This is a genomic window from Xenorhabdus lircayensis (assembly GCF_016306625.1).
GTDB classification, from domain to species: Bacteria; Pseudomonadota; Gammaproteobacteria; order Enterobacterales; family Enterobacteriaceae; genus Xenorhabdus; species Xenorhabdus lircayensis.
This window is the reverse complement of sequence record NZ_JACOII010000028.1, coordinates 57,672-115,342: the sequence shown is the minus strand read 5'-3', so window position 1 is coordinate 115,342 and position 57,671 is coordinate 57,672. Positions and strand designations below refer to the sequence as shown.

The 57,671-nt window shown below is 42.1% G+C and carries 44 protein-coding genes and 1 pseudogene (1 of these 45 only partly in view); 27 read left to right on the top strand and 18 right to left on the bottom strand.

Annotated elements, in window-relative coordinates; genetic code table 11:
- Positions 1-445: 445 nt before the first annotated feature.
- The 5 genes from lrp to serS all read left to right on the top strand — a co-directional run bounded on the left by lrp (position 446) and on the right by serS (position 7,874).
- Positions 446-940 (top strand): leucine-responsive transcriptional regulator Lrp, encoded by a 495-nt coding sequence (gene lrp, locus H8A87_RS07310; RefSeq protein ID WP_004256338.1) that lies wholly within the window; start codon positions 446-448, stop codon positions 938-940.
- 136 nt (positions 941-1,076) lie between these two features.
- Entirely contained in the window at positions 1,077-4,433 is a 3,357-nt protein-coding gene (locus tag H8A87_RS07305) for a DNA translocase FtsK 4TM domain-containing protein (protein WP_198689318.1), read from the top strand.
- Between the two features lie 72 nt (positions 4,434-4,505).
- Positions 4,506-5,117, top strand: coding sequence for an outer membrane lipoprotein chaperone LolA (gene lolA / locus H8A87_RS07300; RefSeq protein ID WP_198689317.1), 612 nt, complete (start codon positions 4,506-4,508; stop codon positions 5,115-5,117).
- A 7-nt stretch (positions 5,118-5,124) separates the two neighbouring features.
- Positions 5,125-6,468 carry a replication-associated recombination protein A gene (locus H8A87_RS07295; protein WP_198689316.1) on the top strand — a complete coding sequence of 448 codons (1,344 nt, stop codon included), beginning with the start codon at positions 5,125-5,127 and terminating at the stop codon, positions 6,466-6,468.
- Between the two features lie 116 nt (positions 6,469-6,584).
- The gene (serS, locus tag H8A87_RS07290; protein ID WP_198689315.1) at positions 6,585-7,874 is read left to right on the top strand and encodes a serine--tRNA ligase; all 1,290 of its coding nucleotides are present in this window, start codon (positions 6,585-6,587) and stop codon (positions 7,872-7,874) included.
- Positions 7,875-8,099: 225 nt separating this feature from the next.
- Here the strand turns inward: serS and H8A87_RS07285 are convergent, their stop codons facing one another.
- The 7 genes from H8A87_RS07285 to ycaO all read right to left on the bottom strand — a co-directional run bounded on the left by H8A87_RS07285 (position 8,100) and on the right by ycaO (position 17,933).
- Entirely contained in the window at positions 8,100-8,903 is an 804-nt protein-coding gene (locus H8A87_RS07285) for a BPSS1780 family membrane protein (protein ID WP_198689314.1), read from the bottom strand.
- 116 nt (positions 8,904-9,019) lie between these two features.
- The gene (locus H8A87_RS07280) at positions 9,020-9,835 is read right to left on the bottom strand and encodes a BPSS1780 family membrane protein (protein ID WP_198689313.1); all 816 of its coding nucleotides are present in this window, start codon (positions 9,833-9,835) and stop codon (positions 9,020-9,022) included.
- A 605-nt stretch (positions 9,836-10,440) separates the two neighbouring features.
- Positions 10,441-11,583, bottom strand: a complete 1,143-nt coding sequence (locus H8A87_RS07275; RefSeq protein WP_198689312.1) for an endonuclease/exonuclease/phosphatase family protein — start codon at positions 11,581-11,583, stop codon at positions 10,441-10,443.
- A 185-nt stretch (positions 11,584-11,768) separates the two neighbouring features.
- Positions 11,769-12,509, bottom strand: coding sequence for a pyruvate formate lyase 1-activating protein (pflA, locus tag H8A87_RS07270; RefSeq protein ID WP_198689311.1), 741 nt, complete (start codon positions 12,507-12,509; stop codon positions 11,769-11,771).
- A gap of 146 nt (positions 12,510-12,655) precedes the next feature.
- The gene (pflB, locus tag H8A87_RS07265) at positions 12,656-14,938 is read right to left on the bottom strand and encodes a formate C-acetyltransferase (RefSeq protein ID WP_198689310.1); all 2,283 of its coding nucleotides are present in this window, start codon (positions 14,936-14,938) and stop codon (positions 12,656-12,658) included.
- Positions 14,939-14,992: 54 nt separating this feature from the next.
- Positions 14,993-15,850, bottom strand: a complete 858-nt coding sequence (focA, locus tag H8A87_RS07260; protein WP_198689309.1) for a formate transporter FocA — start codon at positions 15,848-15,850, stop codon at positions 14,993-14,995.
- 319 nt (positions 15,851-16,169) lie between these two features.
- Entirely contained in the window at positions 16,170-17,933 is a 1,764-nt protein-coding gene (gene ycaO / locus H8A87_RS07255; protein ID WP_198689308.1) for a 30S ribosomal protein S12 methylthiotransferase accessory factor YcaO, read from the bottom strand.
- 147 nt (positions 17,934-18,080) lie between these two features.
- Here ycaO and ansB point away from each other — a divergent pair, with 147 nt between their 5' ends.
- Positions 18,081-19,124, top strand: a complete 1,044-nt coding sequence (gene ansB, locus H8A87_RS07250) for an L-asparaginase 2 (protein WP_198689307.1) — start codon at positions 18,081-18,083, stop codon at positions 19,122-19,124.
- Between the two features lie 70 nt (positions 19,125-19,194).
- Here the strand turns inward: ansB and H8A87_RS07245 are convergent, their stop codons facing one another.
- Entirely contained in the window at positions 19,195-20,547 is a 1,353-nt protein-coding gene (locus tag H8A87_RS07245; protein WP_198689306.1) for an aegerolysin family protein, read from the bottom strand.
- Positions 20,548-21,426: 879 nt separating this feature from the next.
- On the opposite strand from H8A87_RS07245, the gene serC reads away from it, so the two are divergent.
- The 10 genes and pseudogenes from serC (at position 21,427) to kdsB (ending at position 33,398) form a co-directional block, all read left to right on the top strand.
- Positions 21,427-22,515, top strand: coding sequence for a 3-phosphoserine/phosphohydroxythreonine transaminase (gene serC / locus H8A87_RS07240; RefSeq protein ID WP_198689305.1), 1,089 nt, complete (start codon positions 21,427-21,429; stop codon positions 22,513-22,515).
- A gap of 153 nt (positions 22,516-22,668) precedes the next feature.
- Positions 22,669-23,955: a 3-phosphoshikimate 1-carboxyvinyltransferase gene (aroA, locus tag H8A87_RS07235; RefSeq protein WP_198689304.1), complete on the top strand. Its 1,287-nt coding sequence runs from the start codon at positions 22,669-22,671 to the stop codon at positions 23,953-23,955.
- A gap of 135 nt (positions 23,956-24,090) precedes the next feature.
- Complete coding sequence (cmk, locus tag H8A87_RS07230) at positions 24,091-24,777, top strand: (d)CMP kinase (RefSeq protein WP_198689358.1); 687 nt, start codon at positions 24,091-24,093, stop codon at positions 24,775-24,777.
- 193 nt (positions 24,778-24,970) lie between these two features.
- Positions 24,971-26,644: a 30S ribosomal protein S1 gene (gene rpsA, locus H8A87_RS07225; RefSeq protein WP_198689303.1), complete on the top strand. Its 1,674-nt coding sequence runs from the start codon at positions 24,971-24,973 to the stop codon at positions 26,642-26,644.
- Positions 26,645-26,712: 68 nt separating this feature from the next.
- A pseudogene (gene ihfB, locus H8A87_RS07220) lies at positions 26,713-27,009 on the top strand (integration host factor subunit beta); the annotation flags it as partial.
- A gap of 207 nt (positions 27,010-27,216) precedes the next feature.
- Entirely contained in the window at positions 27,217-29,562 is a 2,346-nt protein-coding gene (locus H8A87_RS07215) for a ComEC family protein (protein WP_198689301.1), read from the top strand.
- A gap of 41 nt (positions 29,563-29,603) precedes the next feature.
- Entirely contained in the window at positions 29,604-31,352 is a 1,749-nt protein-coding gene (gene msbA, locus H8A87_RS07210; protein ID WP_198689357.1) for a lipid A ABC transporter ATP-binding protein/permease MsbA, read from the top strand.
- Positions 31,349-32,344, top strand: coding sequence for a tetraacyldisaccharide 4'-kinase (gene lpxK, locus H8A87_RS07205; RefSeq protein WP_198689300.1), 996 nt, complete (start codon positions 31,349-31,351; stop codon positions 32,342-32,344). The genes msbA and lpxK overlap by 4 nt, the downstream gene beginning before the upstream one ends.
- A 121-nt stretch (positions 32,345-32,465) precedes the next feature.
- Positions 32,466-32,645, top strand: coding sequence for a Trm112 family protein (locus H8A87_RS07200; protein WP_198689299.1), 180 nt, complete (start codon positions 32,466-32,468; stop codon positions 32,643-32,645).
- A gap of 3 nt (positions 32,646-32,648) precedes the next feature.
- Positions 32,649-33,398, top strand: coding sequence for a 3-deoxy-manno-octulosonate cytidylyltransferase (kdsB, locus tag H8A87_RS07195; RefSeq protein WP_198689298.1), 750 nt, complete (start codon positions 32,649-32,651; stop codon positions 33,396-33,398).
- A gap of 101 nt (positions 33,399-33,499) precedes the next feature.
- On the opposite strand, the gene elyC is transcribed toward kdsB, so the two are convergent.
- Complete coding sequence (gene elyC, locus H8A87_RS07190; protein ID WP_198689297.1) at positions 33,500-34,321, bottom strand: envelope biogenesis factor ElyC; 822 nt, start codon at positions 34,319-34,321, stop codon at positions 33,500-33,502.
- A 168-nt stretch (positions 34,322-34,489) separates the two neighbouring features.
- Here elyC and cmoM point away from each other — a divergent pair, with 168 nt between their 5' ends.
- From cmoM to H8A87_RS07135, 11 genes are all read left to right on the top strand, one after another.
- Positions 34,490-35,275, top strand: coding sequence for a tRNA uridine 5-oxyacetic acid(34) methyltransferase CmoM (gene cmoM, locus H8A87_RS07185; protein ID WP_198689296.1), 786 nt, complete (start codon positions 34,490-34,492; stop codon positions 35,273-35,275).
- Entirely contained in the window at positions 35,272-36,594 is a 1,323-nt protein-coding gene (mukF, locus tag H8A87_RS07180; RefSeq protein ID WP_198689295.1) for a chromosome partition protein MukF, read from the top strand. Before cmoM ends, mukF begins: the two co-directional genes overlap by 4 nt.
- Positions 36,575-37,297 carry a chromosome partition protein MukE gene (mukE, locus tag H8A87_RS07175; protein WP_198689294.1) on the top strand — a complete coding sequence of 241 codons (723 nt, stop codon included), beginning with the start codon at positions 36,575-36,577 and terminating at the stop codon, positions 37,295-37,297. The genes mukF and mukE overlap by 20 nt, the downstream gene beginning before the upstream one ends.
- Positions 37,294-41,757 carry a chromosome partition protein MukB gene (gene mukB, locus H8A87_RS07170; RefSeq protein ID WP_198689293.1) on the top strand — a complete coding sequence of 1,488 codons (4,464 nt, stop codon included), beginning with the start codon at positions 37,294-37,296 and terminating at the stop codon, positions 41,755-41,757. Before mukE ends, mukB begins: the two co-directional genes overlap by 4 nt.
- A gap of 155 nt (positions 41,758-41,912) precedes the next feature.
- Positions 41,913-42,500, top strand: a complete 588-nt coding sequence (locus tag H8A87_RS07165) for a GrpB family protein (RefSeq protein WP_198689292.1) — start codon at positions 41,913-41,915, stop codon at positions 42,498-42,500.
- Between the two features lie 495 nt (positions 42,501-42,995).
- Positions 42,996-43,211 carry a hypothetical protein gene (locus H8A87_RS07160; RefSeq protein ID WP_198689291.1) on the top strand — a complete coding sequence of 72 codons (216 nt, stop codon included), beginning with the start codon at positions 42,996-42,998 and terminating at the stop codon, positions 43,209-43,211.
- A complete protein-coding gene (locus H8A87_RS07155; protein ID WP_198689290.1) occupies positions 43,211-44,146 on the top strand; it encodes an aldo/keto reductase in 936 nt (311 codons plus the stop codon). The genes H8A87_RS07160 and H8A87_RS07155 overlap by 1 nt, the downstream gene beginning before the upstream one ends.
- Before the next feature lie 44 nt (positions 44,147-44,190).
- A complete protein-coding gene (locus H8A87_RS07150; protein ID WP_198689289.1) occupies positions 44,191-44,856 on the top strand; it encodes a 2OG-Fe(II) oxygenase in 666 nt (221 codons plus the stop codon).
- A 135-nt stretch (positions 44,857-44,991) separates the two neighbouring features.
- Positions 44,992-46,881 (top strand): hypothetical protein, encoded by a 1,890-nt coding sequence (locus tag H8A87_RS07145; RefSeq protein ID WP_198689288.1) that lies wholly within the window; start codon positions 44,992-44,994, stop codon positions 46,879-46,881.
- A 43-nt stretch (positions 46,882-46,924) separates the two neighbouring features.
- Positions 46,925-48,151 (top strand): ATP-grasp domain-containing protein, encoded by a 1,227-nt coding sequence (locus tag H8A87_RS07140; protein WP_198689287.1) that lies wholly within the window; start codon positions 46,925-46,927, stop codon positions 48,149-48,151.
- Positions 48,148-49,476 (top strand): hypothetical protein, encoded by a 1,329-nt coding sequence (locus H8A87_RS07135; protein ID WP_198689286.1) that lies wholly within the window; start codon positions 48,148-48,150, stop codon positions 49,474-49,476. Before H8A87_RS07140 ends, H8A87_RS07135 begins: the two co-directional genes overlap by 4 nt.
- Positions 49,477-49,494: 18 nt before the next feature.
- On the opposite strand, the gene H8A87_RS07130 is transcribed toward H8A87_RS07135, so the two are convergent.
- The 9 genes from H8A87_RS07130 to truD all read right to left on the bottom strand — a co-directional run.
- Positions 49,495-50,685 (bottom strand): MFS transporter, encoded by a 1,191-nt coding sequence (locus H8A87_RS07130; protein WP_332460344.1) that lies wholly within the window; start codon positions 50,683-50,685, stop codon positions 49,495-49,497.
- A gap of 103 nt (positions 50,686-50,788) precedes the next feature.
- Positions 50,789-51,322 carry a P-loop NTPase family protein gene (locus H8A87_RS07125; RefSeq protein ID WP_198689285.1) on the bottom strand — a complete coding sequence of 178 codons (534 nt, stop codon included), beginning with the start codon at positions 51,320-51,322 and terminating at the stop codon, positions 50,789-50,791.
- A complete protein-coding gene (locus H8A87_RS07120; RefSeq protein ID WP_198689284.1) occupies positions 51,315-52,010 on the bottom strand; it encodes a tyrosine-protein phosphatase in 696 nt (231 codons plus the stop codon). Before H8A87_RS07120 ends, H8A87_RS07125 begins: the two co-directional genes overlap by 8 nt.
- Positions 52,011-52,012: 2 nt before the next feature.
- Positions 52,013-53,122, bottom strand: coding sequence for an aminotransferase class I/II-fold pyridoxal phosphate-dependent enzyme (locus H8A87_RS07115; RefSeq protein ID WP_198689283.1), 1,110 nt, complete (start codon positions 53,120-53,122; stop codon positions 52,013-52,015).
- A gap of 22 nt (positions 53,123-53,144) precedes the next feature.
- Positions 53,145-54,455: a hypothetical protein gene (locus tag H8A87_RS07110; protein WP_198689282.1), complete on the bottom strand. Its 1,311-nt coding sequence runs from the start codon at positions 54,453-54,455 to the stop codon at positions 53,145-53,147.
- Between the two features lie 16 nt (positions 54,456-54,471).
- Complete coding sequence (locus H8A87_RS07105) at positions 54,472-55,083, bottom strand: 2OG-Fe(II) oxygenase family protein (protein WP_198689281.1); 612 nt, start codon at positions 55,081-55,083, stop codon at positions 54,472-54,474.
- The gene (locus tag H8A87_RS07100; protein ID WP_198689280.1) at positions 55,076-55,735 is read right to left on the bottom strand and encodes a 2OG-Fe(II) oxygenase; all 660 of its coding nucleotides are present in this window, start codon (positions 55,733-55,735) and stop codon (positions 55,076-55,078) included. The genes H8A87_RS07105 and H8A87_RS07100 overlap by 8 nt, the downstream gene beginning before the upstream one ends.
- On the bottom strand, positions 55,732-57,075 hold the full coding sequence (locus tag H8A87_RS07095) for a B12-binding domain-containing radical SAM protein (protein WP_198689279.1): 1,344 nt from the start codon (positions 57,073-57,075) through the stop codon (positions 55,732-55,734). The genes H8A87_RS07100 and H8A87_RS07095 overlap by 4 nt, the downstream gene beginning before the upstream one ends.
- 16 nt (positions 57,076-57,091) lie before the next feature.
- On the bottom strand, positions 57,092-57,671 hold the 3' portion of the coding sequence (truD, locus tag H8A87_RS07090; RefSeq protein ID WP_198689278.1) for a tRNA pseudouridine(13) synthase TruD. It continues 560 nt past the right edge of the window; 580 of the gene's 1,140 nt are visible here — the last part of the coding sequence; its start codon lies beyond the right edge, outside the window — the gene reads right to left on this strand; its stop codon occupies positions 57,092-57,094.

Genomic DNA, 57,671 nt, shown 5'->3' with positions numbered 1-57,671 from the left:
AAGATATTAAACAAGCTATTGAAACGATTTACTGAAAATTTGTTTGGCAGGTTGTTCTGATTTTTGTTCATTTACTTTGACAATCGGCTGTGCATTTGCGAAAACATCTGTGTAAGAGATAATTATCTACCTCGCTAATCAATTGTTTCTATAGAATAGACAAATAGGTGTGGGTGATTTTCTCATAGAATATAAAAATTGCCGTTAGGCTGCTTTCTGAAAGATCATAGTGTCTTGGGAGAATATGTTCTGGAAAATGGTTTTCTGGGTAGTCGTATTTTAGTCAACCGAATTCTAGGAAACCGTATTCTGGGAGATTTTAGTAGGCCTCAAACCTTGGTTATAGATTGAGCTTTAGCCTTTGAAGACATCTTTTCCAGCTCAACCGCTTGAAAGAGATAGGGAAAATGTTATGGGTGTAGGAATATAAAGAGAGAGCAATAAGATGATTGATAATAAGAAGCGTCCAGGAAAAGATCTTGATCGTATAGATCGTAATATCCTTAACGAGTTGCAAAAAGACGGCCGTATTTCTAACGTGGAGTTATCCAAGCGGGTTGGTTTATCACCAACGCCTTGTCTGGAACGTGTACGTCGCTTGGAGCGTCAGGGCTTTATCTCTGGCTACACCGCTTTGTTGAATCCTCATTACTTGGATGCATCATTGCTGGTATTCGTTGAAATTACTCTGAATCGTGGTGCGGCAGATGTATTTGAACAATTTAATACTGCTGTCCAGAAGCTGGAAGAAATCCAAGAATGTCATTTAGTTTCTGGTGATTTTGACTACTTACTGAAAACGCGTGTACCAGATATGTCTGCATACCGTAAATTACTCGGCGAAACCCTGCTGCGTCTCCCAGGGGTTAACGATACCCGTACTTATGTTGTTATGGAAGAAGTGAAACAGAGTAACCGTTTGGTGATTAAGACTCGTTAAGCCTTTGCCTAACTAAAATGTACAGATGCAAAACAGGAAAAACTTAGGTACACTCCTGTTTATGCATACAGTTTCAACGCTGAGCTATCCTCAGCGTTGTTCCGTTTAATCAACAGGAAAACCTGGAGAGCCTTTCTTGAACCAGGAATATACAGAAGACAAACGTGTTAAGTTAAAAAAAATAAGCAGTGGCCGACGGCTTCTGGAAGCCGTTCTGTTGGTTATTGCCATTTGCGCAGTGTACTTGATGGTAGCGCTTGTCAGTTTCAATCCCTCCGATCCCAGTTGGTCACAAACGTCATGGCATGAACCTGTTCATAATTGGAGTGGCAGTGTTGGAGCCTGGTTATCAGACACACTATTCTCGGCATTTGGTATTCTTGCCTATGCAGTCCCGCCGTTAATGCTTTTAGGCTGTTGGAATGCTTTCCGTCAGAAAGATAGGCAAGAGTATGTTGATTTCTTCGCATTCGCATTACGTGTCATTGGTGCTTTGGCTCTGATACTGACCTCATGCGGCTTGGCTGCACTCAATATTGATGATTTTGATGAATTTGCTGCCGGAGGGGTTGTCGGTAACTTATTCAGCAATGCAATTCTGCCTTGGTTTAATATCCTTGGTGCGACATTGGCTCTGCTTGGTGTCTGGGCTGTTGGACTCACATTATTTACGGGCTGGTCATGGCTCACGATTGCGGAAAGAATTGGTGCGGTGATTCTGGATTCACTCAGTTTTGTGGTAAACCGTAGCCGTAATGAAGCTGAATATGACGATGAAGAGTTAGAAGGTGCACCAGTTTTGCATTCAGGCAGTGAGCAGAAACGGGCTGAACATGCGGATAAAAATGGAATATCTAGGGCAGCCGTTGCTAATGAAACGATAGATGAAGATGATATATTGCTGACATCTCCAACGGTAGTCGAATTAGTTAATACAGATTTAGAGTTGCAGACTACTTCAACCCTTCCTGCTATAGAAGAAGATAGCGAAAAATCTCAGAAAAATAGTTCATCTGAACCCATTTCCGCAGAAGTGATTGCGCCAGAAACCGTGTTATCAGAAACGGTCGAATATTCATTTGACAGCGAGCACACACCGCAACCAGTTATTCTGCCAGTAGCGACCTCACCAGAACCTATGCAAGCTGAATTAGGGCATAGGGCAGAAGAAGAGCAAGGACAAGAACAGGGACAAGAGCCTGTTCGTTATGCATTTGAATTACCCGCCGATTATCAACTGGATACAGAATCAGACAATAACAATCTGATAAATACGGCGGCGAGTGTTGTCAGTTCTGCCGTTGTAATGAAAAACCCTCAGGTTAAACAGGGTATTGGCCCTGAAATGCCTCGCCCTAATCCTGTCAGAATACCTACACGCCGAGAATTGTATGGTGTTAAAGTGCCCTCTCATCGTTTGGCGGAACATCTGCAAAAGGAAGAAAAAGAAAAGCAGAATGAACTGATTGCAGAAACTAATGAACAGCAAATGGATGAGCAACAGCAAAGCATGCTGCGTCAGCAATTCCTCGAACAGCAAAGTGAGCGCTATGGTTTTGATTTTGAATCGGAAAACAAAGAGTCGCATGAGGAAACTACGTCGGTCTATAGACAACAAACAGTAGCTGCATTTACGGATAAAAATAGTACGGAAAATAGCGTAGTTGAACAGGAAGCGCAGGAAGAATCGTTGCGAATAGAATTTGAGCAGCAGCAACGTGAACGTTACCAAATAAACCGACCTGTTGCTTCAGCACAACTTTCAGTACAAGATGAAAAATCGGAGTTTACCCATTTGCCTCAGAGTGATGATCTTGGTAAACCCGAGCCTGCTGAACCTACATTGATGCCAACAAAATCATCGATTCAACAAATTCAGGAACAAAAAATAATTCCTGTTTCTGCTTCCCATGAATCGATAATTCAGCATACTTTTGCGCAGCAAGCGCAGCAGGATAGTCTGTTCCATCCATTCTTGATACGCAATGATCAGCCATTGCCAAAACCAACAACGCCGATGCCTTCTCTAGACCTTCTGGCGAAACCGCCAACTGAAGAAGAACCGGTTGATATGTTTGGTCTTGAACAAATTTCTCGTTTGATTGAAGCCCGTTTGAATGATTATCGCGTCAAAGCGGATGTTGTTGGGTTTTCACCTGGCCCTGTCATTACACGTTTTGAATTGGATCTAGCTCCTGGGGTTAAAGCCTCCCGTATTTCCAATTTATCGCGTGATCTTGCTCGTTCACTTTCAGCGGTGGCCGTTCGTATTGTGGAGGTTATTCCGGGGAGACCTTACGTTGGTCTAGAATTACCCAATAAGAAACGCCAAACAGTTTACCTGCGGGAAGTCCTGGATTGCGAGAAATTCCGTGATAATCCATCACCGTTAACTATCGTTCTTGGGAAGGACATTGCGGGGCAGCCAGTTGTTGCTGATTTGGGTAAAATGCCTCACTTGCTAGTTGCAGGAACCACCGGATCGGGTAAATCAGTGGGGGTTAACGCCATGATCCTCAGTATTCTGTATAAAGCGAAACCAGAGGATGTTCGCTTTATCATGATCGACCCGAAAATGCTCGAATTATCGGTTTATGAAGGTATTCCACATTTGTTGACCGAAGTTGTCACCGATATGAAAGATGCGGCTAATGCATTGCGCTGGTGCGTGAATGAAATGGAAAGACGCTACAAGCTGATGTCAGCCCTGGGTGTGCGTAATCTTGCCGGGTATAACGACAAGATCAAACAGGCGGAAAATATGGGGCGCCCAATTCCTGATCCTTTCTGGAAACCGGGTGACAGTATGGATGCAACGCATCCTATGCTGAAAAAAGAGCCTTATATCGTTGTTATGGTTGATGAATTTGCCGACTTGATGATGACAGTTGGGAAGAAAGTGGAAGAATTAATTGCACGCTTGGCCCAGAAAGCACGAGCAGCAGGTATCCACTTGGTGTTGGCAACGCAGCGCCCTTCTGTTGATATTATTACTGGATTGATTAAAGCGAATATTCCGACGCGTATTGCATTTACGGTGTCTAGTAAAATCGACTCCCGTACCATTCTTGATCAAGGTGGAGCAGAATCATTACTTGGCATGGGTGATATGCTTTATTTGGCACCAAACTCTTCCATTCCTGTGCGTGTTCATGGTGCATTTGTACGTGATCAAGAAGTCCATGAAGTAGTTAATGACTGGAAAGCCCGTGGTCGTCCTCAATATATCGATAGTATTATCAAGGGCGGAGAAGAAGGTGAAGGCGGTTTGGGGTTTGATAGCGATGAAGAGCTGGATCCCCTGTTTGATCAAGCAGTCGAATTTGTAACTGAAAAACGTCGTGTTTCCATTTCGGGAGTGCAACGCCAATTCCGTATCGGATATAACCGAGCGGCTCGGATTGTCGAACAGATGGAAGTACAGCAGATTGTCAGTACACCTGGTCATAATGGCAATCGTGAAGTTTTGGCACCTCCGCCGCACGAGCATTAATCATTGTTGTTAAAGGCAATGCGGTATCGGCTATTGAAGCTGATAATAATATGAATTGAAGGTATCTCGCACATGAAAAAACTGATGTTGATTGGTTGTCTGATGATGGGTGTGAGCGTGGGTTCTGCATGGGCTGATGCTACGCAGGATCTGCAAGGGCGTTTGGGCAAAGTAAATAGTTTTCATGCCAGTTTTACTCAAACGGTCACAAGTAATGATGGTTCAACGATCCAAAAAGGAGAAGGAGAACTTTGGATCAAACGCCCTAATTTATTTAATTGGCACATGACATCACCTGATGAGAGCGTTTTGGTTTCCGATGGCAAAACTCTGTGGTTTTATAATCCCTTTGTTGAACAAGTGACAGCGAACTGGTTAAAAGATGCAACGGGAAATACGCCATTTATGTTAATTGCGCGTAATGATTCCGCTGACTGGAAACAGTACAAAGTTGTGCAAAATGGCAATAATTTTGAGTTGGCTCCCAATAATACCAATGGAAATTTAAGACATTTTTCAATTACTGTGACACCAGAGGGAACGATCCAGAAATTTACGGCGGTTGAACAGGATGGACAAAAAAGCGCCTATCAATTGAAAGGGCAGCAAAACGCCAGCGTGGATGCGGCAAAATTCAAATTTACCGTACCAGAAGGTGTTACACTGGATGACCAACGCCAGTGAGGTTTAAGTGAACAACCTTTCACTCGATTTTTCACAGAATGAATTTCAGCCACTGGCTGCAAGAATGCGGCCAGTTACATTAGATCATTATATCGGTCAGCAGCATTTACTGGCAGAAGGAAAGCCTTTACCAAGAGCGATCCGGGCTGGATACCTCCACTCTATGATTTTGTGGGGACCACCAGGAACAGGAAAAACAACTCTGGCCGAAATTATTGGTTACTATGCACAAGCCGATATTGAACGAATCTCGGCAGTGACATCCGGCATTAAAGAAATTCGTGAGTCCATAGTAAAAGCACGTCAAAACCGTAATGCTGGGCGTAGAACCATCTTATTTGTGGATGAAGTTCATCGATTTAATAAAAGCCAGCAAGATGCGTTTTTACCGCATATTGAAGATGGTACGATCACATTTATTGGAGCAACGACTGAAAATCCTTCCTTCGAATTAAATTCAGCGTTGCTGTCACGGGCCCGTGTCTATTTACTGAAATCGCTTTCAACGCCAGAAATTGAGCAGGTACTCATTCAGGCCATGAACGATAAAGAGCGTGGCATTGGTGAGCAAAATATCATTTTACCGGACAATACCCGCCAGATGATAGCAGAGCTTGTTGCGGGAGATGCGCGTCGCTCACTGAACTTGCTGGAAATGATGTCAGACATGGCAGAAGTCAATACTCAGGGGCCGCGGGTTCTGACACTGGAATTGTTAAAAGAAGTGAGCGGGGAGCGGAGTGCGCGGTTTGATAATAAAGGTGATCGATATTACGATTTAATTTCTGCCTTGCATAAATCAATCCGTGGTTCGGCACCTGATGCTGCACTTTACTGGTATGCCCGAATCATTACCGCAGGGGGTGATCCACTTTATGTTGCCCGAAGATTACTGGCGATTGCTTCTGAAGATGTGGGTAATGCTGATCCACGCGGAATGCAGGTAGCTATAGCTGCATGGGATTGTTTTACGCGCGTGGGTGCAGCGGAAGGAGAACGGGCAATTGCACAGGCGATTGTTTATCTTGCGTGTGCACCGAAAAGCAATGCGGTTTATGCAGCCTTCAAGGCAGCGATAGCAGATGCACAAGATAAGCCAGATTACGATGTTCCTGCCCATCTGCGTAACGCGCCGACTAAGCTGATGAAGGAAATGGGAGTGGGTGAAGCGTATCGCTATGCTCATGATGAAGTAAATGCGTATGCTGCTGGTGAAGTTTATTTCCCACCAGAAATGCAACAAACACGTTATTATTATCCGACAGCCAGAGGGCTGGAAGGTAAGATTGGAGATAAATTAAACTGGCTAATGGAACAGGATCAAAATAGTTCGATAAAACGCTATCGTTAATCTTATTGATACGGTAAGGTTTATATCCAATAGATTTCAGCTTGGTTAATTTATTCGGGCCGATTTAATCACCTTTTCACAATAACAATTTTCTTAATAACAAGCACAGGACTAGCATGCTCGATCCAAATATACTGCGTAATGAGCTAGACGCAGTCGCCGAAAAACTGGCTCGCAGGGGTTATACCCTTGATGTGGAGATGCTGCGCAAACAAGAAGAGCGCCGCAAAGTTTTACAAGTTGAAACTGAAACCCTGCAGGCAGAACGTAATTCCCGATCGAAGTCTATTGGCGCAGCGAAAGCTCGTGGTGAAGATATCGAACCACTGCGTCAGGAAGTGAATCAGTTGGGAGAAAAACTGGATTCAGCAAAAGCTGAACTGGAAGCGTTGCAGGCAGAGATCCGTAATCTCGCATTAAGCATGCCGAATATTCCTGATGATTCTTCTCCTGATGGAAAAGATGACAGTGATAACCTGGAAATTGGCCGTTGGGGTGAACCACGCCAGTATGATTTTGAAGTCAAAGATCATGTATTGCTGGGTGAACTGACTGGCGGTCTTGATTTTGCTGCTGCGGTAAAATTGACTGGCTCACGTTTCGTGGTAATGAAAGGTCAGATCGCTCGTCTGCACCGCGCTATCGCGCAGTTCATGCTGGATTTGCATACTGAACAGCACGGTTATCTGGAAACCCATGTCCCTTATCTGGTTAACCATGATTCTCTGTACGGTACGGGTCAATTACCTAAGTTTGGTGAAGACTTGTTCCATACCAGACCATTGGAAGAAGAATCTGGCAGCAACTATGCTTTGATCCCAACTGCGGAAGTACCTGTCACTAACTTGGTTCGCGATGAAATTCTGGATGAAAGCGCATTGCCACTGAAAATGACGGCACACACGCCTTGCTTCCGTTCTGAAGCGGGCTCTTATGGTCGTGATACCCGTGGTCTGATTCGTATGCACCAGTTTGATAAAGTTGAGTTGGTTCAGATTGTTCATCCTGAAAAATCCATGGATGCACTGGAAGAACTGACAGGGCATGCTGAGACAGTATTGCAGTTACTGAACTTGCCTTACCGTAAGATGTTGCTGTGTACTGGTGACTTGGGAGCGAGCGCAAGAAAAACTTACGATCTGGAAGTTTGGTTGCCAGCGCAAAATACGTACCGTGAAATCTCCTCTTGCTCTAACATGTGGGATTTTCAGGCTCGTCGTATGCAAGCGCGTTTCCGTGGTAAAGATGACAAGAAAACCCAGTTGGTGCATACACTGAATGGCTCTGGTCTGGCAGTAGGTCGTACTCTGGTTGCGGTTATGGAAAATTATCAGCAAGCAGATGGACGTATCGAAATCCCAGAAATATTGCGTCCTTATATGAATGGATTGGAATACATTGGTTAATAATCTGTATTCTTAATAAAAAAGCGCCGAATCATGGCGCTTTTTTTGTGGGTAAATATCAGGAAGGTAAGTTTGAGCAGTACTCACATTCCTAACTTAGCTGATATTAGATATCTCTAAACATCACCGATCTAAAGTATAGTTCCTTTCATAGTGGAGATGATTATTTTTATTATCCATGATTTTCAAACTCCATTTATTATCCATAAATTGTAATTAATCTTTTTATTTCTCAGTGTTTTTTTCTTTTTTATAAAAAACATTGCGATAAGAAGAATAATAGGCCGCCATATGCAGTGGTGTTGTGAACAAAAGACCCAATAAAAATGGAATGGCGGAAACAAAAATCAAAAGGCCAATAAATAAACAGAATAATAGTGTCCCTAAAAGGTTTTTGCATATAGCATTTAGGCTGGTTGAAAGAGCTTTTCCTACATTGAAGTTATTAAGTACAATTAATGTAGGAGCAAACCAAGAATATGCAGTAGATAAAAATAAGGAGATTAGGATAGCAAAGAGAGATAAAAATGATGAGGATGAACCATCATCAAAAGTTATTGAATTATAATCATCATATAAAGAGATACCACTAAAAATAACCTGATATAAGTCGTCACCATCTATAAGTGCAGCAGTGAGATATCCTAATAGTTTTATTCCACAGACAACCATGCCGACCGCAAGTAGCACACCAAATTTATACTGAAAACCATAGAAAAGTCGTTCTAATTCAAATTTACCAGTGGTTCTTTGTGTTTCACAAACGGCAATAATCCCAGCAATAAATAAGGGTTCCAGTAAATTAGATAGGATAAAGCCAAGATAAGGAATCAATGCAATACCTAAGGTGATGGCCCCATAGATAATTCCCATTAAAACCCACATGCCAAGCCTAGGAGATATAAAATCCCATGCATCACCTATCCAGCCGATGGCTGTACTCACACTAACTGTTTGGCCATTGGAAATGAAGACATAGTCGTCATTAGTTGAATCGTTAGATATTTTTTCTAAATTTTGATTATCCATTTTTTTATTTCCTATTATTAAATAATTCCGTATTCTAAATACACAATGTTGTTAAAGAATAATAAAAAAGCGCTAGTTATAGCGCTTTTTGCATATGGATATCTGTTAACAAGTATTTAGCTGATTAAGCTAGATTTTGTCTCTTTTTCTTCTGGCGCATAAAAAATACTGCGGTAGGTTGTATAATAGGTTGCCATATACATAGGTGTGGTTACAAGCAGGCCTAAGAGTAATGGAATTGCGGAAATAAATATTAGAATGCCCATCAGTAAGAAAAAGAGAAAACCACCGAATAAGTTTTTCTTTACTGCGCTCAGGCTCATGGATACTGCTTCACCGAATTTTAGGTCATTAATGATGATCAGAGCAGGAGCAAACCAGCTAAATGCAAGGGCAACGAGGCTAAAGAACAGCATAACAAAGGCTGCCAGCATTAAAGTAGAAAGGCTGCCCACTAATAGCATTGAGTCTGGGTCTTGCCCAGCTAAAATCATTTGAAGTAAGCTTGTACCTCCGAGCATAACGGCAGCAATGCCACCAAGTATGTATATGCCTATAACAAGCCCACCAACAGCAACCAATGAACCGAGTTTATCCTTAAATCCATGGAAAAGTGATTCTATTTCGAAGTTGCCTGTTGTTCTCTGTTTTTCACTAGCAGCGATGAATCCAGCAATAAATACTGGACCAAACAGAGCTACTACAATACTGACGATAGGAATAAATTGTAAAACTATTGTGATAACTAGATAGACTAAGGTTAGTAGTATCCATTTTATTGGTTGTGCTTTAAACATTTCCCAAGCATTACCAATCCATTCTGTCGCTGCCCCGGCTCCTGCGGCACGACCGCCAGGAATGAATGTATCCTTCTTCTTGCTCAGGGATACATTATTTTCCCCTGAATTGAAATTAATATCTTGAGTGTCCATTTTTTTCCGATTTATCTTAATTAAGTAGTGATTGTTGAATTAGTTTTTCTCTATTTCCATCCCACTAACACAAATTGTTAGAGAAAACGGCAGGATTATCATATAAAAATTATTAATCAACAAGTATTAATTGTGATTCTTATCAGTGGATTAATGTGTGGTTTTTATCGGTATTACTGAATATATTGAAGAATTTTTTTGATTGTTAGGATATAATTTTAGTTTAATCATCTAATTTATCTTTACATAAAGTAAATGATTTTATTTTTGCCATTAAATAACGTATGTTTTTAGATTAAAATATTTTAATCTGGTATCAGAATTCTAGTCTAATTTATTGTTTTATTCTCATATTGTTATGGTGAAAATCTAACCTTGTGTTAGGCTTGGGTCCGATAAAACAATAAAGTGCTTTAAATATTGGCTGGTCATAATTAATTGATGCAATTAAAAAGAAAAATGAAAGCTCGATCTGGCACTTAATTTAAGTAATATCAGGCTGAGTACAGCCTGATATTGTGATAACCCATTACAATTAATAAATTAATTGAATCAATTTTTGTTTAACCATGGTATTTTGGATATGTACACACCATATAAGACAGTTAGGTTTTCAAATCAAATGTAATTAATACGCCTTTGTGGTCAGATGGCCAAGTTCCTTTAGGTTGTTGAAACTTATCATGGGAGGTTTCTTCAACACGTTTGCCCCTAACGATGCTACCGGAGGGGCCAGCAATAACCGCGTTTTGTACTGTTAAGCGCGGATCAGTATGATAAAAAATAAAATCAATGCGTTCACGTTCATCTGCTTTGGGTGCCCATACGAGTTTGCTAATCTCAACGTTTACGTTATTGGCGGGCCAGGTAAAACCTGGATATGCGACTGGATTGGGATATTTTACTCGATAGGTATCAAGATAATCCGCATTCGTCAATAATCGGGTACTAGTCCAAGGAACAACGGTGCCGTGATGGTCGAACAGATTTTTTGTTTTATCTGACCAATCCAGCCAAGACGGCTCATTAAAATCGCCAGCTAGTATAATAATACGGCTGTTATTGATTTCATTTTTAGCATTATTTATAAATAAGTTAATCGAATTTGGGCGCTTGGAGTCATTATTTTCTTTCAAGATATCATCAATATTGGTATCTGGGCCATTGGGTAACTCTTTCCAAGTATTACCATCATAACCTCTGGGAAGATAATTGGCCGCATTCTTGTAATCTAAATGACCTGAGTAAAAATCTATATAAGTGTTATTTATCTGAATTAATGCTTTAGTGAATCTGTCGAAACTACTATGTTTAATGATAGGGTAGCGAGAAAGAATGCTGGCATCATTTTTTGATTTGTAAGAATAATATGTTAAACCTCTATCATTAAGAGTTTTGACTAACTGTTTAGTAAAATCAATATGATTATAATTTTTCACTTCATTAAGTGATATAAGATCAGCATCAGCAGAAGTTATCGCATTTACGATACCTTCATAGCCTCCTTTAACTGGAGTGCCTTCTAACCAAATATTTAATGTGAAGACTTTTAATGTGGTTTTATTATTCTTACGCTTAATATCGACTTGGTTTTTATTATCAGTAGACACATTGTTATAATTTATCAATGCGTTATCATTATTTTCTACTATTTGTCTATTTGATTTCAACGCTATGCTATTGGCTTGTGTATTTAATGAAACTAATAAGATATATGATATGAAGAAACAATAAATTAAATTTTTCATAATGATATCCTCCTAAGTGATAATATAAAGTAATTAGCTCCCTTGTTATTGGCAAGAAATATTAGATCGAATCTAAGTCATTAAGATGATTTTTTGAAAAAACTGACTTCAAGTGATTGAGAGTCAGTTTTTCTTAAGAAGAATAGCCTGATTTATTAGGCTTGTAGTGAGGAAAGGGGATAAATCTAATAGATCACATGATGCCCATAACTACTCAAAATTTTCTTTACCTTATCCATTGTCTCTTTTGATGGGGGATGAACATCTTCCAATTTATATTCTTCACCCATGGCAATCCATTTATGTTTGCCAAGTTCGTGGTAAGGTAATAATTCAATCTTTTCAATATTTGCCATGCCCTTGGTGAATTCACCAAGTAAATGAACTGAGTGATCATCATCCGACCAGCCGGGAACGACCACATAGCGAATCCAAGTTTTTTGATTGCGTTTTGCCAGATAACGAGCAAATTCGAGAGTTCGATGGTTGGAAACACCGATTAATTTTTGGTGGATATCATCATTAATTTGTTTTAAATCCAGCATAACAAGGTCGGTATCGTCCAACAGTTCATCAATAACCGGATCATAACGACGAACAAAGCCATTGGTGTCTAAACAGGTATGAATGCCTTCTGCATGGCAAGCCCTGAACCAGTCACGGACAAATTCAGCCTGAAGAATCGCTTCTCCACCAGAAGCTGTGACTCCACCACCAGAAGCATTCATAAAATGGCGATAGGTTGTCGCTTCTTTTATTAATTCTTCAACAGTCACGGTTTTTCCGCCATGGGTATCCCAAGTATCGCGATTATGGCAATAGAGGCAACGCATCAGGCAACCTTGGAAAAACGCGATAAAGCGGATACCCGGGCCATCAACGGTTCCGCAAGATTCAAAAGAGTGGATACGACCAAGTACGGGCATGAAAGGATTTCTCCAGAAACTGACAAAGCTAATAAAGGCCCCAAGCATTAAGAGGCCTTTAGTGTATGTCATTTCAATAGAAAATAATGACATTTTGAGGTAACACAATTCTAATTAACTCTATTCTTAACAATGAATTTCAGTAGTTACATTGTTTGAGTAAAGGTACGGGTGATAACATCTCGTTGTTGTTCTTTAGTCAAAGAGTTAAACCGCACAGCGTAACCCGATACGCGAATAGTCAACTGAGGATATTTCTCAGGACTTTCCATTGCATCCAGCAGCATTTCACGGTTCATTACGTTGACGTTCAGATGCTGACCACCTTCAATATCCGTTTCGTGATGGAAGTAGCCATCCATCAGACCCGCCAGATTCGCTTTACGTACATCATCGTCTTTACCCAGCGCATTAGGCACGATAGAGAAGGTGTATGAAATACCATCTTTAGCATAGGCAAATGGCAGTTTAGCAACAGAAGTCAGTGAAGCAACCGCTCCTTTTTGGTCACGTCCATGCATTGGGTTGGCTCCTGGTCCAAATGGTGCGCCAGAGCGACGCCCATCAGGAGTATTACCGGTTTTCTTACCATAAACTACGTTAGAGGTAATGGTCAGGACAGACTGTGTTGGAGATGCATTGCGGTATGTTTGCAGTTTCTGGATTTTCTTCATGAAGCTTTCAACCAGATCACAAGCGATATCATCGACACGCGGGTCGTTGTTACCAAATTGTGGGTACTCACCTTCAATGTTGAAATCAATTGCCAAGCCATCTTCATCACGGATTGGCGAAACTTTCGCATACTTAATTGCAGATAGTGAGTCAGCTGCCACGGACAGACCCGCGATACCACATGCCATGGTACGGAATACATCACGATCATGCAGTGCCATCAATGAAGCTTCATAGCTGTATTTGTCGTGCATATAGTGGATGATATTCAGGGCAGTGACATACTGTTTCGCCAACCAATCCATGAAATGATCCATGCGCGCCATGACCTTGTCATAATCCAGCACGGCATCTTTCATTGGTTCTTCTTTCGGGCCAACCTGCATTTTCATTTTTTCATCCACGCCGCCGTTGATGGCATACAGCATGGTTTTTGCGAGGTTTGCACGGGCACCGAAGAACTGCATTTGTTTACCGACAATCATTGGGCTGACGCAGCACGCAATAGCGTAGTCATCGCTGCTGAAGTCAGGGCGCATCAGGTCATCGTTTTCATATTGCAGGGACGATGTATCGATAGACACTTTTGCTGCGAATTTTTTGAAGTTAATTGGCAGCTTCTCAGACCACAGGATGGTCATGTTAGGCTCTGGAGATGGTCCCATGGTGTACAGTGTATTCAGGAAACGGAAACTGTTTTTAGTTACAAGGGCGCGGCCATCCAAGCCCATGCCTGCCAGTGATTCAGTTGCCCAAATTGGGTCACCAGAGAACAGTTCATCGTATTCAGGAGTACGCAGAAAACGTACCATGCGCAGTTTCATCACCAGATGGTCGGTCAGTTCTTGGGCTTGTTGTTCAGTCAGTTTGCCTGCTTGAATATCGCGTTCGATGTAGATATCCAGAAAGCTGGAAACACGACCGAAGGACATTGCTGCACCATTTTGAGATTTAACTGCTGCCAGATAGGCAAAGTAAGTCCATTGTACCGCTTCTTTGGCATTGATGGCTGGATTGGAAATATCATAGCCGTATTTAGCCGCCATCTCTTTGATTTGACCAAGAGCGCGGTGCTGCTCAGCAATTTCTTCGCGCAGGCGGATAGTCGCTTCCAAATCTTCGCCGTTTTCCAGTTTTTCTTGCAATGAAGTGAATTGAACATATTTTTCATTACGCAGAAAATCGATGCCGTACAGTGCAACGCGACGATAATCACCGATGATGCGGCCACGGCCATAGGCATCTGGCAGACCAGTCAACACACCGGATTTACGGCATTTCAGGATATCAGGTGTATAAACATCGAATACTCCCTGATTATGCGTTTTGCGATATTCAGTAAAAATTTGTTTCAGTTTTGGATCCAGATTGCGATTGTAGGCTTTGCAAGAACTTTCAACCATCTTAGTGCCACCAAATGGAATGATGGCACGTTTCAGAGGTGATTCGGTTTGCAGGCCAACGATTTGCTCCAGATTTTTTTCAATATAACCAGCATCATGAGAGGTAATTGTAGACGCAACGTTAGTATCAAAATCTACCGGCGCATGAGTACGGTTTTCGATTTTGATACCTTCCATGACTTTTTCCCACAAAATATCTGTCTCTTTTGTGGCGCCTGCAAGGAATGATTCATCACCTTCATACGGAGTATAGTTTTTCTGAATGAAGTCACGAACGTTGACTTCATTCTGCCAGCTACCCTCGTTAAAACCTTGCCATGCTACAGAAAATTTTTCATTTAACTCGGACATGATACTTCTACCTTTTAACAGTGGAACTTTTAAGAAATCTGGCGTGGAGGCGGATTAGCTCTTTTTGCCGCCACGTAAATAAATGAACCAATAAGTCAACCCAATCAATACCGTACCACCAATAATATTACCTATTGTCACAGGGATCAGGTTATCGGTAATAAAGTTTGAAACGGTGATCTGAGGAAACTGTTCGGGGGTTGCTCCCACTTTCTCCCAGAATTCATCTGGCGCGAAGTTTTTGATAATAATCCCGAACGGAATTAAAAACATGTTAGCGATACTGTGTTCAAAGCCACTGGCAACAAACATACCAATTGGCAGTATCAACGCGAACAACTTATCGATCAGACTACGTCCCGCATAGCTCATCCAGACCGCAAGGCATACCATCAGATTGGCTAAAATGCCTAAACACATCGCTTCAATAAAGGTATGGTGCATTTTATGATCTGCTGTCTGTAATACATTCAGCCCCCAAGCACCATTGGCAACGGTATATTGGCCTGAGTACCAGATTAAGGCCACGAAAAACAGTGCACCAATCAGATTACCGATATAAACGTTAATCCAGTTTTTCAGCATTTGCGACCAAGTAATACGCCCTGTCGCTTTTGAAATGATCGTCAATACGGTGGAAGTGAAGAGATCGACACCGCATATAACCACCAACATTAAGCCAAGAGAAAAACAGATCCCGCCAGTTAATTTTGCCAATCCATAAGGAATGGAAGATGTTCCTGTCGTTGCTGTAATATAAAAAACAAAAGCAATGGAGATACACACACCTGCCATGATTGCCGATAAATAAGTCACTGCGGGATGTTTATTAACTTTATATACACCACTATCATCAGCGATTTGTGCCATTACAGCAGGTGGGAATAAATTAAAAGGGTTGTCAGTTTTCATCCTAACACTCTCTTTATCCATGATTAATTATAGCACGCAATGATAGTAACAAACGGATATGGATCTGAATTTGATATGGATCATGTTAGACCAAAAGTCTAGTGAATCATGACTGTCTAAATACGATATTTTTACTTTAATATAATGATTTGTATTGGAAAAATATTTTTTAAAATTTATAAAAATATTTTATATAAAGGATTTTGGGGATTTCAAATATGAAAAGTAAAAGAACAGGTTAAATTGTCATTTATTTGTTATTTCAAAATGAATTATATTTAACCTGAATTTTACTTTTAATAAACTTTAATGTAGTTGTTTATTTATTTGCCCAAAACACACGTTTGGTTTTTTGCAGTTTTTCATAGGCATTCAATAATGCCTGATGTGCTGGCAATGCTTTTAACTCTGAATCGACAGACCATAGGCCGTGGAAGCCGTTCTCTCCGGCAATGGCAGCGGAAGCTGCATCGACAGTATCTTGACCATACATTTTAACGAATGCCTGATAATACTGTTCTGGCTCGCGATCTTCTTCTTGGGTCAACAGCAACAAGGTTTGCAGGCAACGATAATAATTAGCTCGCTCAGCGGTGAAAATAGAAGCATTGAAATCTTGTGTCCATTCAACCCAAATCAGTGCTTGTTCCAGATCGTTTCCGGCCAGTGCCAGCATGGATTTCAATTCACCGATACGGAGATTGCTCCACCCGTTGTCTTTACCCGCAGCAATACCCAATAATTCACGAACGCGAGTAAAGTCATCCAATCCTTCATCATCCAATTGTTCAAGAAAAGTAAGATATTCTTCTGGCTGCCATTGACTCTCCGGCAACGCCAGGATCGTGTCACGCAGGTGAGTTCCCATTGTGTTATTGGCAATGTGCAGATCTTCAACCGGATAAATATCTGACATACCGGGCACCAGAATACGGCAGGCATAAACCTCAAGGTGCTCATAATCAGCAATGTAGACATCAGCATCCAGCGTATTGAAGATACCCATCAGGGTAGAAAATTCGTCTTCTGTCGTTCCGCTGAAATTCCAGTCAGCAAATTCATAGTCGGCATCCTGTTTGAACAGATCCCAACTAATTGCACCGCTTGAGTCAATAAAGTGAGTTTCCAGATTGGTATGCTCTGAGACTTCTTCATCATCGAAACTTGGTGGAGTAAAGACATCCAGATCTTTCAAGCTACGGCCTTGCAGCAATTCTGTGACAGTACGTTCCAGCGCAACGCCAAAATCAGGGTGGGCCCCAAAGGATGCAAAGCAAGTTCCATTATTGGGATTGAACAATACGACGCAAATTACCGGGAATTGACCTCCGAGTGAAGCATCGTAGCAATAAAGTGGGAAGCCTTCTTCCTGTAATTTATTGACTGATTCAACCACGCCAGGATAGCGGTTCATAATGTCTTGTGGGATTCCGGGTAAGCTAATGCATTCTGCAATAATGCGGTTTTTCACATAACGTTCGAACACTTCAGATAATCCCTGAACGCGCGCTTCGCTCATGGTATTGCCGGCTGACATGCCGTTTGAAACATATAGGTTTCCGATAATATTCATCGGAATATAAATAGCTTGGTTATCTGACTGACGAATGAATGGCAGAGCACAGATCCCACGTTCTTCATTACCAGATTGTAGATCAATCAATTGGCTGGCACAGAGTGCATTGTCTGGGTTGTAAAAACGGTGCAGGCGTTCGTCTAAAATACCTTCTGGCAGGGAATCATCTTTTGGCAGCGGGAACCATTTTTCATTTGGGTAATGAACAAACTCGCCATTGGCAATCGTATCGCCAAGGTAAAAATCAGCAAAGAAATAGTTTGTCGATAGGCGCTCAAAATATTCTCCCAATGCAGAAGCCAATGCGGCTTTCTTGCTGGCTCCCTTGCCATTAGTAAAGCACAGAGGGCAGTCGCGATCGCGGATATGAACCGACCAAACATTAGGGACAGGATTCAGCCATGAGGCTTCTTCGATATTAAAACCAAGGGATTCTAGCTTGTGCTGAAATCGATTAATGGAGTCTTCCAATGCGGCATCTTTGCCTGGGATATAGGTTTGCGTCATCGTAGTTCACTTCAATTTCTGTTAGAAGCCGCATATCATACGGCGTTTTTTTTGTCCGCTCTATCAATTCCCAAAAATTATTGTTAATTAGAGTTTATTTATTCTTGGTTTACATAATAAAATAGTTTTTTTACAAGAGGTTAAATAATGAAAAAGACTAAAAAAACAGCAATAGCCGGTTTTCTGGCTTTAGTCAGTGGTTCTGCTTTCGCTTTGCCAAATATTACCGTTTTGGCAACAGGAGGCACGATTGCTGGGGGTGGGGAATCAGCAACTCAGTCTAGTTATACAGCCGGTAAAGTGGGTGTTGATGCACTGTTGAATGCTGTACCAGCTATCAAAAACATTGCTGACTTGAAAGGTGAGCAGGTTGTCAGCATCGGTTCTCAGGACATGAACGATCAGGTTTGGCTTACTCTGGCGAAAAAAGTCAATGCAGATTGTGATAAAACCGATGGTTTCGTTATCACCCACGGTACTGACACTATGGAGGAAACCGCTTATTTCCTCGATTTGACGACTCAGTGTCAGAAACCTATCGTGATGGTTGGCGCAATGCGTCCGTCCACTGCACTGGGTGCTGATGGCCCATTGAACCTGTACAATGCCGTTGTTGTTGCCGCTGATAAGAACTCTGCAAACCGTGGCGTACTGCTTGCGATGAATAATTCTGTTATTCATGGCCGTGACATCGGTAAATTGAGCACAACTGAAGTTCAGGCGTTTCAGGCTGTGAATGCGGGTGCACAGGGCTTCGTTCACAACGGTAAAGTTAACTATTACTCTGCAGTACCAGTAAAAGCTAGCAAAGCGGCTTTTGATGTTAGTAATTTGGACAAACTGCCAAAAGTTGGCATCGTTTATAACTATTCCAACGCATCTGATCTGCCAACAAAAGCTTTCGTTGAAAATGGCTATCAGGGCATTATCAGCGCGGGTGTAGGTAACGGTAACATCTATACATCCATTCTCAATACGCTGGCTAAAGCTGCTCAAGATGGCGTTGTAGTTGTTCGCTCCAGCCGTATTCCTTTCGGCTACACTACCCAGAATGCTGAAGTTAACGACAGCAAATATGGCTTTGTAGCATCAGAGCGTCTGAACCCACAGAAAGCCCGTGTTCTTCTGCAACTGGCTCTGACTCAGACTACTGATGCAGCAAAAATTCAGGAAATGTTCAGTAAGTATTAATTCCTGAATAGATATGATAAAAAGGCGCATTAAATGCGCCTTTTTATATTCCATTATCCAGATAGAACATTTATTTTCCACAACTACCCTGAAAATCTTTAACTTTTTTAGGTGTTCCATCACGGCCATTATAAACTGAAATATTGATACATTTATTTTTTACATTCATCAGTAAAAAATCACCTTGGAATAGAGCACCGCTATTATATATTTTGGCATCACTAAAGATAGGATCCCCTCCATTCTCATTGGATTTTTTGACCTGATGAGTATGACCAATAAATACAGCCATGACATTATATTGATCAATTAAATTTTTGAATTCTTTTTTCTGCTGATCTGTACTATTTTGAATAAAATGTTGAGTACCATCGTGAAAATTAAGAATGCTTACTTTCCCTCTGGAATGCGCTTTGGCTAAGTCATTTTTTAACCATTCCATCGATGTTTTTATATATATCGTTGATGCAGCGTAGTGATCTAATGTAACCCAATAAGTTGGGTAGTTCTGTAGTTGGACATAATGAATTTTACCAAAATCCCATGAATAGGCTAAACTACCGCTGCGTTTATTATTATTGTAATTACTACTGAAATTTAATAGTAATTCTTTTTGATACCTGTTATTTATTTCTGAATCCATATTATCTACAGACCATCTTGCACAGGCGTTTTTACTAAAATCAAATCCTTCTGTGCAATCATTTACATTGTTTTGGTAATCATGATTACCGAGACCGAAGTAAAATGGAAATAATAATTCATTATATATATTATAAAAACTATTTCTAGTGGATTGTCGACCAAACTCAGTCATATCTCCATTGATAATACCGAAATCTACTAACCCTTTCAGGTGTAGATCGTTAATACTTTTTACAACACTCCGATTTCTATTTTCCCAGGGATTCTTATTTGCAGAAGAGTTAGGATCTCCAGTTTCTAATCTCCATGGCTGTGGGTCAGACATAACAATCACCTTATAATCCCGGGTTAAATTTTTTTTAAAGAAAGTAACTTTTATTTCAGTATTATCCCCATTTCCTCCAGAGTAACCTGTTAAGTAACTATCTGATTTATCTGTTTTTATATTATAGGAATTACTTCCCAAATAGGGATTATTCCAGTGTATGGTTATTTTGGCTCCATCTGAGGCTTTGTATACGGCAGTCCCTTCTGTTCCAGTCATAAAGCCACTGGATTCAGACATAAAAGTTACCAGTCCACCTGTTAATATTTTTTTGGGTGGATTGATGCTCCATATGCCGTGTTTTAAGGATGAGGAGTCGAGTATTAAAATACCATCGGTACTATTTTTTAAGCTAATAAAAGTTGACCTGGCTGCTCCAATGGCAGAAACAGATGAAAATATTAATATAATAAAAAATATATAATTTAGGAAAATTGATTTTCTTTCTTTCATTTTTATACCATCCTATTTGTTTTATAGATAGTCACATATTGTCTGAGATGTGTTTTATTTTATGTTGCATTAGCATAAGCGATCTTTATAAAAAATAAGGCGAGTTATTTAATGTATCAATGTTGCATGTGAAATATAGGTTTTATGAAAAATAATAATTACTCTTTAAGATTATTCGGTTATGTTATTATATTTTAAGTTATCCCTTTATTTGCTTTCTGTTACTATATAATTTGAAACCTATTTGGTATAATTAAAAAATCAAAGCAGTCCAGATATTATGTCTTTATTTTGAATGAATCTAAAGTGAAATAATTATTTCTGTCAGGAAAATAATCCGCGTGAATTATAAATAAAATTATATGCGTGTAAATTTTCTTATTTTATTACTTTGTAATAAAAAATGTGTTATTTAAAGAAATAAAACAAAGTTGTATATAATGGATAAGTTACTTTCATTGATGTTTTAAACTTTAGGATCAAAATTAATTGGTGCTATAATTGATTTTTTAAAAGTATAAGATTAATACGGAATGATTAGAATAGCTATAATGTGTGGATTAGCAATATTCATTCAATAATGTTCTTCGAATTTTAAATAAAGATACATCAAATGTGTGGTTAGCAAGTCACGCTTTGTTCTAAATTTGTATATTTAGTTTATTGTTGACATGAATTTTTAATTTTCGCTATAAATTGAAACCAATATTTCTTTGACTCTCTTATTGGTTTTTTAATGCTCAGATTTTCAATAACGTGATCTATCAGTTAGCTATACAGTAGCTTGCAACAATCTTTTAATAACCATTGCAGCGGCAGAGCGGGAGTGATAAAACCAATGCATTCGATTTTATTGTATCCATTGATAGGGTGAAATTAATGAATCAGGTATATAATTTCAGCGCTGGTCCGGCTATGTTGCCAGCAGAAGTATTACGCCGTGCAGAGCAGGAGCTTTGCAATTGGCATGGTCTGGGAACATCTGTGATGGAGATCAGCCACCGTAGTAAAGAATTTGTGGCGGTTGCGGCTGAAGCAGAAAAAGATCTACGAGATTTATTAGCGATACCTGAAAATTACAAGGTACTGTTTTGTCATGGTGGTGCTCGTGGGCAATTCTCGGTTTTGCCACAGAACTTATTGGGTGACAAATCGACAGCAGATTATATCGTTAGTGGCTATTGGTCTGAATGTGCAGCGAAAGAAGCAGAAAAATATTGCACACCCAACGTCATTGATATCAGAACAGAAACGGATGGCATCAAAAATGTGAAACCGATGAGTGAATGGGTTTTGAGCAGTGATGCGGCCTATGTCCATTATTGTCCTAATGAAACTATTGAAGGTATGGCCATTTTTGAAGAGCCTGATTTTGGCGATGATAAAATCGTGATTGCCGATTACTCTTCAACAATACTGTCCGCGCCAATTGATGTTAGCCGTTATGGCGTCATTTATGCTGGAGCGCAAAAAAACATCGGGCCTGCGGGGATTACAGTGATCATTATCCGTGAAGACCTGTTGGGCAAAGCGCACAAGCATACTCCATCAATTCTAGATTATACCGTGCAGGTTCAATACGACTCTATGTATAACACGCCACCGACTTTTGCATGGTATCTGTCTGGCATGGTATTCAAGTGGCTGAAAGAGCAAGGGGGATTACAAGAAATCAGTAAACGCAATCATGCGAAAGCGGAACACCTCTATCGTGCCATTGATAACAGTAATCTGTATATCAACTGCGTTGCTCCTCAAAACCGTTCTATCATGAATCTTCCATTCCAACTGGCTAATCCGACGCTGGATGGTCAGTTTTTGGAAGAAGCCCATGCACAAGGACTGCATGCGTTGAAAGGGCATAAAGTTTTGGGTGGTGCTCGTGCTTCCATTTATAACGCTATGCCTTATGAAGGCGTAAAAGCCTTGGTTGAATTTATGGCTGATTTTGAACGTCGTAACGCATAATGTTTTATTATCGGGGGGATGAAACCTCCCGATGCCAAGATTCTCGATTTATTCTAAAAATTCAAATTTAAAATTTATACCCAATAGATTTCGAAGCTGCGGCTTGAAAGATGAAGGGCATAACGTGTTAAAAACCGGAGACTCCTCTCTATTATGCAATCCCTGACGTTACAACCTATTTCCCGTATTAATGGAACGATTAACCTGCCCGGCTCGAAGAGTGTTTCCAATCGCGCGCTGTTACTCGCTGCTTTTGCCAAAGGAACAACCCGCCTGACTAATTTATTGGACAGTGATGATATTCGTTACATGCTTAACGCCCTGACCGCGTTAGATATTCCTCATCGTCTATCTGCCGATCGTACCATCTGTGATGTCGATGGCATGGGAGGACGTATTACGGGCAAAAGCGGACTTGAGTTGTTTCTGGGCAATGCAGGAACGGCAATGCGACCATTGGCAGCAGCATTATGTCTGGGAAACAATGAGGTAGTGCTGACAGGGGAGCCTAGGATGAAAGAGCGCCCAATTGGTCACTTGGTGGATGCGTTGCGTCAAGGGGGAGCAGAAATTGACTATATTGAACAGGAAAATTACCCACCTGTGCATATCAAGGGCGGGTTTTCTGGCGGAAAAGTCACCGTTGACGGTAGTGTTTCCAGCCAATTCCTGACAGCCTTGTTGATGGCTGCGCCATTGGCAGAGAATGACACGGAAATCCATATTCAAGGTGATCTGGTTTCCAAACCTTATATTGATATTACGTTGGCACTGATGAACAGTTTCGGTGTGACGGTTCACAATGAACAATATCAGGTTTTTTACATTGAAGGGCAGCAGCAATACTTGTCTCCGGGGCAGTATTTGGTGGAAGGCGATGCTTCATCGGCATCTTATTTTCTGGCGGCGGCGGCGATTAAAGGTGGAACCGTTCGTGTCACGGGCATTGGCAGAAATAGTCTGCAAGGGGATACCAAATTTGCCAATGTATTGGAACAGATGGGCGCGACTATTCGTTGGGGTGACGATTTTGTCGAATGCGAGCGCGGTACATTGACAGGCGTTGATATGGATATGAATGCCATTCCTGATGCCGCAATGACTATTGCGACAACTGCGTTGTTTGCTCAAGGGGAAACAGTTATCCGCAATATCTACAACTGGCGGGTAAAGGAAACCGATCGACTCAATGCAATGGCGACTGAATTACGTAAAATAGGGGCAGAAGTGGAAGAGGGGCATGATTATATTCGTGTGATTCCACCAGAAAAGCTCAATCATGCTGAAATTGAAACCTATAATGATCACCGAATTGCGATGTGTTTCTCGCTGGTGGCACTGTCAGATACTTCTGTTACCATTCTTGATCCGGGCTGTACAGCAAAAACATTCCCAGATTATTTCAATCAGCTTGAAAAGCTCAGTCAATATGCAAAATAGATAGGAACACTGTTTCGCTCACCTACTGAGTGCGTATAATAAGACAAACTTTTGTTGCTTATTAATTAAGCAGCTCTCTGCGTTCGGTAGATGACCTGTCTGTTATGCGAAAGTTATGCGAAAAGGAGGAGAATGATGGCGGCGATAGCCCCAGTAATAACTGTTGATGGGCCAAGTGGTGCTGGCAAGGGAACACTATGTCAGGCATTAGCTGAAGCGTTAAATTGGCAATTACTTGATTCAGGTGCCATTTATCGTGTGTTGGCACTGGCTGCCATCCACCATCAGGTGGATATCCAGTCTGAAGACGCTCTGGTTCCTCTGGCTGCAAATCTGGATGTTCGTTTTGTGCCTGCAAATGGCAAACTTCGGGTCATTCTGGAAGGCGAAGATGTCAGCAATGAAATTCGCACTGAAACCGTTGGGAATACGGCTTCACAGGCAGCGACATTCCCGCGTGTCCGTGAAGCGCTTCTGCGTCGGCAGCGGGCTTTCCGCATCGCTCCTGGTCTGATTGCGGATGGTCGTGACATGGGAACCGTTGTGTTTCCTGACGCACCAGTAAAAATATTTCTTGATGCAAGTGCGGAAGAGCGTGCCTGTAGACGCATGTTACAGTTGCAGGAGAAAGGTTTTAGTGTTAACTTTGAGCGCCTTTTGTCCGAAATACAGGAGCGGGACTTCCGTGACCGTAACCGGGCAGTTGCGCCATTAGTGCCTGCACAAGATGCATTGATCTTGGATTCGACCGGTATGTCTATCGAAGAAGTGATTGATAAGGCACTGACTTATGCGAAAAACGCGCTGGAAATACCAGCATAATCGTTAATTTTCGCAAATTCGCTATTGCAGTAGCGTATCAAGAAGATGTATATAGAATTCTGGCGTGTGGGTAGTGAATTATGCTGGCACACCAAAACACCTTGTAACAGGGAAAAGTTGCGGGGTATGTAAAACAACCCCATTCGGCCGGATGCTAAATGGACGTTAATTAAAAACCTTGAAGATCATTAACATGACAGAATCTTTTGCTCAACTCTTTGAAGAATCCCTACAGGTTATCGAAACTCGTCCAGGTGCAATCGTACGTGGTGTTGTAGTTGCTATCGATAAAGACGTTGTATTGGTTGACGCAGGTCTGAAATCAGAATCTGCAATTCCTGTAGAACAATTCAAAAATGCTCAGGGCGAGCTGGAAATCCAAGTTGGCGATGAAGTCGATGTAGCTCTGGATGCGGTAGAAGATGGTTTCGGTGAAACTATCCTGTCCCGTGAAAAAGCAAAACGTCACGAAGCATGGCTGATGCTGGAAAAAGCATACGAAGAAGCTGAAACTGTTACCGGTGTTATCAACGGTAAAGTAAAAGGCGGTTTCACTGTAGAACTGAACGGTATCCGTGCTTTCTTGCCAGGTTCACTGGTTGATGTTCGTCCAGTTCGTGACACTGCTCACCTTGAAGGCAAAGAGCTTGAGTTCAAAGTCATCAAGCTGGATCAGAAACGCAACAACGTAGTTGTTTCCCGTCGTGCTGTTATCGAATCTGAAAACAGTGCAGAACGTGATCAGCTGCTGGAAAACCTGCAAGAAGGCATGGAAGTTAAAGGTATTGTTAAGAACCTGACTGACTACGGTGCATTCGTTGATCTGGGCGGCGTTGATGGCCTGCTGCACATTACTGATATGGCTTGGAAACGTGTTAAACACCCAAGCGAAATCGTCAATGTGGGCGATGAAATCACAGTTAAAGTACTGAAGTTCGACCGTGAGCGTACTCGCGTATCTCTGGGTCTGAAACAACTGGGTGAAGATCCATGGGTAGCAATCGCTAAACGTTATCCAGAAAGTACCAGACTGACTGGTCGCGTAACTAACCTGACTGATTACGGCTGCTTCGTTGAAATCGAAGAAGGTGTTGAAGGTCTGGTACACGTTTCAGAAATGGACTGGACCAACAAAAACATCCACCCATCCAAAGTTGTTAACGTTGGTGACGTTGTGGAAGTTATGGTTCTGGATATCGATGAAGAACGTCGTCGTATCTCCTTGGGCCTGAAGCAGTGTAAAGCTAATCCTTGGCAACAATTTGCTGAGACTCACAACAAAAACGACCGCGTTGAAGGTAAGATCAAGTCTATTACTGACTTCGGTATCTTCATCGGTCTGGACGGCGGCATCGACGGTCTGGTTCACCTGTCTGACATCTCCTGGAACGTTACAGGCGAAGAAGCAGTTCGTGAATACAAGAAAGGCGACGAAATCGCTGCTGTAGTTCTGCAAGTAGATGCAGAACGTGAGCGTATCTCTCTGGGCATCAAACAACTGGCAGAAGATCCATTCAACAATTACCTGTCTGTAAACAAGAAAGGTACAATTGTTACTGGTAAAGTGACTGCAGTTGACACAAAAGGTGCTACAGTTGAATTAGCTGACGGCGTTGAAGGTTACCTGCGTGCATCAGAAGCTTCTCGTGACCGCACTGAAGATGCAACTCAAGTTCTGAACGTTGGCGATGAAGTTGAAGCTAAGTATGTTGGCGTTGATCGCAAAAACCGCGTAATCAACCTGTCTGTTCGCGCGAAAGACGAAGCTGATGAAAAAGACGCTATCGCTTCTGTGAACAAACAAGAAGACACAAACTTCGCTAACAACGCAATGGCTGAAGCTTTCAAAGCAGCTAAAGGCGAATAATCTAAGTCAATAACGGCGGGTAATATTTTTGGCAACGATAATATTACCCGAATACGGTAGTTTGGGGAGGTACCATGACCAAGTCTGAATTAATTGAAAGACTTACTGAGCAACAATCTCACATGCCGGCTAAAGCCGTTGAAGATGCAGTGAAAGAAATGCTTGATCATATGGCAGAAACATTAGCCGAAGGTGAACGTATTGAAGTTCGCGGATTTGGCAGCTTTTCTCTTCACTACCGAGCTCCGCGTGTGGGTCGTAACCCAAAAACTGGCGATAAAGTGGAATTGGACGGTAAATACGTTCCTCACTTTAAGCCAGGCAAAGAGTTACGTGACCGCGTGAATATCTATAGCGATAGCTAAGATATCAGTTATTACTTAATTAAACTAACGGCACCTCAGGGTGCCGTTTTTTGTGATGATTACCGAGTTATCTTGTGTATCGTTTCTCTTACTTGAGGATTAATTTGCGAAGTCATTCCACAATTGCATTTATTTGACTGGTCGCTGTACCTATTATGAAATAGGCTGTTCTGTGTGAATGGAATATCAGCACAGAGACATAAATGGATGCAGCCTATAATATTTTTCCCTTTTACTTATATATTCACCATTTGGCGAAGATCACCACCGATTATCAGTTTAAATTTGGCTGCTTTAGCCATTGTGCTGGGTATTTTGCCTTTATTATTCCTTGTGGAACTCCCTCAACAAAAATTCATTCAATATCTGGTTTCCCTTGCGTTTTGCTTATTGTTTTTCCCTTATAAATTCATTCGAGTAATATCATTAGGATTATGGGCATTTATTTTCGGATGTTGGCATGGTCACCAAATATTGATGCAAATAACGTATTTCAGTGAAACTTCCCGCTCTGCAACAGTCATGATTGATAGTGTATCGTTAGTGTCTGAAACCAAAGAAGTAGAACAAAAAGCACGTTATCGTATTCGATTGATTGAAAGTAATGGGAAATATATTTTTCCTGCTTTATACGCAGCAGTATCATGGAATTCTCAAGAATTACTGTGTGCTGGTCAGAAATGGCAGGTTACAATGAAACTCAGACCTGTTCATGCTCAATTAAATCATGGTAGCTATGATAACCAGCGATATTCACTTTCTATACGTCAGCCGTTGAATGGAAAAATTATTAAGGCGAGATTACTTAATGAAAATTGCAGCCTTCGACAAGATATCATTAATAAATTAGTACCAGAGATTCACTCATTAAAACATGCAGGGGTTGCGTTGGCGCTTTCGTTCGGTGAAAGGGCGTGGTTGGATAAACCAACCCGTCTGCTATTACAGCAGACGGGTATCGCGCACCTTATGGCAATTTCAGGTCTACATATTGCAATGGCCAGTTTATTTGGCTGGACTCTTGCGAGGATTACACAAATTTGCTTTCCTGCAAGGTGGATTGGATTTCGTTTCCCATTAATAACGGGCTGGTTAACCGCAATGTTGTATGGATGGCTGTCTGGTTGGGGTATTCCAGCTGTTCGGGCAATATTGGGGTTAACACTGTGGGTTTATTTACGGTGTAAAAGCAGACTTTGTTTTTCATGGCAATGGGCTTTATGGAGTGCTGCGCTTATTTTATTTTTTGACCCTTTGGCGATACTTTCTGACAGCTTCTGGCTTTCATTTACTGCGGTGATGGCTTTGTTATTTTGGTTCCACTGGATGCCTTTGCCAGAAAAAATGCGTTACGGTTGGCAGTGGATTTGGCTGCGTGGGCTGCATATGCAATTGGGAATGATGTTAATGTTGTTGCCGTTGCAGCTCTTGTTATTCCAGGGAGTTAATATCGCATCATTGGTTGCTAATCTGTGGGCTGTGCCGATCGTTTCTTTTTTATCTGTACCATTAGTCATGTTGGGTTTAGTTTGTATCTTTCTTCCCGTTATCCAACCATTTTTATGGCAACTTGTTGATTACACCATTTTGCTTGCTTTGGCTCCTTTACCTGTTTTAACGCATTTGTGGATTGAAACAGGGCATTATCCTATTGTTATCACGCTTCTGGGCTGGTTTTCTGTTGTGATTTGGCGTTTGGGGTGGTGGAAATCTTATAAGTGGCTGTTGGGTGTTTCAATTGGCATTATTACTTGTTATTCGAAAAGTACTGATGAATATCAATGGCGCTTTTCAATGTTGGATGTTGGTCATGGATTGGCTGTGGTGATTGATAGGGGAGGAAAAGCGATCATTTTTGATACAGGAAATCGTTGGGAAGCGGGCAGCATGGCAGAAAAAGTCATTGTGCCTTATTTACGTTGGCATCGATTAACGCCAGAACAGGTAATTCTTAGCCATGACCATTTGGATCATACGGGAGGTGTGGAATATCTCAATAATAAATATCCTGATATCCAAATTAGAAGCCCTTTTCTTAATCAGGCTCATTTACCTTGTATTCGTGGTGAACAATGGACATGGCAGGAACTGAATTTTGAAGTCCTTTGGCCGCCAGAAAAGGCCGCCATTGTTGGCAATAATCAATCTTGTGTGATCCGCATTGATGATGGTAAGCACAGTCTATTATTAACGGGCGATTTGGAGAAACAGGGGGAATATCGCTTATTGGAGCTTGAAAAGGATCATCTGAATACAACAATATTGCAAGTTCCCCATCATGGGAGTAATACTTCTTCTACAGCGGTATTTATACGTAACGTCATGCCTAAATATGCCTTGACTTCAGTCGCGCGCTATAGCCCGTGGAGACTGCCTTCAGTGAAAGTGAAACAACGTTATAAAAATGCCGGGATTCAATGGAATAGCACAGCAGTTTCCGGTCAGATAACAGGCTATTTTTATCAGGATCACATTAAATTAGAAGGTTATCGACAACAAATAGTGCCACGATGGTATCATCAGTGGTTTGGTATTCGCGGTGATCATGAGTAGAATGAGCCGCTATTTCTTTTTGTTTTGGTTTTGGTAACTCAATAATGAATGATAAAGACCTTTCTACCTGGCAGACCTTTCGCCGATTGTGGCCGTTCATCACACCATTTAAGGTCGGGCTGTTAGTCGCGGCGGTTGCACTAATTATTAATGCTGCCGGTGATACATTAATGCTTTCCTTGTTAAAGCCTTTGCTGGATGAGGGATTTGGCAAGTCAGACATTAGCGTATTGAAGTGGATGCCACTAGTCGTTATTGGGTTGATGCTGCTGCGTGGCTTATCTGGTTTTGTATCAAGTTATTGTATCTCTTGGGTATCCGGTAAAGTGGTCATGCAGATGCGCCGTCGTCTGTTTAACCATATGATGGGTATGCCGGTTTCCTTTTTCGACCAGCAATCTACGGGAACATTACTTTCCCGCATCACATATGATTCAGAACAGGTTGCTTCCTCCTCCTCCGGTGCATTAGTTACGGTTGTCAGGGAAGGAGCATCGATTATTGGCCTGTTTATCCTGATGTTCTATTACAGTTGGGAACTTTCCCTGATTTTGATTGTAATTGCACCGATCGTTGCGGGGGTTATTCGTCTTGTTTCCGTGCGTTTTCGTAATATCAGCAAAAACATGCAGAACAGCATGGGAATGGTGACAACCAGTGCCGAACAGATGCTGAAAGGGCATAAAGAAGTTTTAATTTTTGGTGGTCAAAAAGTTGAAACCAAACGTTTCAACAAAGTTAGTAACCACATGCGCCAACAGGGTATGAAAATGGTTTCTGCTGATTCTATTTCAGACCCGATTATTCAAATTATTGCTTCATTTGCACTGGCATTTATCCTGTATGCGGCCAGCTTCCCTGAAATTATGGGTGCTTTGACAGCGGGTAAAATCACCGTTGTGTTCTCATCTATGATTGCCTTGATGCGTCCATTGAAGTCACTGACTAACGTTAACGCGCAATTCCAACGTGGTATGGCGGCTTGTCAAACTTTGTTTACTATTCTGGATATGGAACAGGAAAAAGATGATGGCAAGCTGGAAATCAAAAAAGCGAAAGGTAATATTGAATTCCGTAATGTCATTTTCCGCTATCCAACCAAAGATCATCCTGCACTAAAAACGGTTTCAATGACAATTCCGGCAGGAAAAACCATTGCATTGGTTGGACGCTCTGGTTCAGGTAAATCGACAATTGCCAATCTTCTTACTCGTTTTTATGACGTGAATGAAGGGGGAATTATACTTGATGACCATGACTTGCGTGAATATACGTTGGCTTCACTGCGTAATCAAATCGCGCTGGTATCGCAAAATGTGCACCTGTTCAATGATACCGTTGCCAATAATATTGCCTACGCCAGCGAAGGAAAATTCAGTCGTGAAGAGATCGAACGGGCGGCGGAAATGGCCTACGCGATGGATTTTATCAAAAAGCTGGATAACGGCCTCGATACGATTATTGGTGAAAATGGCGTCTTGCTTTCCGGCGGGCAACGTCAGCGCATAGCCATTGCTCGTGCTTTATTGCGTGATTCACCGATTTTGATTTTGGATGAAGCAACTTCAGCATTAGATACGGAATCTGAACGTGCTATCCAAGCAGCATTAGATGAATTACAGAAAAACAGAACTTCATTGGTGATTGCTCACCGACTTTCTACCATCGAAAAAGCCGATGAAATTATCGTCATTGAAGATGGCAATATCATAGAAAGAGGTAATCATGCCACTCTGTTGGAACACGAAGGCGCATATGCACAATTACATCGGATGCAGTTTGGCCAATGATTGAACGAATATGGTCAGGCCGCTCATGGTCTTACATCGCATTATTGCCATTATCAGCCCTTTATGGGCTGATAAGCGGTTTGCGTCGTTTAAGTTATAAACTGGGATTGAGCCGTTCTTGGAAAGCACCTGTGCCTGTTGTTGTGGTCGGTAACTTGACGGCAGGGGGAAATGGTAAAACTCCTGTTGTTATTTGGCTGGTTGAACAGTTGCAGCAAAAAGGTTATCGAGTTGGGGTTGTTTCACGTGGCTATGGCGGGAAATCGGAGAATTACCCGCTACTGGTCACAGACGAAGTGACAACGGCACAAGCGGGAGATGAACCCGTCTTAATTCGTCGTCGCACTGGTGCGCCTGTTGCAGTTGCACCAAAGCGGGCAGAAGCTATCAAAGCACTATTGGCACATACTCCGGTTGATATCGTGATTACAGATGATGGTCTTCAACATTATGCCTTACAGCGTGATTATGAGATTGTGGTGATCGATGGTGTCCGTCGTTTTGGCAATGGTTGCTGGCTACCCGCAGGGCCGATGAGGGAATTGTCTGGGCGCTTGAATACCGTTAATTCCATTATTGTCAATGGTGGAACGCCGCAATCAGGTGAATTGCCGATGATTTTGAAAGGGGAATGGGTGGTGAATTTGCTAACGGGTGAAATGCGAAAAGTCACTGATATTCCGAATGGCGTTGCGATGGCAGGGATTGGTCACCCCCCGCGTTTTTTTGCGACATTGCAGCAATTGGGAACGAGTTTACAGAAAACCCACGCTTTTGCCGATCATCAATCTTATGAAAAATCCCAATTACTGGCTTTGGCGAATAGCAATCAAAATTTGCTGATGACAGAAAAAGATGCGGTTAAATGTTTCCAATTTGCTCAACCCAATTGGTGGTATTTACCTGTATATGCTCATTTGCCAGAGGAAGAAGGACAAAAAGTATTGAATGAGATCCGTGCCTTGCTTCCTGAATTGAGCATGTATAAATAATATTGGGAAATCATCACAACACAGCAACACAATATTAAACAAAACAACAGAGTTAACGGTGATACATTGCTTGTGGTATTCTGAGCCGCATTAAATTTAAAGCCCGTCATTTGGGGGATATATGGATCACCGTTTACTCGAAATCATTGCTTGTCCGGTATGTCATGGCAAGCTCAGTTACGATAAAGAAAACCTTGAACTGATTTGCAAACTTGACCGCCTCGCTTTTCCTGTCCGTGATGGCATTCCTGTGCTGCTAGAGAATGAAGCACGTGCTTTGCCCACAGAGGAAAACAAATAACTCATGTTTACCGTTATCATTCCAGCACGTTTTGCCTCAACGCGTCTGCCTGGAAAACCACTGGCCGATATTCACGGCAAGCCAATGATTGTACGTGTTATGGAACGGGCAGTCCGTTCTGGTGCCAATCGGGTTATTGTGGCGACAGATAATCAAGACGTTTTTGATGCAGTGATTACCGCAGGTGGAGAAGCTTGCATGACAAGCGAAAATCACCATTCAGGTACAGAACGTTTGGCTGAAGTTATCGATAAATACCAATTTGCTGATAATGAAATCATTGTGAATGTTCAAGGGGATGAACCTCTTATTCCAGAACAAATCATTAAGCAAGTGGCCGATAATCTGGCTGGCAGTGATGCTGGAATGGCGACACTGGCCGTACAGATCCAAGATGCGGAAGAAGCTTTTAATCCTAATGCCGTCAAAGTTGTTATGGATGCGAAAGGTTACGCGCTCTATTTTTCTCGCGCTACGATCCCGTGGGAACGTGACCGTTTTATGAAGTCAAAAGAGGCTATCGGAGACCACTTTCTGCGCCATATCGGGATTTATGCGTATCGGGCAGGATTTATCCGGCGTTATGTACAATGGGCGCCAAGTCCATTGGAAAATATCGAGATGCTCGAACAATTACGCGTGCTTTGGTACGGTGAAAAAATTCATGTGGCAAGAGCGTTGCAAGCACCTGGTGCAGGTGTTGATACACCAGAAGATTTGGATGCTGTCAGAGAAATTTTTGGAGAAGTTTGATCTCTATTAGCGTGAGTATTCATGGGGCGTGAATGAAAAGAGAATGCCACAATACAGCATTCTCTTTCTTCAATTCCGTTCTGTCTAATCTGACGCTATTTCTAACTGTTTTTTTGCTGAGAATTTTCTGATTTTTCAGGCTTGATATCCGTATTTACCGGCTTAATGGCTTGCCAGATACTCCCCAATGTTTCATACCAAGCGCGTTCCGTGTGTGTAAAATAATAGGAAGAGGGAATATATTTTTCCCACGGATACAGCGGCGTTGTCACAGCTAATTGATTGGCAGGGCCTGCGACTGGGTGTAAACCGCGCTGCTCAAAAAACTTCAGTGACCTTGCCATATGATTGGCGGAGGTGACAAGAATAAAAGGTTGTTGCCCCACCACTTTTTCAACTTCAGCAGCTTCTTCTTCCGTATCCAAAGGTTTTTTTAATGCGATTGTGTCTTCTACAGGAATTCCCATAGATTGTGCTACCATAGCAGCAACTTCGGCACTGCTAATTGAATTTACGCCTTTACCACCCGTGAAAATCATTTTAGCGCTAGGATTAAGATGATATAACCGAATACCTTCAGTTACTCTGGGTAAGCTATTACTGATAAGATTGGCACTGGGTGCCCACTGGGGGTTATAAGTAAAACCACCACCGAGAACTACAATGTATTTTATGGGTACTGTATGTGCTGTATCAGGTTCATAGCGCTGAACATATTTTCCTTCGACAGGAAGTAAGAGTTTATCTGCAATAGGCTGTAAACTTAATAAAAGTAATGCAAGCCAACTCAGTGATAAAATAGTTTTGCCCGTTTTTTGCCAGCGAGTGAACCACAGTAATAGCAGGGCGGCAAAAGAGGCGATAATAATCAACGGCAAAGGCATTAATAGCGAGCCGATATATTTTTTTAGCAGGAATAGCATTGATTGACCTTGATTTGGTTAAATTATGGTCGCACAGGGTCGAATTTAAGGCTAAAAGTAGTTAATTAAATGATTACTGTGCCAAAATAACAGTAGTAAAAATAGCAGTAGATAGCATAACTACTCAATAGATAAATTAAACGTAGCTTATAAGTGGGGCAGTTTTTCATGCGGGATCGCAATTTCGATGATATTGCAGACAAATTTTCGCGTAATATTTACGGCACAACCAAGGGTAAAATCAGGCAGGCCGTTGTCTGGCAGGATATTAACGAATTGCTGAATCATTTGCCTCAACGCCCTTTACGCATTTTGGATGCTGGGGGCGGTGAAGGGAATATGGCTTGTCAATTGGCTGAATTAGGTCATCAGGTGATACTTTGTGACCTATCCGAAGAGATGATTCAACGGGCGGAACACAACGCGGAAGAGCGGGGTGTTCTCCATCAAATGCAATTTATCCAAAGTTCAGTACAGGAAATTCACCAGCATATTGAACAGCCCGTTGACCTGATTCTATTTCATGCCGTATTGGAATGGATCTCTGACCAAAAAGATGCAATAGAAACATTGGGGAATATAATAACGCCCGGTGGTGCACTCTCATTAATGTTTTATAATGCTAATGGGTTGGTCATGCGTAATGCCATCTTGGGGAATTTCCATTTGGCGACACCTAATATTCAACGTCGCCGAAAACGTTCTCTATCACCACAGAACCCATTAGTACCAGGACAGGTATATCAATGGCTGGCTGAACTTAAGATGGAAATAACAGGTAAAACAGGAGTGAGGGTTTTTCACGATTACCTGCAAAGCCGCCAATTACAAAATGCAGATTTTCCGGCGTTGCTTGAACTTGAACAACGTTATTGCAGACAAGAGCCCTACATCAGTCTGGGGCGTTACATTCATGTGATGGCACGCAAGCTGACTTTAAAGAGCGAATTATGAGTGAATATTCCCAGACTGTTCCTGAACTTGTGTCTTGGGCCAGAAAAAATGATTTTTCAATTTCGTTGCCACCAGAACGGTTAGCTTTTTTGCTGGCAATTGCCGTACTGAATAGTGAACGGCTTGATGGCGAAATGAGTGAAGGGGAGCTGGTGGATGCTTTCCGTGAAGTGTGTAAAGGTTTTGAGCAGACTTCTGAAGCGGTGTCTGTCAGGGCAAACAATGCCATTAACGATATGGTTCGCCAGAAGTTACTTAATCGTTTTACCAGTGAACTGGCAGATGGCAACGCTATCTATCGTCTGACTCCATTGGGGATTGGCATTAGCGATTATTATATTCGCCAGCGTGAATTCTCCACGTTGCGTCTTTCCATGCAGCTATCCATCGTTGCCAATGAATTGCATCGAGCGGCTGAGGCGGCCGAAGAAGGTGGTGATGAATTCCATTGGCATCGCAATGTCTTTGCACCTCTCAAATATTCCGTGGCTGAAATTTTTGACAGCATCGATATGTCCCAGCGCTTGATGGATGAACAGCAAAATGGCGTAAAAACTGATATCGCCGCGCTGCTCAATCAGGATTGGCAGGACGCCATTGCCAATTGTGAACAGTTACTGTCTGAAACTTCCGGCACACTGCGGGAACTTCAGGATACATTGGAAGCGGCGGGCGACAAATTGCAAGCCAATCTATTGCGCATTCAGGATGCCAATATGGACATCGGCGGCTCTGATCTGGTCGATAAACTGGTCTTTGATCTACAAAGTAAACTGGATCGTATTATCAGTTGGGGGCAGCAGGCTATTGACTTGTGGATAGGCTACGACCGTCACGTTCACAAATTTATCCGAACTGCCATCGACATGGATAAAAACCGCATTTTTGCCCAGCGTCTTCGTCAATCCATCCAACACTATTTTGACAGCCCGTGGGCACTGACTATCGCCAATACAGAGCGTTTGCTGGATGTACGTGACGAAGAACTGACGCTGCGTAATGAAGAGGTAATGGGAGAATTACCACCAGAAATCGAATACGAAGAGTTTAGTGAAATCAACGAACAATTGGCTGAAATGGTGGAGCAGGCGCTGGCGGTTTACCAACAGGCAAAACTTCCTCTGGATTTGGGGGCTGTAATGCGCGACTACCTTACTCAGTATCCACGTAATCGCCATTTTGATGTGGCACGCATTCTGGTGGATCAAGCAGTAAGATTGGGTGTCGCAGAATCGGATTTCTCTGGATTGCCAGCGGAATGGTTAGCGATTAATGATTACGGAGCCAAGGTGCAGGCACATGTCATCGACACATATTGAACAATTTATGCCAGTGAAACTGGCTCAGGCATTATCCAATACACTTTTTCCTGAATTAGACAGTCAGCTTCGTTCCGGGCGTCATGTCACTATGGATGATCTTGATAATCACGCTTTTCTGATGGATTTTCAGGAAGAATTGGAAATGTTTTATGCGCGTTATAACGTCGAGTTAATCCGTGCACCAGAAGGTTTTTTCTACCTACGTCCTCGTTCAACGACGCTGATCCTGCGATCTGTCCTGTCTGAATTGGACATGATGGTAGGCAAAATCTTGTGTTACCTCTATCTCAGCCCAGAGCGCCTGTCCAATCAGGGAATATTTACCTTTCAAGAACTGTACGAAGAATTATTGTCATTGGCTGACGAAAATAAGCTGATGAAATTAATGAACCAACGTTCGACAGGTTCCGATCTGGACAAACAGAAATTACAGGAAAAAGCACGAACATCCCTAAACCGCTTGCGCCGTTTGGGAATGGTTTATTTCCTGCAAAACGACAGTAATAAATTTACGATTACCGAAGCCGTATTTCGCTTCGGTGCAGATGTACGCAGCGGTGACGACCCTCGCGAGGCACAATTACGGATGATCCGTGATGGTGAAGCCATGCAGGTGGAAAGGGAAGCACCGCAGGAAAACAATGAACATGAAGAAGCATCAGGGCATTCAGCAGAAGGTGCGGAGGATGAGCAGTCATGATTGAACGTGGTAAATTTCGCTCACTGACGTTAGTTAACTGGAACGGTTTTTTTGCCAGAACGTTTGATCTTGACGAGCTTGTGACGACCTTATCCGGCGGTAATGGTGCGGGTAAATCCACTACGATGGCGGCATTTGTGACCGCATTGATCCCTGATTTAACGTTGCTTCACTTCCGTAATACCACAGAAGCGGGGGCAACCAGCGGTTCCCGCGATAAAGGCTTGCACGGTAAACTGCGTGCTGGAGTTTGTTATTCCACGCTGGATGTTGTTAATTCCCGCCATCAACGGATTATTACGGGGGTTCGCTTACAGCAGGTTGCTGGACGTGATCGCAAAGTTGATATCAAGCCGTTTATGATTCAGGGTGTTCCGGCATCTATTCAGCCAACGCAGCTATTGACTGAAAATATCAACGAACGTCAGGCTCGGGTTCTGCCATTGAATGAACTGAAAGAGCGCCTTGATGAGATAGAAGGTGTTCAGTTCAAACAATTTAACTCGATTACGGATTATCATGCCCTGATGTTCGATTTGGGCGTGATCCCAAGGCGTCTGCGTTCAGCGAGTGATCGCAGCAAGTTTTACCGTCTGATAGAAGCATCGCTATATGGAGGGATTTCCAGCGCCATTACCCGCTCACTGCGTGATTACTTATTGCCAGAAAACAGCGGAGTCAGAAAAGCGTTTCAGGACATGGAAGCCGCATTGCGTGAAAACCGCATCACACTGGAAGCCATTCGCGTTACGCAAACCGACCGTGATCTTTTCAAGCATCTCATTACAGAAGCGACAGCTTATGTTTCTGCTGACTACATGCGCCATGCCAACGAACGCCGCGTCCATCTGGATGAAGCATTAGCCTTGCGCAGTGAATTATTTGGCAGCCGCCGCCAATTGGTGGTTGAACAATATCGCCATGTCGAAATGGCGCGCGAGCAGGGAGAACAAAGTGGCGCATCTTCTGATTTAGAAATGGATTATCAGGCGGCCAGCGATCATCTGAATTTGGTTCAGACAGCGATGCGCCAGCAGGAAAAAATTGATCGTTACCAATCAGATATTGAAGAGCTGACTTACCGACTGGAAGAGCAGAGCGAAGTCGTTGAAGAGGCGAAAGAACTACAAGCGGAATATGACGCCGTATCTGAGGCGGCAGAACAGGAAGTTGATGAATTGAAAAGTCAGCTTGCTGATTACCAGCAGGCTTTGGATGTTCAGCAAACTCGCGCTATTCAATATCAGCAGGCATTGCAGGCATTAGAGCGTGCTCGTGAACTCTGCCAGCTCCCAGATCTGTCGATAGAAAATGCCGACGAGTGGCAAGAAACCTATCATGCCAAAGCGCAGCAGGCGACAGAAACTTTGTTAGCCCTGGAGCAGAAACTGAGTGTTGCCGATGCAGCCCATAGCCAGTTTGAGCAGGCTTATCAACTGGTGAAAAACATTGTTGGTGAAGTGAGCCGCAGTGAAGCATGGCAGGCTGCTCGCCAAGTATTGCGTGAATGGTCATCTCAGCGCCATCTGGCTGAACGTGTGCAACCGTTGCGTATTCAGTTGGCTGAATTGGAACAACGTCTGAACAGCCAGCAAAATGCAGAGCGTTTGCTGGAAGAGTTTTGTAAGCGTCATAACCAGCAATATCAGGCGGAAGATTTAGAGGCGTTACAGGGTGAATTAGACGCTCAGTTGGAAGAACTGAGCCTGAGTGCCAATCAAAGCGGTGAGCGCCGTATGCAGATGCGTCAGGAGTCTGAACAGCTCAAGCAGAAAATTCAGGGGCTGACAGAGCGTGTGCCGGTGTGGCTGGCGGCACAGGAAACCCTGAACCAGCTTTGTGAGCAGAGCAATGAAACATTCGAAAGTGGTCATGATGTCACTGAATACATGCAGCAATTGCTGGAGCAAGAGCGCGAAATCACTGTTGAACGTGACGATGTAGCGGCACAAAAACGTGAATTGGAAAAGCAAATTGAACGTCTGAGCCAGCCAAGTGGTGCAGAAGATGGTCGATTACTTGCACTGGCGGAGCGTTTTGGTGGTATTTTGCTATCAGAAATTTATGACGACATTACCATTGATGATGCGCCTTATTTCTCTGCACTGTATGGCCCTGCACGTCATGCGATCGTCGTGCCTGATCTCTCGTTGGTCAGCCCACATCTGACCGCATTGGAAGATTGCCCGGAAGATCTTTATCTGATCGAAGGAGATCCGCAATCTTTCGATGACAGCGTATTCCATTTTGAAGAGCAGAAAAATGCGGTTCTGGTGAAATCATCTGATCGCCAATGGCGTTATTCCCGTTATCCTGAAGTTCCGTTGTTTGGGCGGGCGGCAAGAGAAAATCGTCTGGAAGTACTCAGTCTTGAACGTGATACGCTGGCAGAGCGTTATGCCACACTTTCGTTTGATGTACAGAAAATTCAGCGTGCGCATCAGGCTTTCAGCCGTTTTGTGGGTAAACACCTCTCTGTGGCATTTGATGATGATCCAGAAGCGGAAATTCGCAGTCTGAACCCGCGTCGTACTGAACTGGAGCGTGAATTATCTCAATTTGAAGCTCAGACTCAGCAGCATCACCAGAAACTGACTCAGGTGAAAGAGAGCTTGTCAGCATTGAATCGTTTGATTCCACAAATCACGATCTTGCTGGATGAAACGCTGATTGACCGAGTTGAAACTGTTCGTGAAGAAATGATTGAAGCACAGGACGCGACGCGCTTCCTGCAACAGCATGGCAATGCATTGACTAAACTCGAACCGCAGGTTTCTGTCTTACAAAGCGATCCTCAGCAACATGAACAGTTGCAGAAAGATTATGAGACAGCGAAACATAGCCAGAATAGGGTCAAACAGCAAGCCTTTGCTCTGACGGAAATCGTACAGCGCCGTGCGCATTTCAGCTATAGCGATTCTGCCGGAATGCTCAGTGAAAATGCTGATCTGAACGATAAACTGCGTCAGCGTCTTGAACACGCGGGATCTGATCGTAGCCGTGCGCGTGAACAATTGCGTCAGCAGCAGTCACAATGTGCTCAGTTCAACCAAGTATTGGCATCTCTGAAAAGTTCTTATGACACAAAACAGGATATGTTGAAAGAACTTGAGCAGGAGATGAAAGACATCGGTGTTCAGGCGGATGCTAACGCAGAAAGTCGTGCCCGTGAACGCCGTGATCAGCTTCATGCTGCTGTGAATACTAATCGTTCCCGTATCAACCAGCTTGAGAAACAGATTGCATTCTGTGAAGCTGAGATGGACAACCTCCAGAAGAAACTGCGCAAATCTGAACGTGATTATTACCAGAAGCGTGAGCAGGTAGTCTCTTCTAAAGCGGGTTGGTGTGCAGTGATGCGCATGGTGAAAGATAACGGTATGGAACGCCGTTTACATCGCCGTGAACTAGCCTATATGGATGGTGATGATTTACGCTCAATGTCAGATAAGGCACTGGGGGCATTGCGTCTGGCGGTAGCCGATAATGAACATCTGCGTGATGCGCTGCGCTTATCTGAAGATCCGAAACGTCCTGAGCGTAAAATTCAATTCTTCGTTGCCGTTTACCAACATCTGCGTGAGCGTATACGTCAGGATATCATCCGCACGGATGATCCGGTTGATGCCATTGAACAGATGGAAATTGAGCTGGCGCGTCTGACCGAAGAATTGACCGCTCGTGAGCAGAAATTGGCGATTAGCTCCAAGAGTGTGGCCAATATCATTCGCAAGACCATCCAACGTGAACAGAACCGCATCCGTATGCTGAATCAAGGATTACAGGTCGTTTCCTTTGGGCAGGTTGGCGGTGTGCGCCTGAATGTGAATGTACGTGAGAGTCACTCCGTCTTGCTGGATGTGCTTTCCGAACAGCAGGAACAGCATCAGGATCTGTTCAATAGTCAGCGTTTGACCTTCTCAGAAGCGATGGCGAAACTTTATCAGCGCTTGAATCCGCAAATCGATATGGGGCAGCGTTTGCCTCAGACCATTGGTGAGGAATTGCTGGATTACCGTAATTACCTTGAATTGGACGTTGAAGTCAACCGTGGTTCGGATGGCTGGCTGAAAGCGGAAAGTGGGGCACTCTCTACCGGTGAGGCCATCGGTACGGGGATGTCTATTCTGGTTATGGTGGTACAGAGCTGGGAAGAGGAATCACGTCGTCTGCGCGGTAAAGATATTTCACCATGCCGCCTGTTGTTCCTTGACGAAGCGGCTCGTCTGGATGCGAAATCCATCGCAACGCTGTTTGAATTGTGTGAACGCTTGCAGATGCAGTTAATTATCGCGGCACCGGAAAATATCAGTCCGGAAAAAGGCACAACGTATAAACTGGTGCGTAAGATTTTCAATAATCAAGAACATGTGCATGTTGTTGGATTGCGGGGTTTTGGGCAGGATGCTCCGGCTACTGAACAGCCACAAATACAGGCACAACCGATATTGGAAGAATAATTCCATCATTGGATGATCTCTCTATCGTGACAGGAGGCCATATAATAATATGGCTTCCTCAATTGAGATAAATTCTTCCGGGTAGTTATTTAATACGTCTTCATCTATCGTGATTTAATGTCCAAAATATAGGTAAAAAAGTAAGGAGTGAGTTAATGATAAATACTAAAGACATTATCTTTTTCCCTGAGTCAGACCCTAATGAAAATCCCTGGGTGCATGGTAAACCTGCTGAAGAGGTGATTGACGTTGTGGAGTACAATCCTGAATGGATAGCCACATGGCAACAACTTTCTTCATCTATTAAAGAAGCGCTTGGGAACATTGCTCTGAATATTGAGCACGTTGGGTCGACGGCCGTTTCAGGGCTTGCCGCTAAACCGATTATTGATATTGATCTGATTGTGGAAGATCCAACTCAAGAAGAAAAATATGTGCCCGCGTTGGAACGGCTTGGTTATGATTTAACGGTTCGTGAACCGAGTTTTTATCAACACCGATGCCTCCGTTTGGTGAAACCTCGAACTAATCTTCATGTCTTTGGCCCTGATTGCCCTGAACATATCCGACATATTTGGTTTCGTGATTGGCTTAGAGAACATCCTGAAGATTGCGAACGATATAGTGTCGCGAAGTTAACTGCTAAAAATAATGTTAATCAGGTAATGCATTACAATAAGAGAAAAGAGCAAGTTGTACATGAGATTTATCAACGCATATTTCAAAGTAAGGGATTATTGTAACAATATTTGATTATTACTTTTGATTATTATTTTTGATTATTGTATAGATTTGAACATATCCTGTTTGTTTTCTTATTATAAAAGCAAACAGGAATGTTATTTTAAAGACTATTTATTTTTATATTCCATTGAAAAAGTAATTCATCATTCAATGTCATAAGACTTTGCCATTATGCAAATAAATTATCATTTTATAATGAATAAGATTGCGGGATATTGTTCAGCCATTCAAGGTTTCTATTTTTTATGTTTACCCTATTAAACCCTTAGTTAATGACCATCAAAAAAATCTAATTGCTTTTAGTGATGTTGAACGTCATTGTTAAGAGTAAGTGTGTTTTTACTTTCCCTGTTAAATGAGCGAAACTATAAATACCATCTTGATTTATTTATGGTTGTTATTTTTATTAGTAATCATTTACTCATGCTCCATGAGAGAGAAATAAAAATTGAATGTTTAAACCGTTTTTATATTAATTAGTGAGAAAGTTAACTATGAAAAATAGAATGAAAGATGTTAATGATCTTCTTGATGATTTAATTTCCAAACCTGAGGTACAGGCGCGTTGGGAAAATGAGCCTGAACAAGTGATGCAAGAATATCAACTGACATCGGCACAATACTGCGCACTTTCTGAAGGAAATATAGATGCTTTGATCAGTGAAGGGTTAGCGGATAGACATGTCCAGCAAATGAGAGTTAGCTGGTAATGATTGACTTTAGTTCCCATTTCCTGAAAACCGTTGGCTTGCGGGTATCCCGTTTGGCTGTCGGAGGGAGCCATTTTGGTTTGAGTGTCTGTAGAAAAGATGTCATGCGCATTGTTTCTGCGGCTTTGGATATGGAGGTGAACTTCTTTGATACAGCAGACATTTATGGAAAAGGTGAAAGTGAAAGCGCATTAGGTAATGCAGTATATGGACGTCGGCATGATGTTGTTATTGCGACGAAATTTGGCCATGATGAAACCGCAAGAGGTGCAAGTCGGGCAGCAATGACTCAGTGCTTACACAACAGTCTTCAACGCTTGAAAACGGATTATATCGATTTATATCAGCTACATGCACCTGATCCATTAATTCCTGCCGAAGAAACTATCTCTACTCTGCAATCATGGGTAAAAGAAGGGAAAATCCGTTGTTATGGTATTTGCAACGTTAAACCATCAGAAATAGGGCATTACTGCCGTACAGCTCAGGCAATGGAAGGAGTATTACCAGCCAGCGTACAAAATCCTGTGAATATATTGAACTACCAGAGCTATGAAGAAATACAACCTTCCCTCAAGGCGTTTCAGCTTGGCGTGCTGGCGTCACTTCCTCTAGCCCGTGGGTTGTTGGGTGGGCGTTACCGTTCTGTGCTGGATGTTCCTCAAACTCACCCTTTGTCAGGTTATAAGGGGCTTGGTTATCGTAATACACGCACAAAAAATGCAATTAACCGATTGATGTGTGCTGCAAAACAATTAAATCGGCCCCCGTCTGTATTGGCGCTGGAGGTGATATTGGCAAATAAGGATGTCGTTTCTGCTCTGGTTGGTATCAGTAATCTCAACCAATTGCTTTCCTTGATTGATCTTAATTCATCATTACTCCAGCAAAAAACGATTGATTATGTTCTTGGGCGACGTTTGGCTCTGGATTGAATATGTACCAAAAATTAATCCATTATTTATTGGAGGTATATTAAATGGCTGAAGTTCTGAATTTAAATGCATTAAAGAGTATGAAACTCAATCATGATCCTTCACCGTGGGCAACATGTGATAATACGTTTGAGAAAGTGATCGCTGCTGATGCTTTTCCGGTAAGTCACTGGACTTATCATTCACAGCGTAAACTTGCAGAAGTTCTTGGTAAGACAGGATCACCAGAATGGTATCAACATAATGTAAAAACTCGCCCCCTTCTGGAGTTGGGTGAAAAAGAGCCTTACGTACCCGATGAACTTGCTGATATTTGGCTGTCAGTTGCAAGAGATCTCCTATCAGATGAGTATCTCGAATGTATCAGCGATGTCAGCGAATATGATGTCAGAAAATTGCAATTTCAAGCACATTTTTGGGAGTTCGGCCCAGGCTCGTTCTTTCAGCCTCATGTGGATAAACCCCATAAAATGGTGACTCACCTGATGTATCTGACTGATGATTGGGTGCCTGAAATGGGAGGATGTTTGCAATTACTGCGTTCTGCTGATCCACAGGATGTTGTGGTTGAAATTGCTCCGAAAAAAAATACTTCAGCGATTATTCGCAGGACTGATTCAGCTTGGCATGCGGTTACACCAATTCCTAAGGAAATGCAGGCAGTCAGAAAAGTTTTGCAAGTATGGTTTTGGGATACACCTGCAACCTAATTTTACTGCATGAAATAGGTAATAGATAAATAACAGTGAAATGGCTTTTTGGGGCAACCTAAAGCGGTTAACCCAGGGAAAAATTACTATTTAGCTGTTGGCTAATCATGTTATTAACCAGCCGGGAACAGTCACATGATAAATTGGTTGAATACACTTTCTGAATATAATGATGTGGTTGCTTCTGGCTTAGGGATCCCAATTATTCGGCCAGAAAATACTGCGCAAGAAATTCGCTGGCGTCAAGTGATAGCGGAAATGTATGTGGATGAATTTCGCACAGGCCGCAATAAGGATGTTGCGATATTGAATATTAGTGAAAATACTCGTTCGATGGCTTTGTTATATGCAAATGTTATGGGTTATCACGTTATTCCAGTCAACGATATTGATAACACCAAATTGTTGTTACAGGAAGCCAGAGAAAAAAACATTCTGATCATAGCAATGACTCATGAGCTGAAAGTCGGCTTTGTTGCCAGTATGCTGGAAATAGCCGCTGAAGCCGGCAAAAATATCGGTTTTTTATGTGGAAGAACTTTTTCTAGCCTCAGTTATTTGATTGCTAAGTCATTATTAAAACCATCACTTTCAGAACAGAATGAATTTCTTATCGATGCACCGAAACATAAATATACCAGTGATGAAAGCGAGCCAGAACAGCTAGCTGTTTTGCTTGCACAACCCGCCATGCTGAAAACGATCAGAAGTCATGGTGAGGGAGGTCATGCGAAGTTGCCTTCACTGACTGTTTGTGGGTTGCTTGAAGAAACAGAATTTCCCCTGATGCCTGAATGTGGGTGCTCAAGCATCACTCGGCGATGCAAGCGTGCGCATGGAAAAACACACGTATTTTATGGGCTGGATATTCGTGCTTATGCCATTAATTATATATGCTGCAATGGCTTTAATGTTGCTGAAGAACTTTATCCCTCTCCGGTATCAATGACCTTGGCATTGACAGAAGGGTGGCCTGCTGCTGTTTTAGCACCTATCCGCCCATTGGTTGCCCCAGATGACCTTCTGACACTATTGAGAAAAATGGCGAAAGAAAAAGTACCGCTTGGACAAATCGCGGCAGCACTTAATGACGCTTGTGCTGTACTTGGGCAACCGTTCACATTTGCGCTGCTTGGTGATCCAACGTTGCAATTGTCACTACAAGATGAAAATCAACCTTTGTCAGTAGGTCAACATGATCGTGTGGAATCAGAATCAACCCGCAGGGCCATTACGTGGATTAAGACGGTATTGGAAGAGGGAATTCATGGACATCGGTTGCTGCGTTCTATTGATGCGTGGTTAGGTGATATGGTGGCAGATAAGTTATCTGGCCTGCGTGAAAAGCTCATGAATATTGAACGGCTGGCTCTCTTTTCTCTGAAAAAACATGAAGTTTCTTATGTTCCTGACGATAAAAAAGAACTCTTGCGAAATAACGCGCTTATCCAACTATTGCTCACTCAATGGGAAAAAGTTTTGGTTTCGTTATTGCATGAAAGTCGTGAAAGTTTTGAGGCCTTTGATTTGCTGCATTACGATCAATTGCTTAATACGTTAAAAACAGTTGAATCATGCCAACGATGTGGAACATTGATGGAAGTCTCTTCATTTGGTAACGCAGGGATGGCGACGGGATGTAGCGAAACCCATATGTGCCGGGTCTGTGGCCCACTTTCAGCCTACCGTTGTGGAGGTATCCGTCTGGAAAACTTGACGGAAACATTGATTGCCCGGCAAGGAGAAATTATAACCGCAAAAATACGACTCCATATTCCACATTCTGTTCATCCCATTTCTCATCGAGTACATCTGGAACTTCGTGGATATGATAAATCCACGGGGCAATGTTTTGCCTCTGATATAAAAACAACAGAATTGAAACATGATGATGTAATAAAGTTTGAATTTAAGTTGGATGAAAATCAGGGATGTGATTTACATAGTATTCGAATTATCGCTGTATCTGGTTTTGATATTGCTTTTCTCCGTATCCGTCTGGCTTGCTTACCTAAACAGCCATAGGGATAATATTTTTCATGTCATCAAATTACGGCAGGGAAATATAATGAGAGTACTGATTCTCAATCGTCGCCCTATTATAGAAAAAATTGCATCATGGTTTTCTGAGGTTGAAACAGAGGTTTTTCTTGTAACACCTAAAGTATTGTTATCGACATCAACAAATTTATCTAATAAGGAACATCAATATTTTAAGGGAATTTACTCTGTTGATAATTATAACTCACCCTCGGTCGATGAATTAATTCTTAAATTAGTTGAAGAAAAACAGATTGATCGTCTTGTTTCTGCAACAGAGATTGATGTATTACGGGCAGCGCAAGTGCGTGAAAAAGCGGGTTTAATGGGGCAGAACGAAATATCGGCACTTGCTTATCGCAACAAATGGATAATGAAATCCCTGTTGCGTAAGAATGGGATTCCGGTTGCCAAAATGTTGCAAGTGACTGACAGGCAGTCGGTAGAGAAATTTGCTGATGAGTGTGGTTTTCCGATTGTTATTAAGCCAGTCGATGGTGGTGGATCGGTGGGAGTGCAGATCATTCACTATGCAGCACAGTTACAGAACATCAATTTTGAGTCATTAAAACAAGGCTACCTTGTTGAAGAGTGGATTGAAGGGGAATTTTTCACTATTGATGGGCTGATGAGGAATGGTGAAATGCTACATTGTTGGCCTTCGCACACAACTGCCAATTTCTCTGCTGTCAGTGGGAATTCCGCTCTGCTTAGTTGGATGTTATTGCCGGATAATCCTTTGACTGCGCAATTGTCCTCATTCATGTCAAAAGTGATCATGAGCCTTCCTCCTACACCTGATACCACGGCATTTCATGCTGAAGCCTTCTTTTGTGAAAAAACACACCATCTTGTGTTGTGTGAAATCGCGTGTCGCCCAGGGGGAGCAGGGCATGTGCCTGTGTATGAAATGGCATTTGGTTTGAATTTGTACAAAGAAACGCTGCTTGGTCAGGCAGGACTACGCTCGAAAGAAACCTATCAAAGTATTCGTCCTCAGGCTATGGCAGGGTTTGCCTGGTTTCCTCCCAAAGAGGGAATGTTTAGCTATGCACCGGAAAATTGCCCTGTTTCTGGTATCACTGATTATCAATTGATGGCACGTACCGGTCAGCATTATCAAGCCCCTCGCTCGATTTCAGATCACATTGCCAAAGCATTTGCCTTACAGCCGATTGCTTGTGATCCAGCCAACGTTATCACTGAAATTGATGCTTGGTGGAAAACAAATGCTTTATGGACGGAGAATAAATGACTATACAACGGGTATCAGATAATTGGTTTACGGAAATAACAAAAAATCTGAGAGCATATTGGCAAAACCGTGAGGTCGGTTTTCTAATTGATTATTCAGATAATCTGGAGACGTTGAAAAATTTGATGTTTGAACTGCAAATATGTGGTGCCAAAATAAAGGCGATGATATCCGTATCAGATGAATCTTGGCGCCCCAAAGGGGTATTGTGCTGGCATATTGTTAATATTGAGCAACGACCCCTACAAGTGATATTGGAAAACCAGTTTGTTTGTATCAAGCATTGGTTGAGCAAAATTGATCCAGAAAAGAATATCACTTTCTTAGGGGGAGTGAGATTACCACTTTCTCAATTAACAGACAGATCTATTTACGGTTGGCAACGACCTGAATGGGCGAAATTTGAAGATAAGATCTATATCGATGATAGCCTTCGTCGATGGGGTATTAATACACCTTCTTATAAAATAATTGATCCTGTCCTTAATGATGCAGTAGCAGCATTTCACCTTCTTAACAAAGGGAAAGGGGTTGTATTGGCCGCTGATAATTCAAAGTTATTTAATGCAGGATCAAGTGGCTTGTCTTGGATTAAGGATCATCATGAAATTGCCGATGTGTTGGATAAATTCCGCGATAAAACCAGAAAATTTCGCATGGCTGAGTTTATACAAGGGGTTCCATGCAGTATCCTGGCTATGGTCTTGCCAAATGGCGTTGCTGTCTTTGATCCGATAGAAATATTGACTGTTTTTGAAAAAACAACTAACCAGCTTCTATTTTGTGGTTCATCGAATCGCTGGCAACCTGGAAAATTCGCTGACATTATGCGTGATTACACTCGATTGGCGGGAGAAAAACTTGCAGGGGAAGTCGGTTATCGGGGAATTTTCAGTCTTGATGGAATCTGGACAGGCAGTGAATTTTTTGCGACAGAAATTAACCCTCGCCATGCGTCTGGATTGGGGCTCCACCGTGCAGTCCCTCTATTTCCTGCTTATTTATTTAATCGGGCTGTTCAGGAGAATAGTCCTTATATTATGGAGCTCGACCCTTCTCAGGTTGAGATCATATGGCGTGATATGATTCGACATTATTCAGGTCAAGATATCATCGTATTGGATAGAAATGAAAAACAGCAAAGAGTGGTAGAGATTGAAGCGAATGATCATATGATCGCACTGGGTGTCCCTTCTGAAGGTGTTGATGCACTTATTTATCAACCACTGGATCAGGAAAAATTACTGGGTAATATTGTGGCCGAACTGGCCAGTAAAGTATCTAACCGACATTATGTGAGTTTTGTTAGTCGTGATATAAATTAATGACCTATTTCCTTATTTTTAAAACTGGTTGTTTCTGCTGTTGTGATATTGATTGAGAATAAGAAACCCGATACCCGTTAAGGTAACATATAATATAATACTTCCCCATAAAATGGCGCTGGAAAAACTGAGAAGCTGGGTGAACAACCAGGGAGCAATAACAGTGGAGCCGCCAAAAGCGAATTGAAGAACAGCAGAATAACGGCCTTCATGACCTGAGAGAGAAAACATTAAAATGGCTACCCCCATTTGCGCTCCGAGAATAGCTTCAGAAAGGCTAAGTAACAAAGTCACGATAAAAATTAAGATAAATTGCAATAAAAAATCACCATTAAGAAAGAAAATAATGCCATAGGCCATCGTTTGCAAAAAGCTAGACCATGCCAACGATTTCAGACATCCAAGTTTATTGCCTAATCTTAATGCAACGTTTTGAAAGCAAGGAATACCAAAACAGAGACCTGTAAAAACAAAGGCAGCAAACCAAGATGGCAGTGCGAGTTCAATAAGAAAATAGTAAGGTAATACCAGCTCGATGCTTTTACCTGCCAGTAGTAATATGCCAATCAAAAAAATGAAAATAAGATATTTTCTATCCTGAAGGATGGAAAAAGATGATGTTTTATTTTTATCTGTTTGAATCAAATTTAGCGTAATGTTGGCGGGTTGTTTGGTGGCCTTTTGAGTTATAGTGAAAATAATAATCCCTGATATAAAATAACCAAATGAATTACCCCAGATAATCAAGTTAGCCATAAAATTAGATATTCCATCTTTATCAATAAAGAATAGGGATAGCAATGCTCCACAACCCAGCCCAATATTTCTGCAACTATTTATAATGGCAAAAACATTTAGCTGGGTATTTTTAACAGGAAATAGAGTCCTTATCGCGGCGGGATTGGCACACCAATAAATACGCTCACCGATTGAAACAAACATAACAATGATGGCGACCTGCCAAGGTGTTGAAACAACCAACATCCAGGGAACTGCAATAAATCGTAGTAGGCTACCTAACAGAGTCGCGTTAGCTGGCCCTAATCTATCAGCCAGTAAGCCGGCAGGAAAGCCAGCAATAAGCAACGCGATCATGGCACCTATCGTCATTGATAGTCCAACATCTACGATATTTAATCCTTGAACCAACACTAAATAAAAGATTGCCACGGGGCGCCAGATACCTCCGCCCATACTGCCAATTGCCATTGCCAGTAAAAATAGGCGTTCTCGAATGTTCAGAACCATGATCATTTTTCTCTCATTCAATCAATGAATGGTAATATTTCAAATTTAGATTCAAAATATCTATTCAATGATTATGTTTATGACATTTAGCCATCTTTTTTAAGAATGCCTCCATTTCTGCCCGCGAGGTAAGTTGAATATAAAATCCATGAAAATTATCCAATAATAATTTGTCTTTTTTAAATTGGTGTCTTCGATATTTTATGATTTGTCGTAAAAAATTTATATTCATTTTCTCATGGCAGCCAGAGGCCATGTCTGGTCGTTGTTTTCCATGCCATTTAAATATTCGTTTTAATGCTTGAAATAAACAAATATAGGTTGGCAGATAGAGGTGAATTACGGTATCTGCTTTTTCCAAACGTTGTGACAAACTTGAGCCATAATTACCATCGATAATCCATTCTGATCGATTCGTTAAGAACCATAATTTCTGCTGCCATTCCTCTGCCGAAGGGGCTATCCATCCTTGTTGCCAATATTCTTGGTCAAGATGAAACAAGGGAATCGAGCAAATTTGACTCAATTTCTTGGCGAAGGTTGATTTTCCTGCTCCTGGAGAGCCAATCACTAAAATGCGGTGCATATTATCAATCATGCTCATTCCTGCGGCGTTTTATTATTTTTGTCCATTCATTCAGCACAGGAACAATTGTTTTCTCCGATAGTTCATAACGGCGCGCTTGAAGGTGGTTGGGAACACCATTTCTTTTGGCTTTATTTTGGATCAATTGATACTGACGACGGAGAAATCTGGCGGACAGTGCAAAGTCATGGGCGATATTTATGGCAGAAAATTGGAGCTGGTGAAGAATGGCCGCTGTCACAAGCCCTGTGCGATCTTTCCCTAAGCTGCAATGAAGAACAACGTTTCCTGTATGAAGTAATTCAGTCACTTCTTGAGCAATGGCCCATGCGGCATGACTCATGGTGAAATAAAGATCGATATAATCAGATTCTGTGACAATATGTGTCAGATTATTCTCTGGTGGTTTAAATCTAATAGGACGATTTAGATATTTTGTTGATGCAGGAAAATGATGACCATTGAATTGTGGTTCATATTCTTCAGGTGTGCGTAAATCTACCCAGCTATTGATGGATAATATCTCTGATAATACATTGAACGTGGCTTGTTCTTTTCCTCGCTGCATGCCACAACGAATGAGTGTTCCACAATCACTTAGAACTGTATGCCTGATTTTCAACCTTCGTCCGTTCAGGATATCAGTGTGGTGTATTGGGTAGATATTCAGTTGACTGATATTATTTAACTGTGTTTTCATCACTATTCACTGTAATTTCGTTCACTGTAATCGTATTCCGAGGGAAAAATTTGCTTGAGGAATTTCACCATTAATTCCAATTCTCCAATACCAATCCTGATGTATCCATTCATTCTTTCCTGTGAACTCATATCACGGATGTAAAAACCACCTAAAGCTGCTGTTTCGACTAATTCAGCGGGATAGTCACCATTGGTTTTGATATTGATGAAATTGGCTCCTGAAGGAAGAATTTGCCAATTTGGACGTAATGCCATGATGGTCTCAATGACATATTTTCTTGTTGTAATAATGGATTGGCAAATTTGTTTAATGTGATCTTCTTTGGCTAAAATTCCGTGAAGTATTGCCCAAGTACTCCCTGAGATAGCAGATTCTGTCCTTTCTTGGGACAAAATATGAATAATTTCTGGAGAGGCTATTGTGGCGGCAATACGAGCACCAGCCAAACCGTAACCTTTAGAAAATGATCGGACATAAATAATGTGTTCAGGCTGGCCTAAAAGAGCTAAATGATTGATGTTGCCAAATGCTATAAAACATTCGTCGATAACCAATAAATGACCATTCTTCGCACAGGAATGAGAAATTTTTAATAACGTATTATTATCAAATTCTATCCCTGTTGGGCTATTGGGATTTGAAATTGCGAGAATGGATGGTGGAGCCGTTTGGATTATCTCCAGTAATGTTTTGATACAGAAATTTTCAGCACACTGATCATCAAAATAAATTGGCAATATGTTGATCTGATTAAGGTTGGCATGGTCAATCCAGCCAAAATAGTTAGGTATGGGTATAATTAATCTTTTTGTTGTACAAGCAATCAGGCGCAATATCAGGCCAATTGCGATATCTGATCCCGGAGTGAAATAAATAGAAGACGGATCAATTCCCAATGTTTTTGCTGCATGTTCATGCTCAACTTGAGGATAAGGATAAAATTGATGTCTTTGTGGAGGGATATCAATATTCTGAATTATTTTTGTTAACACATTATGATGTAATTCACCACTGCGCAAATTTATGCCATTAGACAAAAATTCTCTCTGACGAGAAGGGTGCTTGGGTGCCAGAGGCAGTGGATAATTAATTGGTGTCATGTCCGCCATTTATACACTCCATATCAGAATCTTAAATTTTGGCTCCCAATACACGAAGTTGTCCTAACAGGTCGGGATAACCGCGTTCAAGGTGATCAATGCCGCCTATTTTTGTTTTTCCCGATATTTTCAATGCTGCAATAACTAAGGCTGCGGCTCCACGTAAATCAGAGGCTTGCACTGTTATTCCGCTTTTGTTGGGAACATACGGCATAATTTCTACTGATTTTGCATCGCGTATCACTTTGGCACCCATCTTTTCCAATTCTTCGATATATTGAAAACGTTTGACCCAAACTTGCTCTGTGATACTCCCACCCAATTGAGATGCCATCAGTAAAAGAGCCATAAAGGGTTGATTGTCACTGAATATTCCGTGAGAGGTGACTTGAATATCTAATTGAGAAGCCGGAAATAAATGAGTGATAGTGAGATCATTATCTTTCCATTGAAGCTGATAACCCAATTTCTCCAAACAGGCGATTTCAGCAGAAAGCCCGGTTTCGATATGGTTTCGTGAGACACCAGTAATGGAAATTGGTGCATTGCAGTAAGCGGAAAGGGCTAAATAAGTCATGACTTCAATCAGGTCAGGTCCAAGAGTCGTTTCAAAACCACCAGCGTCAGGCTTTCCTGCAACCACAATTCGATCTTTTTCCCATTCTATGTCAATTTGCTGAGATTTTATGGCTTCCACTAATGCCACGACGTCTGGTTTAGAATAAGGATGGATAATTTCACTGATGCCTTCAGCTCTTGCAGCACATAACAAGGCGGCTTTTGTCGCTCCAGAATAAAGTGGGCCAGTCAGCTTGCCCGTGCCTTCTTCTACGACGGCAAAGTGGGCCATATCGATTTGGGCAGAGGAAAAACACGGCACGGTGGCTTGAATAATATTTCTCGTTGTTTCTACTTTGGCACCGAATCTTTGTAAAACGGTGCATAATTGTTCAATGGGACGTTCACCTCCTTGCCCGCCACCAATCTTACAGCCACCGGTTTCACCTAATACGACATGACCTGAATGGGCCAGTAGCCCAGGGGCAAGATACCACGCACCATGAATCAAGGTACTTAGATTTTCTGGTATTTTGGTGTTGCTCAATCCACGGGGATCAATGTACATGGTCCGCTTTTCTGGTTCATGCAATATACGGGCACCCAGTAATTGGCCTATCTCTCCCAATATCCTGATGTCTGCAATATCAGGAACATTTTTGATTAAAGAAGGTTCACTTGATGACAATGCCAGACTAAACAGAGGCGGGAAAGCATGCTTAAATCCTGAAACTTGCACACGCCCTGATAATCGATTGCCACCTGTTACTTCAATCTCTTGCATGTTATTTCTCCAGTTTTCATTTCGAAATAAAAGCAGCAGTCAGTACACGTCGATAAGTTGCCTCAGGTGCAGAATCAGTAATTGGTGTTACCATATGCCATGATTGGTCTGAACGTTGCAGAATCACGGACGTATTTAGCTCTGGCGGAATTTCACGGTAAACATCCTGAGAATCATCAGAGTGTAAAATACGCAGACATCCCCCCCAATCTGGTGACCAATTGCGGTTGAAGTTAAAGATTTGAGTCACGATTTTTTCGGTTTTATCTGTGTGTGGGCCTAACCATTGAGCAGAACGGTATCGCCATAACGTTAAACTCAAGCGAGTCGGGCTGAGATCTTTCCCAATCAATTTTCCCATCCGATCCCGATATTGATCGCTTTTCAAGTATTCGCTGAATTCTTTCCATACAGGAGAAAGAGGCGTCTCTTTTTCAATCCGCAATGTTTCCAGACTGTAGGTTTTTTTATCATTGGCTTCCCCTGCCATTTTTTCTGCAACAATAAAACCGTCATTAGGAAACGTTTCCATCAGGCTATTGGCAACATCTTCATGAATAAAGGGAGATGCCATACCCCAGTGATAGGGGATGTTTGTCAATGCGTGGGGCAATAATAAATTAAACATGGGATTCGTTATCCTTACTGTCTAAAACATTATCAGGGCATACGAAATGCAGGAGAAGTGCGCGCCGTGCGTTCTGTGAGCCAGTTGCCACCTTACGGACACTGTGCCAAGAGTTGGGGGAAGGCTGGAGGATCACTGAGCGATTGGGAGAAGGCGCAACGGTTTCCTTGATATCATCAGGATCAGAGGAACCGAGAATGAGTAATTCTCCGCCTTCTATGGCACCCGTTGGAAAATAGAGGGTTTGGGTCAGGATCTTATCTGGACGATCACAGTGAGGAGCCAGCCAGCAATTTTCATGGTAAATCGTGAAACGGGCATGCAAGTGGGTCTTTGAGAGATCTCGTTCCATCAATGTTGAAAAATAGTGGCGATAATCATCTTTCAGGATAGCTTTCAGCATTGCTTTCCATGCTGTGGTCAGGTTATTCCATGTTTCCTGCACAGGAATACCCTTATCAACAGCCAGTAGATCCCACGTGCTATAGTATTTCTCATCACCTTCTTCGCGATGAGATTTGCGGTAACCCGTGTGTGGGAATTCTGTCTGCAAGCGTTTAAAAACGTTTGCAGATAAAAAATGATCTGAACAGAACCATTCAAATGGCTCTTTTTTTCGTTTGAAATCAGGAGAGTGCCATCGGATATTCATATGTGGTCTCCTGATGTGGGTGTCTCCCCATGCCCTGCTTGCTGCATGATTTTTTTCATGACTTCAGTTGGGCGATCTTTCTGATTGGCGAATAATAATGAATAACCTTTCTGGCGCTCCATTGGGGAGTAAGGTATTTCGTGGAAGAGTTGACGATTATATTTGCCCACTTCTGCAAGTGATGAGTTTTTGTGCAGTTCGTTATAAGGGGTATAGACAGTTGGCCGGACTCTGGCCCCTTCAGCGATCAACCAGTCAATCGTCTTGATTGACGCTTCCATTGTATCCCCCGGTAATCCAAGAATAATGAATGCGTTAATCTCTATTTCATTATGTTTGGCGATTGCCAGTAGTTCTTCAATTTTGGCTTCGGTATTCAGCTTTATTTTTGGTAATTGCAGGTTTGGTGAGGCTGAAATGGTTTCCACACCCAGACTGATCCTGATACAGCCTGCTTGTGCCATCAATTCAATCAATTCCTTATTCAAATGATAAATTGTGGTAACGCATTTCCATTGAATGGGAAGTTTTAACTCAATGAATTTATGACACAATTCTTTTACCCATCGACGATTCAGTGTAAACGTAGGAGCATAAAAAGAGACATAATCAAACGGCTGAATACGCTGTTGCTCCGTGATATATTTAATCACGTGATCAACGGAAAGCCGTCGTTCACTTTTTCCCTGCATTGGTGGTACGTCACAAAACTCACAACCCACTGGACATCCACGGGCGACGGGAATAACAAGCTCACGTCGATCAGGGATACCACAAAATTTATTCAAATCATTTTTATACATTCGGTCATAAGCAGCGTAAGGAATTTCCAATGTATCGGGAAGTATCCATTCTTCTGGGCTTAGCATATGGCCGATGCCTCCTTGCAAATAACCATGAGGCGTTTTCACAATAAGGCCGGGAATACTCCCCGTGTCAGAAGGATAATTTAACAGGAAAGATTCAACACTACTTTCATAATCACCGCTGAAAACAATACCTTCAAAGTTAAATTGCTTAAACCAATCAGGGATTTGTTTTGACAGTCGCCCGAAAGTGAACATCTTCACTTGTGGCAGTATTTCCCGGCAATACATCGTAGTACGGTTAAAACTATCCACCGCATCAAAATCATTAAATAAACCAACACAGTCATAGCCTTTTGCCAGTTCTTTGGCTAAGTCGTGCCACGTCAAATTCAATGCGCCGCCGTCCAGTGCAGTAACTTGCCATAGTGGGTTTCTTTCCCTGATAAAGGTTGCAACCTGAAATAAAGGCAGATGATGGCCTGCATTAAAATAAGACGGAATATAGGGGGGAATCAATAATAGTATACGCATATGCAAACCTCCTAGGCTAAACAGTGAAATGAGCATTTGCTAAATAGATAAATTGACAGATTGCCATCGTTGCGTAGCAGCCAGATGGAAGAAAAAACTCGACTGTTAAACTAGAGCGATCAGGGAATTCATGATCTTCACTAAGATCGATAATTTTTATATAGGTATGCACAATGGTGGGACGTAAACTTTGTTTTTCTGCTTTTTCCCCGTTGACGATTTCGACGCGAGTAAATGGATACCAAGGTGTCGCTGCGGCAAATGCCATTACGTCAGAATAAGTGTTGGGTAAAATATAGGGTATTGATGAGCGCATCACTTGTAATCCTTCATGATGTCGCAGGAATTCTTGTGCTACGAGATGGTTCCATTGATAAGAGCCGTAAGAGGCATAATAAAAAGAGAGCCGTCTAGGATCTAATTGATGGAAAAAATGTGCTGGTTTGCCCCACCATTTTTGGGCCGCCTGTGCTTCTGGCGATGCTGATTGGCATATCAATGATAAGGCTTTTTCCCATTCGCCGTGGTGGAAAGCTTGCCCAATAAGATGGGTTGTAGAAGGCCCTCCAGGTACACCGAACCTTTGTGTGTCATAG

Bases quoted from the DNA above. Each gene is read 5' to 3' on its own strand.
- lrp (WP_004256338.1), top strand. From the start codon at position 446: ATGATTGATAATAAGAAGCGTCCAGGAAAAGATCTTGATCGTATAGAT.
- lolA (WP_198689317.1), top strand. From the start codon at position 4,506: ATGAAAAAACTGATGTTGATTGGTTGTCTGATGATGGGTGTGAGCGTG.
- serS (WP_198689315.1), top strand. From the start codon at position 6,585: ATGCTCGATCCAAATATACTGCGTAATGAGCTAGACGCAGTCGCCGAA.
- H8A87_RS07285 (WP_198689314.1), bottom strand. From the start codon at position 8,903: ATGGATAATCAAAATTTAGAAAAAATATCTAACGATTCAACTAATGAC.
- H8A87_RS07280 (WP_198689313.1), bottom strand. From the start codon at position 9,835: ATGGACACTCAAGATATTAATTTCAATTCAGGGGAAAATAATGTATCC.
- H8A87_RS07275 (WP_198689312.1), bottom strand. From the start codon at position 11,583: ATGAAAAATTTAATTTATTGTTTCTTCATATCATATATCTTATTAGTT.
- pflA (WP_198689311.1), bottom strand. From the start codon at position 12,509: ATGCCCGTACTTGGTCGTATCCACTCTTTTGAATCTTGCGGAACCGTT.
- pflB (WP_198689310.1), bottom strand. From the start codon at position 14,938: ATGTCCGAGTTAAATGAAAAATTTTCTGTAGCATGGCAAGGTTTTAAC.
- focA (WP_198689309.1), bottom strand. From the start codon at position 15,850: ATGAAAACTGACAACCCTTTTAATTTATTCCCACCTGCTGTAATGGCA.
- ycaO (WP_198689308.1), bottom strand. From the start codon at position 17,933: ATGACGCAAACCTATATCCCAGGCAAAGATGCCGCATTGGAAGACTCC.
- ansB (WP_198689307.1), top strand. From the start codon at position 18,081: ATGAAAAAGACTAAAAAAACAGCAATAGCCGGTTTTCTGGCTTTAGTC.
- H8A87_RS07245 (WP_198689306.1), bottom strand. From the start codon at position 20,547: ATGAAAGAAAGAAAATCAATTTTCCTAAATTATATATTTTTTATTATA.
- serC (WP_198689305.1), top strand. From the start codon at position 21,427: ATGAATCAGGTATATAATTTCAGCGCTGGTCCGGCTATGTTGCCAGCA.
- aroA (WP_198689304.1), top strand. From the start codon at position 22,669: ATGCAATCCCTGACGTTACAACCTATTTCCCGTATTAATGGAACGATT.
- cmk (WP_198689358.1), top strand. From the start codon at position 24,091: ATGGCGGCGATAGCCCCAGTAATAACTGTTGATGGGCCAAGTGGTGCT.
- rpsA (WP_198689303.1), top strand. From the start codon at position 24,971: ATGACAGAATCTTTTGCTCAACTCTTTGAAGAATCCCTACAGGTTATC.
- H8A87_RS07215 (WP_198689301.1), top strand. From the start codon at position 27,217: ATGCAGCCTATAATATTTTTCCCTTTTACTTATATATTCACCATTTGG.
- lpxK (WP_198689300.1), top strand. From the start codon at position 31,349: ATGATTGAACGAATATGGTCAGGCCGCTCATGGTCTTACATCGCATTA.
- H8A87_RS07200 (WP_198689299.1), top strand. From the start codon at position 32,466: ATGGATCACCGTTTACTCGAAATCATTGCTTGTCCGGTATGTCATGGC.
- kdsB (WP_198689298.1), top strand. From the start codon at position 32,649: ATGTTTACCGTTATCATTCCAGCACGTTTTGCCTCAACGCGTCTGCCT.
- elyC (WP_198689297.1), bottom strand. From the start codon at position 34,321: ATGCTATTCCTGCTAAAAAAATATATCGGCTCGCTATTAATGCCTTTG.
- cmoM (WP_198689296.1), top strand. From the start codon at position 34,490: ATGCGGGATCGCAATTTCGATGATATTGCAGACAAATTTTCGCGTAAT.
- mukF (WP_198689295.1), top strand. From the start codon at position 35,272: ATGAGTGAATATTCCCAGACTGTTCCTGAACTTGTGTCTTGGGCCAGA.
- mukE (WP_198689294.1), top strand. From the start codon at position 36,575: ATGTCATCGACACATATTGAACAATTTATGCCAGTGAAACTGGCTCAG.
- mukB (WP_198689293.1), top strand. From the start codon at position 37,294: ATGATTGAACGTGGTAAATTTCGCTCACTGACGTTAGTTAACTGGAAC.
- H8A87_RS07165 (WP_198689292.1), top strand. From the start codon at position 41,913: ATGATAAATACTAAAGACATTATCTTTTTCCCTGAGTCAGACCCTAAT.
- H8A87_RS07160 (WP_198689291.1), top strand. From the start codon at position 42,996: ATGAAAAATAGAATGAAAGATGTTAATGATCTTCTTGATGATTTAATT.
- H8A87_RS07155 (WP_198689290.1), top strand. From the start codon at position 43,211: ATGATTGACTTTAGTTCCCATTTCCTGAAAACCGTTGGCTTGCGGGTA.
- H8A87_RS07150 (WP_198689289.1), top strand. From the start codon at position 44,191: ATGGCTGAAGTTCTGAATTTAAATGCATTAAAGAGTATGAAACTCAAT.
- H8A87_RS07145 (WP_198689288.1), top strand. From the start codon at position 44,992: ATGATAAATTGGTTGAATACACTTTCTGAATATAATGATGTGGTTGCT.
- H8A87_RS07140 (WP_198689287.1), top strand. From the start codon at position 46,925: ATGAGAGTACTGATTCTCAATCGTCGCCCTATTATAGAAAAAATTGCA.
- H8A87_RS07135 (WP_198689286.1), top strand. From the start codon at position 48,148: ATGACTATACAACGGGTATCAGATAATTGGTTTACGGAAATAACAAAA.
- H8A87_RS07130 (WP_332460344.1), bottom strand. From the start codon at position 50,685: ATGGCAATTGGCAGTATGGGCGGAGGTATCTGGCGCCCCGTGGCAATC.
- H8A87_RS07125 (WP_198689285.1), bottom strand. From the start codon at position 51,322: ATGATTGATAATATGCACCGCATTTTAGTGATTGGCTCTCCAGGAGCA.
- H8A87_RS07120 (WP_198689284.1), bottom strand. From the start codon at position 52,010: ATGAAAACACAGTTAAATAATATCAGTCAACTGAATATCTACCCAATA.
- H8A87_RS07115 (WP_198689283.1), bottom strand. From the start codon at position 53,122: ATGGCGGACATGACACCAATTAATTATCCACTGCCTCTGGCACCCAAG.
- H8A87_RS07110 (WP_198689282.1), bottom strand. From the start codon at position 54,455: ATGCAAGAGATTGAAGTAACAGGTGGCAATCGATTATCAGGGCGTGTG.
- H8A87_RS07105 (WP_198689281.1), bottom strand. From the start codon at position 55,083: ATGTTTAATTTATTATTGCCCCACGCATTGACAAACATCCCCTATCAC.
- H8A87_RS07100 (WP_198689280.1), bottom strand. From the start codon at position 55,735: ATGAATATCCGATGGCACTCTCCTGATTTCAAACGAAAAAAAGAGCCA.
- H8A87_RS07095 (WP_198689279.1), bottom strand. From the start codon at position 57,075: ATGCGTATACTATTATTGATTCCCCCCTATATTCCGTCTTATTTTAAT.